The organism is Leptospira borgpetersenii serovar Javanica (assembly GCF_003046425.1).
Taxonomy (GTDB): domain Bacteria; phylum Spirochaetota; class Leptospiria; order Leptospirales; family Leptospiraceae; genus Leptospira; species Leptospira borgpetersenii.
Genome location: NZ_QAJG01000009.1, coordinates 1 through 57,671, shown reverse-complemented (window position 1 = coordinate 57,671; position 57,671 = coordinate 1). Strand labels below are relative to the sequence as shown.

Below are 57,671 nucleotides of genomic sequence, written 5' to 3'. Positions count from 1 at the left end.
GTTTTTAGTGATTAAAAGAATAACGTCCAATCAATCGGCAATCAAACTACATGCAGGCAAACAAAGACCCAAAAATGGCCTGCCCGATTTTTTAGCATTTCACAGGGAAGAACTTAGCTCCTTACCGAGAGCTTTGGAAAATCCGGGAATTTTCTCAAACATTCTCATTACGGGCCCAGGATTAGAATCCAATCTTACCTTGCTCCAGGAATATATTTCAGACTTAAAAAAAAATACCAAAGTCATCTGCGATCCTCATCCCGGATTTCTGACGCTTGCGGGATTTCCAGGAAACACGGAATATCGTCCCGGTAAAATGGCCGAGGCCGACGGGGGTTATCTTTTACTTCCAATGAGAGCGCTTACAGAAGATCCCAATCTATATTTTCTCGTAAAAGAAGTATTACAAACCGGAAAGATAGATTTTCTCACTCTTCCCGAAATGACCGGATCTAAAGAAATGAATCGTTTTCATCCTTCGGTCAATACCCGTTTTCGGCTTATTCTCGCGGGAGAAGAAGGAGAAGTAGATTTTATTTCCGGAGTTGATCCCGATTTTTACGATAGCTTTTCCTTTAAGATTCATCTTCCATACGAAGCGGTGATGAAGACAAAAAAAAATCTTCAACTTTTCGGCGGCCTAATCCATTCCTGGGAAAAGCCGGGATATCCGAGCTTCGATTCTTCCGCCGTGGACACGTTACTCGAAATCGGACTTAGATGGAACGACAGCAAAACGAGACTTTCCTTATCTTTCGCGGAACTTAGAACCTTTGTGGGCGAACTTCTCGTACTATACAAAAAGGAAAAAAAACCGATTACGAGAAGCCAGGTCGAATCCGCAGTCGAATTGGTGGAAAAAAGAATCGCAGTCTATAAAAGAAGATATTTGGAAAGTGTGAGAGAAGGTCTGATCACGATCCAGCTCAAAGGGAAAAAAACGGGAAGGATCAACGGGCTCTCCGTCATCTTACTGCATTCTTCCTTATCCGACTTTGGACAGGTGAATCAAGTTTCCGCACGGGTCGCTCTCGGTTCGGGAAACTTCATCAATATAGAAAGAGAAGTGAATCTTTCCGGAGACCTGCACGATAAGGGAGTTTTTATATTACAATCTTATATTAAAGGAATGTTCTCTCATATACAATCCTTCGGCTTGGATGCCTCGATACTTTTCGAGCAAAATTACTCGCCGATCGACGGAGACTCGGCAAGTTGCGCCGAACTTCTTGCGATACTTTCCGCTCTTGGCGGCCTTGAAATTCCTTGTAATATTGCGGTCACAGGGGCGCTTTCCCAATATGGGGAAATTCTTCCGGTCGGCTCCGTAAACACTAAAATCGCCGCTTGGTACGAGGTGACTCAGATCGTTGGAAATTCTAGAGACAAATATACGGTTTATATTCCTACGGCGAATTTGCGTGATTTAAATCTGCCTTCTTCCATCCGCAAGGCAATGGACAAAGGAAAATTTCAGATTTTTACCTGTTCTCACGTAGAGGAACTGATCCCGGAAGTTTTTGGAATTCCGGCTGGAAAATTCGGCAAAAACGGAAAATATCCACAAGGAAGTTTGTTCCATTTAATTGAGGAGAGAATCGATCGAAAAAAAGAAGAAGAACACGAATAAGAAATCGAAGTTACGAAAGTAATGCGACAAAATATTAGAAAAAATTTCTTTCCGAAGTGTTTAGAATCTTTCAAGCTGGAAAAGAAAATGAGGATTCGTTTTTTGAGTCGTCGTTACTCATCGTTGAACTTTTTAAAATTTCGAATAATTTTAAACGGATCTTTTGGTAGGAGAAAAGATTTTCTGTCTGAATGTTTTTTTGGAAATTTTCGTTTTAAATCGGACCTATATTTGCGACTGTTCCTTCAATTTTGATTACCGATAATAAATTTAGTATATGAGAATCATCGGAGCGATCAATATCCAATCTTCCTTGTTTATCAGTAGCCTGCCTGCAATTGGGCTAGGGGTTCTCTTATCCGTTGTACAAGTCAAAACGCCCGAACATTCTCAAGAAACTGAATTTTCGCCTTTCGAAAAAAAGAAGGACTCTTTCAAGTCCAGTCCGACCTTGATGGGAAAACGAGAAAAAGAAATTCAAACACTTCGAATCCTAGGCTCCAAAAAATCGAATCTCTTAACCGAATTGGAAAAAGACCCGCAACTTATGGAAATCAAGGATTTCGGTTTTGCAGGAATCGGCAACACTTGGACTCTATTTCCTTCTAGAAATAATTTAAAAAAGAATCAATCGGATATTCTCTTCAACAACCTAAACTCAGATTGGGTGGGAACCCGCTTTTTCGACGGTAAACAAAATAAAATTCAGATGATGACCTCCGTTCTTCCTCTCGTGCCTTTTTCGGAACTAGCCCCCTTTATGCAGGGGAGAAAAACGGATCCTATCGGAAATATGGATAGAACCGGAATCAATCAGGCTAAGTTAGACTCCTTTGAATTAAGTTACACGATTTTACCAGGAGTGGAAGCGATTTTGAAAACGGGTAATTCTCTTCCTTACACGGCGGATCAAAAAGACCAGGGTTATTCTATGGCGGGATTCTCCTTTAAACCGAATGAATATCTCAGTACGAAAATTGTTTCCGGAAGTTCCTTTGGAAATGCGAGTTTATCCACAAACAGACTTTCCTATTCTCCGCATTCCGCAAATATACAGCCCGTGAATATAGATCCGAACGTCGGAACCAATCCGATTCTTAGAAATCAGGCTCTGGGAAACACAGGTGGAAGAGTCATCGAGTGGCAAGCGAGTATCCAACCTGTAAAACGTCTTTTGTTCCAAACTTCCGTTTTAAACAAGGAAAAAGAAAAAGGACTTTATAACCCGGAAGCCGCTCGTTTTTCGATGTTCATCGACTTCTCAAAAATCATCCTCAATGTGCGGTACAGTTATTCTGCAGACCCGACCGCAAAAAACAACGGACTTTATATCACTCCGGAATCCGACGCGACCACTTTAGGATTTACAATGCTTTTGGATCCGGCAGGGAGATATTCTTTATTTTTTGGAAACAATTATTACAATCTTCTTTCTTCTAGACCTTCCGGAATTAATACTCAGGTAGACGAACCTCTGCGTTCGTTTTCTGCAAGTTTCCGTGGAAAGACCAGTTTCCAGAGTGCAATCTTTTTTATGAACTTCAGGAATAACCTTTCCAAAGGTGTGATTTATACGGATGTGGGTCCGCTTAGACTTCCGGCATTCTCTCAGTATTATACGGAATACTTTACTTCCTTAGGCATGGAACTTTCCTTTTGATTTCTTTTCTGGTTGCCCATTTTTAACATTTTCAGAATTTGATCGAGAGAGAATTTTCGATCAATCGCTTCGGTTCGCAGGAAATACTCAATTCAAATTTTCTAAAAGGGAAGATCTAATATGTTCGGTAACAAGTTAGAATCAATAAAACAAATGAATCAGATGCGAGTAAGGATGAAAAAGGTAGAGAAGGATTTGATAGCCCTTTCCTTCGAAGCAAAATCCAAAAACGACTTAGTAACTTGTATCTCCGACGGAAAGTTAAACATCAAAGATATATTGATCGAAGACGAACTTCTTGCAAAAAACGATAAAAAACTTTTACAGAAGAGCATCAAACAGGCCGTATCTCGTTCCCTTGAACTTGCACAGAATGCGGCTGAAGAACGAATGGAAGAATTCCGCGGAATGATGGGAATGGAGTGAGTTTCCTCTTCACTTCTCGTATTAAATACTTGTTCCAAAACCTTAGATAACGTGAGTTCGGTGTAAGAATCCATGATTCATTTTTCTAAAAACAAGTTGGAACCTGAACTTTATAAATCTATTCTTAAAATGTGGAACTACCACAAATCACGATTTTACGAACAATTCTAAAACTGTAGGAACTCCTACTTTTAGAAAATTCTTTCTTATTTTCAACCGCCGAACTCACGTTAGATAGAAATATAATGGTGAACTTTCATAAACTAAGAAATTCCCGCAGATTATTTCTTTGGCAGTTTATAGGCTTTTGAATGAGCCCGAGTGTTGGAATGTTCCCTTCCTACACTCGGGGTTTGGGACAAGTTTTGATATAACGTCCTATCTAAAACTTTAGAATTTCAAATTGATTCGTTTTTCAGAGCTGTATTTTTTTTCGAACAATAGAAGCTCTATCTCAAAAATATCTTAAAATGATCAGAATTTTAAGTAAAGATAAAGTATTTTTGAATAGTTTCATCCGTATTCGAAATCAAACTCGATGTACGCACACATGCCTTTTCCACTTTTTTAGAAATAAGAAAGAATACTTGATTGAAGATTTTTTCCCAACTCTTAAACTGTAAAAAATCATTTTGCATACCGTACATTCAAGAATCATCAACGCTCATAAAACCAATGTTCAATCGTAAAAAGGGACGATTTTTCGTATTTTTCATAATTTGTATTTTCACAACCAGATTTTGTTCTTTGGGCAACTCAAAAACGAAAAACCTTCCTACTCACAAACCCGTGTTATCCGGAGAATATTATTCCAAAATTCAAAAACTGGAAGAAGGTTATTTTGTGAGACAGTTATTTCTGGACATGACCCGAAAGCAGAGTAAATTCATATTTGCTCAATTAAGCGTAACCCTCAGCAAAAATCGAGAAGAAACCAGAGTCGAAGGAATCGTAAAAACAACAAACGAGGGGGTACAATTGATTCCGGAATCCTGCCGAGTTTTTACAAACAGAGAATCCGGAAACCGATGGGCCTTAGTCCGCGCCTATGATTGTGATCATCTTTCCTTTCAAATCGAATCAATCCAATCCAATTCGATTTCTATCGAGCCCGACTTTATACCTGGAAACCCAAGCGGAGTTTATAAAAAAGCGGCATCTTCGGATATAAACAAAATTAGTGCTCTCGTTTTGGAAAGCGAAGAGAAAATTTTAGAAGTCTGGGGACTAAGGCTTTCCAGGGTGAGAAAAAACGCGACCATCGTATTGGAAAAAGAAAACGGACAAAAATATCCGGTCCACGCTTTGAGAATCGTAGAAACCACGGGGCAAGTTACAGTGGAAGGAGTTCCCATAGAAAAAGAAGATATCCTCCTTTACGACAATCGCTCAGAAGCTGGACCACTTACATATTAAAAAAATGAATATTAGAATGAATCTACGTGCATGGGAACCAACTTGAGGTAGGGGAGTTGCTCTCTAACTAGATCTAATTCTTTCCGGGAAAGATCTAATCCCGACCATTCTAAATAACGTAGATCCCTCATTTCATAGACAGAACGAATCTCTTTGATATGAGTATGTCCAATTCTGAGTTCTAAAAGGTTTCTACAATTTGCGATCGGCTCCAAAGAAGAGACTTCCGTATTTCGAATATCGAGTTGTTGTAGTCTGCACTCTGAACCAATAAAAGAAAGATCGCGAATTTTGGTTTTATACAAACCTAATTTAGTCAATTTACCGACTCCGGGATATCGTTTCAGATCTTGCTCATCCACGAATGTTTTATTTAGATACAAACTGTGTAGAACGGGCAATTTGGATAAAACGGAAAGATCCTTTACTTTGGTCCCGCTTACATTTAGAAAACCGATTGTTTTTAAGGAACTAAGTTCTTCTAAATTCTGAAATTCCGGATGGGAAATTTCCAAAGAAGAGAGATTTTTGAAATCGACCAATCTGGTCATATCCGGAAATTCACTCTCACCAAATCCAATCCAGCGAATTTGATACGGATAATATCTAAGGATTTTACCTTCTTTAGAAAACACGGGAACTCCACCAGAAACAGATTCTTTTTCCAAAAGAGCACACGAAAAAATCCAAAAGCAGAAACTGGTAATCAAAATCTTGGATAAAGGAAAAAAACAAATCCGAATCATAGCTTGGTACGATTGAGAATTAGGATCCAAGAAAAAGAAGCCAATTTTTAAAATAAAAAGCCCAAGAGAAATGCACATTTTCGGTGTAGGAGCTCCCACACTTTAAGGATTCAAAGTTAGAATTAGAACTTAAGACTTTAAAGGCAGCATCCAACACAGGGTTTTGTAAGTGTTGAAGTGCAACTCACAAAAGCAGAAAATTCCTTCTCCTTAGCACGATTTTGAGTTTGACTCTCATATTCACAATTTCAAGATGGCTCAATTACTAAAGGAGTACATTATGAGAAATATTCAAAAATATGCAAAAATAGCAGTTACTTTTAGCCTCATTCTTGGGTTACTCTTAAACTGCAAAAACGATAAGAAAGAAGATGATAAAAAAGACGGCGTTGCTTCGATGCTTCTTTTGGCTTTAGTCGGTTTAACCCCCAGTTACAACTGTTCCGCAACCGTCAAAGGTAAGGTCGCTTCCCTACCTGCAATGACTGCTACTACTTCCGTTCAAACACTTATTTATGGCAAGGTCCCATTCGTAAATCATTCCATCGCAGCCGTTAAAGTTACAGATGCAGTGAATGGAACTAAAATTGTTTTGACCGGGCGTAACGTTGCGGATTTTGACGAAGGGAGCTCCAACAATGAAAACGCACCTTTGGTCTATAATGCCTCTTCCTGCCCGCTTTCCGATGTCGCTCAAGATATAGCAAGATCAACTTACACTACAAATAGTGAAGGCCAGTACGGTTCCGTTGCAGGTGACGGTCCTTATACGTATACGCTAAATGCTACAAAAGGCGGGAATTACTATTTTGTTTTCTATCTTGCGAGTAGAACCGCCGAACCTCCTACGACTACATTTCAACTACAATAAGATACCGATTTAAATGAACGCATTTTTGAACTTCAAACCGCTATTCCTCTTTGGACTCGGAGCCTTGCTCCTTGTTTTCTGCGCGAGACAACATTCCGCGGTCGACAACGAAGAACTTGCGTTCAAACAATCGATTCTCGCCTTACAAAAACAAATCGAAGAAGCGAATCGTTCTAAAATTCTTTCCACAGAATTGAACGAAGACGGTTCGTTTATCACAAAAGTTAGATCGGCCTCGTATGATGTATGGATCAAATACAACTTTGCAAACAAAACTCAAGCTTTTGTTCCGGACACATCCGGAGGTTGGGACGTGGGTTTCCAAAGATTCAAGCTTCAAACAAACGGAGGTTTGACCTATTCGGAGGGACAAGGAGGAGCCTGTTTAACCAATCCTGTTCTCACCGATTTCAATGTCGCAGCTTCGAGCACTTCTAGAGCTTTGGGTTGTACAAACGCTTTTTTTTCTCCCGACACAAACGTATCTGAAATCGCGGCTGGTGGAATTCAAACCAACTACGTGGGGAGCAATGTACTCAACAAGTGGTTTAACTACACTTTCGCTTTTTTACAGCCTAATTATAATATTTTTATAGTCCGTTCTAATACGGGAAACGAATACTACCTCTTTCAGATCACCGGTTATTATAATTCCGAGGGAACCTCAGCACATCCCACCGTAAGATGGAAGCAAATCCCTTACTAATCGTATGTTCTTTTCGATCCTTCGATTTAAATCGATTCAGATCCTATTTCCGATTCTCTTTTGTATCTCGATTCAAGCCCAAGATGAAAGCACAAAAATTGGAAACAAAGTCGTCGAGGAAGAATCACCTAACAGGATTATTACGAAAAATAACAACACAACCACCGAATCACTTCGAAAAGAAAACGGACAAAACATTCCAGAAGAATCCCAAATCGTAGTTACAGGTTCCAGAGGCGAACGAAGACTCAAAGATTCCACGGTCGCGACCGAAGTAATCTCCCGTAAAAAAATAGAAGCTAGCGGTGCAAGAAACGCAGCCGAAGTTTTAGAAACCCAATTGGGAATCGACGTAGTTCCGTTCTTTGGAGGTTCAAGAGTTCGAATGCTCGGTCTCGATTCGCAATACGTTCTGATTCTAATTGACGGAGAAAGGATCGCAGGACGTTTAAACAATGCTGTGGACCTCAGCAGATTCAAAGTCCAGAACTTAGAGAGAATCGAAATCGTAAAGGGCGCCTCATCGGCATTATACGGAGCAGACGCAATCGGAGGGGTCATCAACCTCATCACAAGAGAGGCGGATAAAAAACTAAGCTACGAAATGCGCACCACTTACGGCAACGGAAGTCGAAAGAATTTCAACACTGAAGGGGAATTCAATACAAATGCCAACATGGGTTTTAGAAACGAGTTCGTCAGCGGTTCTGTTTCCTCAGGTTACAATAAAAATCCGGGTTACAGATTGGTTCCGAATTCTCAGGCTACGACCGGAAACGCATATCAGGATTTAAACACAGGAATAAATCTCACCTTCAACCCAGACGGGAACTTCAAAGGTAAAACTAGAATTCTTTACCAACACAGGAATCAAAATGGTGTGGACGTGACTCAATCCAAAGCAATTTTTGACCGGAATAATAAAACGCACGATTTTTTAGCCACAGGCTCCTTGGAATACGGATTTGGAAAAAGAAATTTGATCTCCTTTCGAGGAAACATTTCCAAATGGGAAAACAAATACTACAACAATCAAAGAGGGTCGGACGAACTAGACGTAAAACAATTGAACGCAGAACTCACTTCCCAAGGAACCGTTCAATTGGACATGGAAGCTTCCGAAAGGCATTTTATCACGATAGGTGCCGAATCCTTTGCGAATGAATTAGAATCGGATCGCTTACAGAGTCGCTACGTATATAGAACTAGAAAGGCCGTATTCTTTCAGGACGAGTGGATCATCTCCAGTTCTCCCCGAATTCGAATGATTCCGGGAGTGAGATACGACGACGATTCTCAATTCGGCAATCAAACGACTCCTAAACTTGCCGTCCGTTACGATATTTTTCAGAACTTAGTTTGGAGGGCGAGCTACGGAAGGGGTTTTCGTCCACCCAGCTTTCAGGAATTGTATCTTCGTTTTGAAAACCCGGCTGTGGGTTACGTAGTGGAAGGGAACCCGAATTTAAAACCGGAACGATCGATCACGATCAACTCAGACTTGGAATACAGTCCTTTTAGTTTTTTGACACTTTCCCTCAGTTTATACCGCAACGACATTATCAATTTAATTCAGTACAAATTCGATTCAAACAAAGGGAAGGAATTTGCCGAATTTCAATTACAAAACATCGCAAAGGCATATACGAGAGGAGGAGAATTCGGAGTTCAGTATAGATTTTTAAAATACTTCACACTCGAATTGGGTTATAATCATACGGATACAAGAGATCTAAATACGGATAGACCTTTAGAAGGAAGAGCTCTTCATCAGGCGTCTGCAAACTTCATCTATAATTCCCCTGGGGGGTTCCAATTCAACTTGAGAGGCAAACATCTGGATAAAAGGCCGTTCTATAGTGCCACGAACAATCTAGCAGGACAAGATTCTATTCCCACCGAAGTTAAATTGAACGAAAATCCTCCCGTGATTTACGGAAAACCGTTTTCGATTCTGAACGTAAGAATCGAACAGAAATTCTTCAATAAACACTTTTCTCTTTTTTTAGGAGTGGATAACGTGCTTAATCAATACGAACTTACCTACAATCCAATCCGACCTCGATTTTATTACGGCGGATTTTCCGCTCAGTTTTAAATTCCTTGTTCAAACATTCATAAGACACTTTTTCCGAAGATTTCATTGAACTTTCGAAACTACTGCGAATTTGTCCCAAAACCTAAGAATCCATTTCAAAACCCGAAGAAAAATATCTTTAAAGGACCCCAGTAAGTTTTTAAAAAATGTGGGAGTTCCCACAGAAACCGTCGCATTCGCCGTTTTCTCCTATCGTTTAAAATTGTAATAGCTCCTACAAAAGACAGTTTTGAGACAAGTTCTTACTAAACTCTTGTAGGAGTCTCCATATTCTGGGGTTTTGGTTTTGGGGCAGTTCTGTAATGCTAACGTGAATTTGATATAAGAAAGAACGTTAAAGATACAACGGCAAATCGGATCCAAACGTCGCATTACTCCAAATATAAAATATTTTTAGAATATTCTAAAGCTCTTTCTTATTGAGAATCTTGTAAAAGGGAATACTCGTCAAAACGATTAGAATTTGCGCGGACCCGAATACGAATGCGGTGAGAGAAGATCCCAAAAAAGGAGCCCAAGTAGTAGAGATCCGATCCAACCCCACCGAAGAGATCGGACCCAAAAAAAATCCAAGCGAGCCGAATCCCATTAGACCGGCCATCACAAGCCCGTTGTTTTCACGCTTACAAAGGGAAGAGGCGAGCCGTAAAGAAGTGCTGAACATCAACCCCGCACCTAATCCGCAGAATAGAAGTGAAACACCGATCCATAGAACCGACTGTAACATTCCGGAAAAGACCAAAGAGAGCCCGTAGATTAACGATCCGATGGCAACTGGAAAATACTTTCCAGTTTTTTTGGAAAGACAAATCGCAGGATAAGACAAAAGAGCCATCGGTAAAAAAACCAAGGATAACATTTTTCCGGTTTCGGAAGGATTAAGAAAAAACTTTTCCCGAAGACGCAGATTCAGAGAACTCATAAAATATCCGGAAGTGAAACGATCCAAGAACTGAAATGCGAGAGGAAACAAGAGGAGAGGGTGAGTTAAAAAGAAAACGCCGGATTCTTTCCAAGAATGTTTTTTCGAGTATCTAAACTTTTCTTCGGGAACAAATCGATATACGATCCAACCGAGAAATAATAAAATCCCAGAACCGATTCGAAACGGTAGAGTTGGATCCTGTCTCCCTAAAAAGCCGAAAGAAAGTCCCACGGCTCCTCCTAAAGAGAGTAACATTCCGGATAACCCCATTAGACTTCCATTGCCGAATTCAAGTTTAGTTTCTCCATGTTCAAAGTCGGCAACAGAAGCAAGAAGTAATCCAACCACAAATACGTGCGCTCCTCCTTCCAAAAAGCGAAACAACAAAAGTGTGGAGAGATTTTCCGCATATGGAAGAAGATTTAAAAACAAGGCATCAACCCCGCAAAAAAGAACGATGAGTTTTTTACGAGTTCCAAAATAATCCGAAAGAAAACCGGCGATTGGTGAAAAAACAAAGGACCCGAGCATCGCTATACTCAAAAACCAGGCGACTTCTCCATTACCCGATTGGAATCTATCCTTTACAATTTCCTTAAATACAGGTACGATCATCGTAACCGGAAGCATCGCTAAAAAAACGGCCACTGGCAGAAAATAGGCGGACTTTTTCAAATCAACCCTTTCCCAGAACGGTATCGTAAACTTCTTTACCGATTGCAGAAATCAAGTCCTGTTCCAATTCAGAAAAAATTCCCTGATTTAAAAGAAATACCTGTTTAGATTCGGATAGAATCGCTTGCTTTTCAGAATCGTTTACGGGCAAAGAATCCAATGCGGCACGATAATTTTGTTTAAATCCATTGATATCCTGGATGGCGGGAAATTCATAAAAAGAAATCCCTTGTCCTTCCGGAAGGTTCAAAGCTCTGGCCGCAACTTTTTTCAAGATCTGTCCGCCGGAAAGATCTCCCAGATAACGGACATAGGAATGTGCAGCCAACAGTTCCGGCCGAGTTTCGGAAATGTTGCGGATTCTTTTCACATAAACTTGAGTCGCTGCGCTAGGTTGGTGATCGGTTGGCTTCCAGGTTTCATAAAAGAATTGAAGATCCTCTAAAAGTGCTCCTTTTCGATAAAGCTCTGGAAAATGAATCGATTTTAGTACCACATTTCCGGTATGACGTTCCAATTCTTCTTCCATAGATTCATAAACAAAATAAAACGCTTCCAAATGTTTTGCATAAGTTCCTTTTTCCAAAATTCCTTTCATAAAACAACGAATGAAAGTGGAACCTTCTGCAGCTTTGTGCTCTTCGGATGTCCCTTCTCGTAAGATGGTTGCGAAACTCATCTTGCACCTCCTGACAATACTGTGACAATCCTTTTAATCTGATACTGAGAATCAAACTTATTTTACACAAAATGATCGATTTTTATTGGGAAAGTTCAAACTCTTCAAAGAATTAATCCAAAAGAGTTTCGAGGAATTTGTAGGAACTCTTACAAACAAAGAATTGTTAAGACCATGGATACTGATTTGCGAATAAAACCCGGGAAAAGTAAAATCTTGAAAGGATCAAAAAAGCCGCCGCAGGAGTTCCTATCAATGAGAAAGGTAGAATTTTAATAGACCTTATTGTAGAGAAACACGACAACAAAAACGTAAAAATTGAACTGTTTGTTTAGATGAAATTAAAAAATAAGTTGTTTCTCATTATGATCACGTTTGCTAAAAAACATGATCGGAACAGGCTTTGAAATTCGTTCGTTTCCTCTGGACAAAAGCCCGAACGGTTTTAGTGTGGATACCTATGAGATCATACTCTTATAGAACCTGTTCCAATTACAATTCTAAGGTAAAATGAATCCCGAGGCTCGAGTAAAAATTAAAACGATCTGGATCTCTCTGCTTCTATTACTTGGATTCCTATTTTTAGATCGAGTTCTGTTTCCAATTGCTCTTTTTGAATTTCCAAACGAGTTAGAATGGGACACTTCTCCTTGGTATAACTTTCTTCATAAACAAAGAAACATTCGTTTTGAAAAAGGCGAAAAGGGGATTCTCGTCGCAGGGAGTAGCGTCGCTCTCTATTCCGCATATCCGCAACAGATCACGGATGAAGTAAGAACGTCCAACATAAAAGACGGAGAAAAATTCAGAGCGGAATTTTATTCTCATCCTGCCCTATCTCCCACAGATCTTTATTATTATTCCGATGATATCTTAAATAAAAAACCGGAGCTCGTGCTTTACGTTTTAAATCCGGCAGATTTGCAATTAGATTATATTCAAAAAAAAGAATACTATGAAGTTAGTTTCGACGAACAAGCAAGATTGAGAGACTACAAAATCCGTCATCAAAATCGTTTTATTTTTCCGGGAGAGTTCCTTGCCGACCACTGGAAAAGCTATACAAAAGGGGAATTCTTCGCTCAATTGACCAAAACATTGATCTTGCTCAATCGCTTTAGAAGTTTCTTATACGATCCTTGGATAGAATACATGGAGCATCATACGAGAACCATGCGTTCCTATCACTATTATACAGGTTCCATACCCCAAGAAGGGATTTTTTTGAGAGGATGGACTCCGCCAAAATTTACAATCGAATGTGAACTCAAAGACGGGAAATTGTCGGAAGATATCTTTACCCAGAAACCGGGAATCAGAGTTCGGATCAATCGCATCTCACCCTCCGATAAACGGATCTCAACGCAAGTACCCATCCATGATGAAATATATCCGAAAGCAGGCTGGAAACCCTTGACTCTTGAGTTTCAGGAAGAATCCGGGAGCATACCGCAAACTGTAACTTTAGAATTTACAGTTTCACCGACCACGAGTTCTAATGAAGTTGATGCAAGAATTTTCGGCGTTCCCGCGACGTATGGAATCCGTCTGCCTCAAAACTTTTGCAGAAGAGAAATTCGAACTGGAATCTCTTACGAAAGAATTCACGGTCTGGACGATGATCGGATCGAAGTCATGTCCGATGAAGATTATCTGAAAGACTACGAAAGACGTCTTTACTATAATCCCGAAAACGAGGGTGCACTAAACCGATTGAAAAAAATCCAGAAGAACAAAGTGATTTTGGGTAATTCCCCTTATTTCGCTTGGTCCGAAATTCAATTCTTGGAAAAGACAATCGCCAAATTTAAAGCGAACGGTCAAAAATTGATCATCATCAATTCCCCCGAAAATCCGATTGAAAGCAAATATTACAAAAATGGAAACTGGTATCAGGGTTATCTTAAATTTTTGGGTTCCCACAAAAGTGATACATTCGGTTTTTACGATCTCAAGGACGCGATTCCCAACAAAAAATTGTTTTTAGATCCTCATCACCTGACTTTTAACGGAGCAATACGCAGTTCCGCTTTATATACCGATGTTATTCTAAATTTTTTAAACGTTTCAGCACGGAAAAAATAATGAAAGCAGAATTGGATACGTTGCCTTCAAAAATTCGATGTTTATTTGTAAATCCTCTTTTCATTCTTCCTCTGTTCATCTTGTTATACGCTCTTTCTTCCTTTTTGATCTGGAAAAAATACGATTGGAACCCGAGTTCCCAAATCAACTTCGGCATACAATTCGCGATTCAAAATGCGGCAAAAACTCCCAAAGGCGCGGTCGTGTTTCTAGGCCGTCCCGGTGATCTAGGCGCCGGCTACGACGGACAAATCTTTTATTACTATTCCAGAATGTTAAGCGAATTCAATTTAAACTGGCCAAAAGGATTCGAAGAAAACATTCGTGCCTCTAGAATCGGTTATCCACTTTTTGTCTCCATCTTCGGCTGGTTCGGAACCTGGGGAACTGTATTCGGAATGTATTTCTTAAATGTCACCTTGATTTTGATTTCTTGGTTCTTATTAAGAGATCTTTGCGGTGAAAGGTATCGCATTTATTCGAGTCTCTATTTATTTTCGCCTTTTCTTTTAGGAAGTTATTCTCTTTTAGTCAGTGACGCAGTTCTAACCGGATTTTTAGTAATCACATTTTGGTTTTACAAAAAAGAAAAGTGGATCTGGTTTTTTTTGTTCGGGGGAATTTCAATTTTAACAAAGGAGCAAGCTCTTTTTCTGCTTTTTCCTCTCGGAATTGAATCTCTCTCGAAAAAAAAATGGAATGATGCGGCGACAATCGCTTCGACCCTGTTTCTGCCGTTTCTTTGGGCCGTTTTTCTAAAAATCCAATTTCCAAATTGGTCTCCGACAAGATTCACGGATTTTTTCACTCCGTTAGACGGACTTATCGGTTATTGGAAAGAAATCAACCGTACTGCCATAGTATCTTTTTTACAAGTTCCCAATTTTGAAACAGGCCTAATTCTCTTCGCAAAGAAATTTTCTAGAGTTCCGATCTTTATTCTATTTACCGTCAGTTTATTTATTCTTAGCAGCGGCAATTGGAAAAAGGGAATCGCAGGACGGCTTGCCTTTTTTCTAGTGATGTTTTCCGTTTTTTCCGCAGGTTACGTACTGTATTGGTCTTCCTATGAAAATGTTTCTAGGATGTTTACAGTTTCAACTGCATTTTTGATCTTCTGGAAGTTAGAGGACGACTCCATCTCGGATTTCGCTTATTGGATCGTTACTGGAAGTATTGTTTTCATTTTTTTGCTCAAACTTACATTTATCTCTTCAACACTTCCCTACGAGATCTGGAAATGAAGAGCCTTGTTACATTTTAAATTCATAGTCCAATTGTTTTCTGTTCTCTTTATCCGATCAGTTTTTTTGACTTTTATATTTTTGAATAGATACCATCATCTATAGAAGTATGTAAAACGTAACAAAACTTTAAAATAATCGCCTAACACACCTTCCGTAAATTTTTAAAATCAGGTAAACTATCTTCGATGAAAAAATGAATATAGGTGGCCCAAAAAGTTTGAAGGATTTCCAAAGACGGATTATCGTAAACAGAGTATTGCAGAAAACAGAGAATCAAAAACACGACATTTCAATACCATTGGGAAAAATGGAGCAAAACTTCGTAGAAATATCATCGTGAATTTTTCACAAAACAAGAAGGTTCCTACATTCAGAGAACTGATGGCAGTGTCGCGACCGCGACAATAGCCGCTCCTACAGAAGACAGTATTGGGACAAGTTCTAAGTCATTAATAACAAAATGCAATAGTTCTATAGATTACGTCTCTTTTGGAAGTTTGCACATTTTTTTAATTACTTTTTTACCGTTAAACCGAGTAGGAGTTCTTACGATTCTGAAATTCTGAAAGAAATCCTTTATAAAAGTGTCCTATAAATGAAAAAAGTTCTTAAAAAACAAGAAATTCGAATTTTCAATTGAAACGTAAAATTAATGAAACCAAACGAGCACTTTCGAATCTCAAGTGAATTTTTAATTTCCGTTCTCCGAAAAACGAATTTTATAACTCTTGTAAATTCTTTCGTTAATCTCCGTTAATTTCGTTCTATCCAAAGCAATCTCGGTTCCGTCGTCCAAAGAAATCAATGCATAATCGGATTTACCTTGTCTGATATTTCGTTTTAAATCCCGGACCGATTTCACATCTTGACCGTCGATTTTTTCCACGATCTTAAAACTAAGGTCGTGGAAACCGTTATTGGATTCATCTGGAAGAACTTGAGAAAGAAGAACAACCTTTCCGACATCTCCCTCTTTTTCGTGAAATTTATAATAATCATAAAGATAGAGAAGCTTTCGATCCACTCTGGATCTCCAATCCTTTCCCCATTCTTCCAGAAGGAACTCAGAAAGTTCCAAAAACACAAAACCGCCTTCCACGGCAAAATCGTTGGAAGCGGGAATATTTTTAAACGGAATTCGAACCGCTGAATAAGGGAATGGTTTCAACTTCATGCTCAAATGAATCTTTTTTTTATCCCTCAGCACAAGGATAGGAATTTCTTTTCCTAATGAATATCCGAACGAATCTCCGGAGTGTGCCAAAAAGGAAAGAACCTGTTTTCCATACAAAGGATGTTCGATATATCCTTTCGAATCCACATTCTTACCACCAAATTCGAGAATGATATCCTCAAGTTTCAGGACTCCGCTCGCTGAAGAACCTGGAATGACGTCCGCGACTAAAATTCCGGAATCTGATTTTTCCATACCGTAATATTTTTTTACAGAGCCGTCCGTAATCGGACGAAAACGAAATCCTTTATAACCAAACACGTCCGCTCCCGGAGTCTCGATGAATTTTTGAATGACAAAAGAGGGAATGATTCTCCCGGAATTTTTTCCAGAAGTAAAATCATAAAGAATACCGGAAACTTTTCCGTTCTCAATCGCAACTTCTCCAAAACCGTTCAAACCCTCGCTGGAACTCACGTCCACAACGGGAAGTTCTACCTGACCAAGAGGCATCTGATCCATGTCCATACTCAAAAAAGTCACGCTTGTAGTCTGAATCGAACCGGAGTTATCAAGTTGATAAACGTTGACCTGCTTCGGAAACACGACTACCGGGGAAAACGTAAGGGGGATAAGATCATCGAAGAAACTCTTTTTCTCGACTCGAAGAAGAGCCAGATTAGATTCCGGATCGTGACGAAATACGATCGCTTTTATCTCGGAATAGGAAGAATATTTTTTTACTTCGATCAAAGTCGCGTCAGGTAAAAGCGAGTAGGGAATCAGAATTCGATTTCCTTCTACGACCACCCCGACTCCTCTTCGAACTCTAGGATTTTTTTTCTTCCAAGGTTGATGGTATTCGGGCTCCTGAAAAGTGACTTTGATCTGAACGATACTTTTATGATAGATTTCCTGAATTCCCTTGCCGAATAAAGCGGAAGTTTTCGTTAAAGACAAGGATTCTTTTTTCGTATCGTAATTCGTTTTCTTCGTTTTATAATATTTTTTTTTAATGAGAACACGATCTGATTCTACCTTCTCCGCAAAAACCCCCAACGAAAAACAGATAAATATCGGTATGATACAGATTTTTAACATTATAATTTCCTTAATTACTCCAAGCCGTAAATTTTACGGATTTTTTCGTCCGCCTTTTCAGCTTCCTCGCGGTCCAAAACGAGAGGAACCTGAATATCTAAAAATTTCAAACGAAGATATTTATCCTTGGATTGTTTTAAAATCTTTCTTAGATCGTTCAATTCCGTAACAGGAATCCCGTTAACGGATTCCAAAACAAGGTTCACAAAATATTCCGCGGAAGAATTGATCGGATCAGAAAGTTTCCGGTATAAAACCACGTCGGTTTTTTTTGTCCGGTTCAACCCGTCTTCTATGAAGTAAAAAAATCTGTATAAAAGCTGACTTCCTCCGGAAGTGTTGCCGCCACGACCCCAACTCGTGATCAAATCTCGGGACATTTCTTGAAATAAAAGTCCGCCGATCATTTCGAAATCATACTGTTTATCGTATTGATTTCTCATAAAATCGAAATCAGACATACGACGCGCCGGAAAAGAAACAGACATTTCTTTTCCATCCCTATACAGTTTAAAAGAGATCTTGTCCCCTGCGTGTTTATTATCCACGATCTCGACAAAGTCAACTCTTGCGTCTTTATCCTGCATAACGGTTCCGTTTTTTCCAATCGGTTGCCCGTCTATCTCGGTGAGAAAATCTCCTTCCTTTAGATAATTTTCCGCAGAACCATTTTTTAAAACTCTAGAAACAAAAACTCCTTCCAAATGATCCGGAATTCCTTTGGCCTTTCTCAAAGAAATATTAAACGAATTCAAAGTTCTCACTCCAAGTTCCACGTATCCGTCATATTTCCCGTCTTCTATGTCCGTTAAAAAATGACGTATAACGTTTGTCGGAATAAGATATCCGATATTCTCACCCTTGATCGCAACCTGAAACGCAACTCCTACGACCTTATCATCCTGAATCGCCGGACCTCCGGAATTCCCTGGATTAATCGCCGCATCCACTTGTAAGACTAAATGACTGTCGACGGCGGAATGGGAATAAACCGATTGATCCTTTCTGGAAACGATTCCTCTTGTAACTGAAACCTTATTCCCTCCGATCGGATAACCGACCACAATCAACGGAGAATTGAGCTCTGGAATTTCTCCGAGTTGTAAATCTCTCGAGTCCTTGTAGAAGTCGGGGCTTTCAGCTTCCAAAACCGCCAAATCACAATCGTGCGCGAGATGTAGGATTTTTACGCCGTACCATTCGGTCTGATTGTATCTCTGAACCTGAACGAATTTCGCATTAGAAACCACGTGTGCGTTGGTAAGAATTTTTTTATTTCCGATTAAAAAACCTGTTCCCGAACCGGCTCGAACCGTATCGGTCGTCCAAGGAGAAAACGGATTTACCGCTTGGGAATAAACCCGGATCTGTACAACTCCTTTACGAAGTTCATCAAAAGAAAGAGGATTTTCAATGGAATAAATCTTAGTCTGGATGCAAAGAAGCAACCCAAGCGAAAAAAAACGAACCGTACATTTCAAACCGATTCGGATCCCCAAAAAACCAGATACTATAGCCGTCAATGAATCCTCCAAAAAGAATTTTAGAATTTTCTAATGCCCTTCGAATTCGCAAATCGCGAAAACCGGAACCTCAAGCTCTTCCTGAAGTTTCTTACTTCCACCCAAATCCGGAAGATCAATGATGACTCCAGCTTCGTAGATTTGAGCTCCGAGTTTTTTAAGAAGTTTTACTGCGGCGATCATAGTACCTCCGGTTGCGATTAGATCGTCCATCAGAAGAATTTTATCTCCCGGCTGGACTGCGTCCTTATGGATTTCGATCACGTCTTTTCCGTATTCGAGGTCGCACTCTTCCGACACAGTTTCGGCAGGTAATTTTCCTTTTTTACGTATGGGAATAAAGCCGACTCCGAGCTGAAAAGCAAGAGGTGCTCCCGTGAGGAAACCCCTATCTTCGATTCCGGCTACCTTTGTGATTCCTTTATCTTGGTAACGATTGACAAACGTTCCGATTGTCAATGCAAGTCCCTCCGGATCAAGTAAAAGTGAAGTAATATCGCGAAACAAGATTCCAGGTTTTGGATAATCAGGTATGGTTCTGATTTTAGATTTAACAATAGACATCTAGGTGTTACATCCCAGGTTTTTAATTTACCGGTTCTATTCAAAAAATCAGAGACATTTCAAACAATTCTTTTTTGTTCAGAATAGAGAAAAGCCCGGCAAAACCGGGCTTATTTTGAAGTTTCCATTTTAAACGAATTTTAGCATTCGTTCCAAAAATCCCGATTGCTCGGAATGGTCTTCCTTTTGAAAACAGTTCTTAATATCCTGAGTTCTTTAGAGCCGCAATTCTCGCTTCTAAAGGAGGGTGAGTTGAAAATAGGGCCATCCATTTGTTATGTCCGGATATTTTCATTGTAGCAAGAGCTTCCTTGCCCCTTTCATCCTCAGGTGCGTCAAATGTACGTCTTAGTTTTTCAAGAGCCGCAATCATATTCTGACGTCCTACGAGTTTTGCTCCGCCTGCATCCGCACGGTATTCTCTGGTTCTTGAGAAATACGCGACTACGATCGATCCGAGAATACTGAACAGAATGCTTAAGACGATATTGGAAATCAGACGTACGGTGTATTGCATTTCGTCTTTAACCATCGTACTCAAAGCGTAACTGATGATCCTTGAAAAGAACATTACAAAAGCGTTAACAATACCCTGAATCAGAGTCATTGTCACCATGTCTCCGTTCGCAACGTGCGCCAACTCGTGCGCGAGAACACCTTCCACTTCCGCGTTGTCCATCACTTGAAGTAAACCGCTAGATACCGCAACAAGAGAACTGGACTTGGAAGGTCCGGTCGCAAATGCATTTACTTCCGGAGAATGATAAATTCCCACTTCGGGCATCGGAAGGTTTGCCGCTCTTGCAAGTCTTTCTACTCTAGAATACAATTCTCTTTCAGCACCGGACGCAGATCTAGGATCGATGATCTGCACTCCCATCATCATCTTAGCCATAAACTTGGAGAGAAGTAGAGATACAAACGCACCTCCCATACCCCAGAGAAAACAGAAGATAACTAAGGAACTCAGATTAAGTCCGTTTGCATCCAAATATGGACCGATTCCAAGCACACTCGTAACGATCGAAATCGTTACAACTACTAGAATATTGGTCAGTAAAAATAACCCAATTCGTTTAAACCACATTTTAGTTTCTCCTTATCTTGCGCCCCATAGGAAGAAGCAGATTGAATTTTATGAACTAACAATAAGTGCAATCTACGGACGACGTTAAAAATCCTATTGAGATCTATACGATCTTAGACCCAGAACGCGACCCATAGGAAGCGTTCTGCTCAGTTTTTTTACCCTAAAACGCGCCCCATAGGAAGCGTTTGGCTTGAGTTTTTTTCAAATGCGACTCGAAACCCAGCACACATTTCATCAATTTTTTGATCCGAAACGCTCCAAACTTATCCTTTTATACCTTTCGCGTTTCCTTTCGAAAAAAAGAAGCTAATAAAAATAAAATTCCGAGGAACATATAGCTGGTTACGAAAAAATTCATACTCGGTTCGAACTGACTGATAACATCATTTCCTCGAAGTGAAAAACCGTGTATGAATCCGGTGGATGCGAGAACAGCCGCGACGAAACAAACAATCAAAGCTTTTTTAAAATTCCGATCGATGACAAAAACCGCAATCGAAGCCCAGATCATAGAAGAAATCAAAAATCCTTGAGATAAACTCAAAAGCCCTCCCAAAGGGTAAGGTAAAAACGGAAGGGAAAGAGGGACATCGGACATCCATAGATGTGCAGTCTCTTTCACTCCTGCATTTTCCAGAATTTCCACGATCAATCGATCCGCATAATTGAATGTAGACTGAATCAGTAAAATTCCCCAACCCGCAAGCGCCGGTAAAATCCCGATAATAACAGCGGGAGCGTGCCTGCTCGGAGTCGCTTCAAATGCCTGAGAACCGATCACAATTCCGATCCAAAGTACGATCGCCATTCCCGCTTCCACAGGAATCAATGCTTGAATAAAAGCGAGAAGTCCGAACAAAGCAACGATCGTCATGAAAACTCCGTTGAGGGTAGAGTAACCAGCCCTGGCACCCAGAGCTTTCCAACCCGGATGACCGATATAAATCGTGGTCGGGAATGGAGATCCGAAAAAAGACCCGACTACGGTTCCAACTCCGTTTGCAAGAAGAGAATCTCTTGTGTTGAAAGAATCCCCGGAAGCTTCCGCAGATTCTATATTTTGTAAAGAACCGATTACGTTAAAAATTCCCATCGGAATCAGAACCGCAAGATATTCTCTCATATCCGCAAATTGAAACGCGGTGAATAAATCATGTACGCACAAAGTGGGGAAGTAAAATCCGATGTGATTCGTGGCCCCCTTGAGCAAGTCCGCATCCATAATCGGATTTCCCCAGGCTCCCGCTGACCAAGCAAGCAAGGTCCCCAAGACGACGGATACAAATCCACCCGGAAGACGAAACGGAAACACAACTCTTGCAAAATACTGCAATAGAATCACTCCGAAAGGAAGAAACGCAATCAGAGGATTTTGAAAGGTGCGGACTAAAAAGTCCATGGAGATGAACGTAATCGCGATCCCCGCGAGTGAGGAAAGAAGCGCGGCCCTTGGAGTCACTCTTCGAATCTTTTCCGCCACAAAGGAACCGGACATTTCAATCAAACCCGAAAGAAAACTCGCCATGAGCCCTACCTGCCAAGCTATTTTATAATCGCCGGTTTTCTTATATACGGGAAGTATAATAAAGAACGTAAATGCAAATAAGGAAACCGTATTGATTCCGTACGGAAGAGCAGTGACGTCGGGCCTGTTTTCTTTTCGGGCGAGACGATGCGCCTGCCAGGAATAAAACAGATTTCCAAGCAGAAGAGAAATTGCCGTTCCCGGAAGAATTACTTTATATACAAATTCGCTCGGAACGCCGCAAAGGGTAGTTAACAAAAAAGAAAGAACGAGAATCTGAATCAGATTGTCGATCATTAGACCGAAAAATCCGTCTAAATCTCCCGGCACAAACCATTTGAATTTATTTTGGCTCATTGTTTCGATTTACTCCCGAAATCCACTTGAATCACGTTGGACTGATCGCCTTTCACATCACCTTCTTTTTTTTTCACTAAAGTTGTTTTTTCTCCGAGTGCAAGTCCCTGAGAGGCCTCTTGTATTTGTTCCGACGCAAACACTTTCATATGAATCAAAGTCGTCTGAGCTTTATCGAAGTAGCGGAATATACAGTCCCAAGGAACAAAAACTTCTTCCCAAGTATAACCGAATTGAAGTTCGGCGTAGATCCATTCTTCTCCCGCGTCCAAATTACGGACTCCGCCTTGGGGTCCGAATACGAGAATGATTCCGGTCTCTCTTTCCTCTCCGACTAACCCTCGTTTGCCGATAACTAATTTGCCATGGGGAAGAGCATGTAGATAGAAGGTTCCAAATCCTTCCCAGTAAAGATCGAACAAAGAACGTTTGAATCTTCTGAGGGTTAGAATTTCTTCTTTTATATATTGATTATCCATTCTTCAAATTTTGATCGGAAACTCCCGTGACGGCTTCATTCAAATAATCTCCGTGGATCTTGTATTCTGGAACCAAAGCCTTAAAAGCGAGAAAAATATCCTTGTTCATCCTTCCTGCAGTTAAAAGTTCGTTGAATCTTGCAACAAAAGTAGTCACTTCCTGATTTTCCAAGGGCGCGGCGATTTTGATCTTAGGATGATGAGTTTTTTTAATTCCTTCCAGATCTAAAAGAAGTTCTTCGAATAATTTTTCCCCCGGTCTGAGTCCGGTGAACTGAATCGGTATATCCACATGAGGTCTGAGACCGCAGAGACGAATCATCTCTTCCGCTAAGTTGAGAATTTTTACTGGCTCTCCCATCTCAAGTATAAAGATCTCTCCGCATTCTCCCATACTTCCAGCTTGGAGAACTAACTGAGTCGCTTCCGGAATTGTCATAAAATAACGGATTACATCGGGATGTGTGACGGTAACCGGACCACCGTTTGCGATTTGCTCCCTAAACCTTGGAATCACAGATCCGTTGGAACCGAGAACGTTTCCGAATCGAACCGTAATAAACTTGGTTTTTGTTTCTCGGGAAACATGTTGTAAATACAATTCCGCCGCACGTTTGGAAGCACCCATGATGTTCACGGGATTAACCGCCTTATCCGTGGAGATTAAAACAAAACGTTCCACCCCCGAAAGCCTGGAAATATCAGCGACGTTTTTCGTGCCCAACACGTTATTCATCACTGCTTCGGTCGGGTTGACTTCCATCATCGGAACGTGCTTGTAAGCGGCCGAATGAAATACAACTTCGGGAGAATGTTTTTCAAAAATAGAACTGACTCTGGAAAGATTTTTGATATCCGCGACGATTGGAACGAGTTCTATATTTTGTCCTTGTAATTTTTTTCCAAGCTCGTATTCGATTTCGTACAACGGTGTTTCCGCTGCATCCAAAAGAAGAATTCGAGACGGCTCAAAAACGGCAACCTGCCGACAGAGTTCACTTCCGATCGAACCTCCCGCTCCTGTAATCAAAATCGATTTCCCTTTTAGATAGGAACGAATGGACTCGACTTCAAGATCTACGACTGGACGACCTAAAAGGTCTTCCACCCGCACTTCTCTGAGTTGATTTAATTTGGGAGAATCAAAAAACAAAGAGCCCAAAGAAGGAAGAATTTTAAACTTCACATCCGTACTCTCAAAAGAACGAATCAACCGACTGATGAGTTTTCCGTCCGGATTGGAGATGGCGATGATGACTTGTTTTATTCCGAAACGATTGATCATTTGTTCCGCTTGGTCGATTTTTGCCAGAATCGGAACCCCTTGGATATGCGCTCCGATTTTCTGGACGTTATCATCTAAAAATCCGATTGGATTGAGTTTGAGTTCGTTGTGTCTTCGAATTTCCGAAAGTAGAGTCGCACCTATCTTTCCGGCTCCCAGAATCAGTGTCGGAAGACCTTCTTCCTTGGATTTTTTGAGAATGTACTGATCCCGAAATACTCTCCAGGAAAAACTACGAATACAAAGAAAACTGAGTAGAAGGAGTGTGTCCAAAACGGGAACCATTCTGGAAAGTTGTTCGAAACGATTGTAAAATAAGAGTGCCGTAGTTGAAATTAGAGAGGAGAGAAGTGTGACCTTGATGATTTCCACAAGATCGTGTATCGAAGCGTAAACCCAAATCGACCTGTAAATATCGGAGAGTATGAAAACACAGGCCCTGACGCTAATGACAATGATCAAAGAGGTAAAAAATCTTTCCGGTGACGAGAGAAAAATAAAAGACTCAAAGCGAATCCAGTGCGCCAAAAAATAGGAAATTCCCATGAACAACAGATCTAAAGGAAAAATCCACATTCTTCGATTCCACCGACCGAGCATGTAGGAAATAAAATCCGTTCGTTTCTAAAAGTCCAACCTTTTTGAAACAGACCATTCCGATTTTTAGGTAAACCGAAAAATGTGTTGCAGAAATTCTTTTCTTGCCTCACTTCCAATAAGAGGATAAATCATTATTTCAGGACACTTTGAAAGAGATCATCATCAACCTCCAAGGAGATTTGGATTTTAAATTGGGAGAAGCTTTGCTTTCCAAATTGGAAGAGTTATCCGAATTTCCACGTAAAATCCTTTTGGACGCTTCCGGGCTCAAATCGGCCACGCCGGAAGGTGTTTCGTTATTAAACCGACTTCCGAAACGTTTTCCGGAATCCAAATTCGCAATTTGTTCCGTGCCTATCGAAATCTCCGCACAAAACGAAAAGGAAATTCCTGTGTTCAAAGATCGGGAATCCGCAAAATCACACTTGATCGCAACCGATTCCTCCGCTTTCTCCGAAAATACTCCCACACTCATTAATTGTCCGATTTGTTTTCATCTTTTGAAAATACAAAATTTCGGAAACCACAGTTGTCCCCTATGCCACGCCAAGTTTTTCGTGACGAAAGACTTACGAGCATCGGCATTCGAAAGACTATTATAATATTCTCACATTTCTTCGAAAAACCGTATCGTTTCTAAAACCTCTACGGGAACGTTTCCGGCCTGAAAGTAGGGATTGTATCTTTTTTTGATTCCCGAAACAAGTCTTCTTTTTCTGGACTCAAAAGAATCCATCGATTCCTTTAGAATCGGATGTTTTTGTAATTCGGTCCGAACTTGAGGGGAAAAAGGAACATACCGATTGAGAACGTCCCTCGCCACTCGGTTGAGTCTGAGTTTTCCAGACGATTCGAAAAGAATCCAATAGGAATAATCCGAAGCAAACATATCTTTTAAATTTTTTCTGTATTTGATAAGTTGTTGATCGATACTTTTTTTCGCATCGGGAGTGAGAGCAGGGGATTTTCGATAATTCTCCAGATAAAGATAATATTCCGAAGTAAGTGAAGGTGGAGCGGAATCTTTCCACTTCCTTCCTCGAACCGTCCGTTCAATCTCCCACTTGAATTCTCCAAGGGTTCTCGTTATCGCCAAAGTCATATTCTCGTTCAAAATCTGAGGGAATACAAGACGTCCTCTCGATACAAGTCCGGAAGTAATTTCCTGCCAAAGAACCCCTCTATTTCCGAAAACCGGAAGTATAATACAGTCCGGACAGATTTCTTTCATTGCAAGTTCCGGTTTGCCGGGAGTCTGTTCTGGTTCAAAGGAAACCTGTCTGTAAAATAGATGTTTATCGATTTTACGAACGTGATCTACAACTGCATTTATTTTTTCATGAGTAACCAAAAACGCGTCGGTTTCTCCGTACATCTGATCTTCGGAAAGAATCGGATACGCAAGATTCGGATTGGAAGAAACACCGATCAGTCCGTTGAATAATAAGTTACTCAATTCCCAATCGAGAAGATGCAACAAGTCCTCGATCCCGCTGTCACTCGCATATTCGTCGGTTCCTGTTTTTCGGAGCATGGAAGCGCGTACTTGTTCGTAGGATTGTGCTAGATGATTTCGGGAAGGCGTTTTTTTGCCCGAAAGAATGAGTCCCAACCATTCCGGTAAAAAATATACCGCAATTTTATGATTGGATGGAGAGGAATCTTGTGTATAACTTCGGATTTTTTCCAGTGTTCCGTAAAGTTGAACAATTCTCGCGGGAGAAAGAAGGTTCTCGTCCACATAAAAGAAATATAAGAATAGTAGAACCGGTTTTGGAATGGGAACGATATCCGATCTGTATTTTGCATAACAAGCGGAATAGAGTTCTATAAAAGTCTGAATTTCCTCCGGCTTATGTTCCTTACGGACCAGACCAGGATGTTCTTTAAATGCGTGTACCCTTTTTTGAATCTCAGCCGCGGTGGAAGGGCTCATCTCAGCGTAGTTTAAAATTTGTGCAAGACTTCCTTGAAATTCTTCGGGTAGGGTGACGTCTTCCTGAATTCCTCCGGCACCTCCCATTTGAATTCCCCCCCAAGCTCTCGTTTTTTCCGGATCTTTTTCGGGAACAGTTTCCACTTGAATACCCATGTCGTTTCCTTTCAGGTTGAAAATCTTCGCGTCGAAACGAATCCATTCCTTATCATCACCCGAATACAAAACGTGAATCTTATCTCCCACCGAAACCGGAAACGTATTGTAGAGTTTTTTTGTGAATACTTTCGTGTGGAGCGACTTCTGAACGAAGTCAGACCCAGGTGGGTTAGAATACAAAAAACCGGGAAAGGCTTCTTCTCCATCGGTTAAAAATACGACCGGAGTGATTTTTCTAGGATGAGGACCAAGATCACGGACGAGATGTTGCAGTCTTTTGAATATGATCGTATCTCTCCATGCAGGAAGCTCCCCTTGATGAGCAAGATAAAGTGCGAGTTCCGGAAGAAAAATCTCCTGAAACCAAGATGGTGACTCCGCAATTTTCTGAAGAACGGAAACCGAGGTGTGATCCAAAAAGGAATGTATCTGAATCACATCCCTTCCGTTCATGTATGTAAGAGGTAACTTTTTAAGAATCTTAGCCCGGAGCGCAGCGCGATTTTCGATCGATTTGCGAAAACGTCTTTCCAGATAATATCCGGCAACCAATAGAAGGATCACAAAGATAGTTCCATTGATGACAGGAATCCAAGAAAATTCCGGCCAGACAAGAATTGGGCGTGCTTGGCCTAACAAAAACATGCGAAATGTATAAGTTTCTTCCTTTTGAGGTCAAGCAGGATTCTTTGAAACGATTTTAACTTTAAGAATCCTGCAATTTTAATTCCGAAACTTCCCTATCTTAGATCGACTCTACCCAAAAAAGTTGACGTTTTACTTAGAACTTGTCCAAAACCTTGGAATCGTAAGAACTCCAACAAGAGGTGCACGAACGAACAATAAAATCTGTTCGAAAGCCCGTAAATGTTCAAAAAGCCATGATCCGTGGGAGCTCCTACATTCAGAGGACTAAGGACAGTGTCGCGGCAATGCCGCTCCCACAGAAGACAGTTTTAGGACAAGTTCTTAGAATACAAGTTTTGTCCGAGCAAAACCTTTTGATTCTGTTTGAAAACAAGTCCGATGCCCCTAAGTAATCCTAAAATCCAATACTTCTCTATCTGCCTCTGTTTTACGGTCGATTGAAGTAATTTTGTTAATCCGAACTTTTTTCAACACTCTATTCATTTTGATAGGAATCCTAAAGATTTCGTATTCTAATTAAAAATTATTCTTTTCAAAACAATCAATAAGAATATGCTGGATTTATAATCCATTTTCACGGGATTCATCGGCGTTTCACGTCGGTGGGAAGACGGTTAGAATCCGTCACGGTATCCGCCGCTGTAAGAGGGACGAAAGGCATTGGAAGCCACTGGGATTTAATCCTGGGAAGGCATGTCGAGTAGATAGATCTCAAAGTCAGAATACGATCCTAGGAAAATCTTGAAGATACGTTTAAACCTCGGAAGCAAGGTGAACGTAACTTAAATAAAACATAATATAAGATGTGTTAGATTCCAATGTGTAGTCTATGCCGTTCGTCCGTCAGTTGATCGGTTTTAGATTCACTTTGAAAGGAGGAGTATTACGTTGTATGCCGTTTCTACGTCCGCAAGTCAAAAAAAAGTGAGTAGAAACATTCTCGGAATTTTTATCGTCGGACACGGAAGTAGAGACCTCTCCTCCAGTGCAGAATTCGAGGCGTTCGTTGAAGGATACCGCAAGCTCCATCCGGAATACGAAATCGACATCGGGTATGTAGAACTCGCGGAACCGGTTTTTAAAACGGCGCTTCTGGAATTCGCAAAAACACGGAATCGGATTTTAATTTTCCCGTTGTTTTTGTTCGCTTCCAATCACGTCAAAAACGACATCCCTTTGATTCTTTCCGACCTAAAAGAAAAGTTTCCGAATCATCAATTTATATCCGCGATGCCCCTGGGAATACATGAGAATATTACAAAATTATTATCAATTCGTTCGAAAGAAAGCGGCATCTTCAAAGAAGAATCCAAATCCAAAACGGGAGTGATCGTGGTGAGCCGAGGAACCTCCGATGCGGATTCCAACGGTAACTTCTACAAGGCCGTTCGGTTTTTTGAGGAGTCCAATTCTTTTCTTTTCGTAAAACCCAGTTTTATCGGCATCACCAAACCTCTCTTACACGAAAGTATCGAAATGTCGGCAAAACTCAGACCGGACCGTCTGTTGATTCTCCCGTATTTTTTATTTAACGGAAAGTTAATACGAAAAATTTCTTATATAACAAAAGAATATTCCCTAAAATATCCTTGGATCAAAATCGAAACCGCCTCCCATTTCGGACCTGATCCGATTTTATATCCGATTCTTGACGAAAGGATTGCCCAAGCTCTTTCCGGCAAGGATGCTCTTCCTTGCGACAATTGTGAATATCGAGTTTCCATTCCGGGCCTAAAAAACAAAGTCGGAGGCCTCAATTCTCTTCTTTGGAGCATGAGACATTTGGAAACTCATACTCAAGCCGCTCCTCACGAGTTCCCCCACAGAAATTTGATAAAACACGTGTATATCTGCGAAAGTACGGATTGTGCAAGTAAAGGTAGCATTTCACTGATCCATCGAATCCGTTCTTGTATCAAAAAATACGGAAAACAAACGGACTTTCGAGTTTCCAAAAGTTCCTGTTTAGGCAGATGCGGGGAAGGGCCTACTTTGGTCGTGTATCCGGACGGAATTTGGTATCAGAGAGTAAACGAAAACGACGCGGAAGAAATTGTCACCGAACATTTGTTTAACGATCGATTGGTCGCAAGACTCGTCGACAACATCATGCAGTAAAATGAGGAGGATACAATGGCATGTCAGGAAATAGCCGCTCTACGGTTGGGTATGATGAGTGTACTCGGAATCAAGGACGAGGTAACAACCCTACACGAACGTGCCGAAATTGGGGATGCCCTACAATCTCCCGGGCCGATTCGTTCTTTGTCGGAAGCCAAAGACTTCGAATCTTTAATCCGCTTTTATGAAGCTTCTTTGAGCGATCTGGAAGAAACGATCTCCAAAACGAAAAAAGACGATCCTAAAATGGCATATTACCGTTCTCTCCTAATCCTAACCAAGAAAGTCGAACTCGAATTGAAAAACTCCATTCTTTCTTTTCAAAATCTCTTTCGAGACCTGGAAGAAATACACGACTTTGTTCACGAAATTTATCCGGCGTAATCGATATGACAACCCTTCCCAAAAGAGCCGAAGTCAAAAACATCGTCAAAACGGACGGTTTCGCTACGATCACATTTGTTTCTAAAAACGGGCCCCTGAATTTTTTAGGAGGTCAGTACGTAATTTTCAATTCCGGTTTGAAAACGCCCGAAGGAAAGGTGATTAAACGGGCTTATTCCATCTTTTCGTCGGACCTACAGCAGGAAGAGTTTCAGATCTGCATCCAACCAATCCAAGGCGGACCTGCGTCTAATCATATTCCAAATCTTGCAATTGGTAGTGTACTCGAATTCTCGGGTCCCTGGGGTAAATTTATCGGAAATCCAGATTGGCCCAAAAAAGGGAGAACTCTCCTCGTAGCGACAGATACGGGAATTACGGCGATCAACTCGATTCTTCATTCTTCCCGATGGAAGTCCAAACTCAAGGAAACGACGGTGTTGTGGTTCCTTTTTCCAAAGGAGAAGTCCGTTCCTGTTCAGGAAGTTTTACAACGACTCCCAAAAGAATTCCATTTTTTGAATGTGATTCACATTCCTAAAATCAATCATCCGAACCGGAAAGAAGAATGTATTCGTTCCTTTACTGAAAAATTAGATTCCTCCATTTTCCCCACAAACGCGTTTTTAGCAGGAGATGGAAAATTAATCCGAGCCTTGAAAGACATTCTCTTAATGCGAGGTATGAACGAAGAAGACATTGGCATGGAAACGTTCTTCAACTCCATTGGAAGATCGGAGAATTAACTTAACGGTCATCAGACGATTTACTATGTCTACGAAAGAATTAAGAGAAGGATTTACGACAGGGGCTTGTTCCGCTGCTGCTGCAAAGGCTGCGACTCGTCTTCTCCTAAAGGGAGAACCCGTTTTGGAAATCGAAACAACTCTTCCGAACGACAGACAAGTCCTTTTTCCTGTCAAACGCTGTCAACTCGAAGGAGAAGTCGCAATTTGTAGCGTCGTCAAAGACGCCGGAGATGATCCGGATTGTACACACGGAGCGGAACTTACAGCGCGAGTTCGCTTAACAAAAGAGAGCAAAATCGTTTTAAAAGGCGGAGACGGAGTCGCCACCGTCACAAAGACGGGACTCGGTATAGAAGTGGGAGAACCCGCGATCAATCCGATCCCTAGAAAAAACATCAGCGAGATGATCTTGGAGGAATTGGAAGGAAGTTCATTCAATGGCGCGGAAGTGGAGATCAGCGTTCCGGGCGGTCAAGAAATGGCAAAAAAAACGATGAACAAACGTCTCGGCCTAATCGGAGGAATTTCCATCCTAGGAACCACCGGCATCGTCAAGCCGTTTTCCACAGCCGCATTTAAAGCGAGCGTTATCCAAGCGATTCGTATGGCAAGAGAATACGAAGTTGATACCGTCATTCTCACGACGGGTGGGAAATCCGAAAAGTTTGCTATGAATCTATTTCCGAATCTGAAAGAACTTTCTTTTATTCAAGTCGGAGATTTTATTGGGACAGGAATTAAAACCTCCGTTAAGGAATTTATACGTCATGTGATCATCGTTGGTATGATCGGAAAGTTATCCAAGATGGCCGACGGCGTAATGATGACTCATAGGGGCGGTTCTTCCGTGAACACTAAAATGTTATCAGATATCGCGAGATCCGTGGGAATCCCCGAACCAATTGCGATCGATATCCAAAACGCAAATACCGCAAGACATGCATTAGAAATTTGTAAAGAAAACGGATACGAAATTATCACGACCAAAATCTGCGAAATCGTCGCGAGAAACTGCTCTAAACACGCGGGAACGAATATGTCGATTTCCTGTTATATGGTGGACTTTGACGGAACACTCTTGGGCAAATGCGAAAATTTCTCGCAAAAAATCGAAACTACGAAAGGGAATTTGACACATGAATGATATGAGGCAAATGACGTCCCTCGGCAGAGAAATCGAAGACAAATCCTTTTCGATCATAGACGAAGAAGCGGGTCCACATCCTTTTTCCAAGGAAGAATGGGAAGTGGTTCGTAGAATCATACACGCAACGGCCGACTTTGAATACAAAGATATTACCAAAATACATTATCAAGCGATCGATTCTGGAATCCAGGCCCTAAAGAAAGGATGTCCGATCGTTTGCGACGTTCAGATGATACTCGCCGGCCTTAATCAGGACAGGCTCAAAGCTTACGGCTGTAAAACATTCTGTTTTATCTCGGACAAAGACGTGATCACAAAAGCGAAAGAAAAAAATTCCACACGAGCGATCGAAGCGATTCAAAAAGCGAAGGCATCCAATCTTTTGAACGGAGCGGTGATCATCGTCGGGAACGCCCCCACGGCATTACTCGAGATTGAAAGACTGATCCGTTTAGAAGGAATCAAACCGGCTCTGATTATCGGAGTTCCGGTCGGTTTTGTTTCGGCAGTCGAATCCAAAGAAGTTATTCTAAAATTAGAATATTCTAATGCATTTTCGGTGCCATACATTCTCACGAAAGGACGAAAAGGAGGAAGTACGATCGCCGTTGCGATTCTTCACGCCCTTCTTCTTTTATCTTCCAAAAGAGGGGAAAAATGAAAGCGGTTACCGTGATTGGAATGGGCGACGAAGGTTGCCTTGGGCTATCAAGCATTGCCGCAAACGCCGTCTCCAATGCACAAGTTCTTGCGGGAGGGAAAAGACACTTGGATTTTTTTCCCCAATTTTCAGGGGAAAAAATCGCATTGAAAGGGAACATTACGGAAGCGATCGAAAGAATCGCAGATCTTGCCTGCGAACATTCGGTATGTGTACTCGCATCCGGGGACCCTCTTTTTTTCGGAATCGGAAGTTTAATCAGTAAAAAAATTGGACCGGAACACGTCGATTTTATTCCGGCGCCGAGTACAATCCAACAAGCCTTTGCAAGAGTGGGAGTTCACTGGGACGACGCCAAAATTTTATCCTTACACGGAAGACCCATCGAAGGTCTCGTCACAAAACTACAATCCCTTCATAAGATTGCGTTGTTCACTGATGAATTCAATTGCCCGAAAACGATCGCTTCCTATCTATTATCTTTCGAGGAATCGGAATGGACCGCTTTCGTATGCGAAGATCTCGGGAACAAAAAGGAAAAAGTCCGCAAATTCGATCTTAAATCGTTAAGCGAAGAGGAGGGGATTAACCCTTTAAACGTCCTGATTCTTATTCGAAACGATACGTCTTGGAGATCTCCTCCGATAGTACCTAATGTTCCGGAAGAACATTACACAAAACGGACCCCAAAAAACGGACTCATCACAAAAAAAGAAATTCGAATTCTTTCCATTGCATTTTTGGATATCCGCAATGATAGCGTTGTTTGGGATATAGGAACCGGTTCCGGTTCGATTGCAATTGAAGCTGCACAACTCGCAAAAGACGGCAAAGTATACGCGATCGAATCCGATCCGGAAGGAATCGAAATTTGTAAACAAAATATATATTCCAGAAAAACGGATAACGTATATGTAATTCCCGGGAAGGCTCCCGAAATTTTAGAATCCCTTCCCGACCCGGACTGCATTTTTGTGGGAGGTTCCAAAGGAAACCTTTATGATATTATTCGAATTTCCTTAAATAGAATCGCTTCTTTGGGAAGTTTAGTTATAAATGCAGTCACTCTGGATAACGTCGCGGAGGCTTATCACAGCTTTAAAAAGCTAAACCTTGTTCCAGAAGTTACGCTTCTCAACATTTCCAGAGGACAACCTCTTGCGAATTATCTTAAATACGAAGCTCTAAACCCAATTCATATTTTTAAAATCACAAAACCGGACGGATTTTCCGCATGAGTTCCGGTAAATATGGAAAACTTTACGGAGTTGGAGTCGGTCCAGGGGCCACTGACTTGATCACTCTCAGAGCAGTGCATATTTTGAATTCGGTTTCAGTCCTAGCCATTCCCAAAAGTAGCGAACATCTGGAACCTTTCGCCTGGAGAGTTTGTTCTCCGATTGTGAGAGAAAATTCTTCCCAAGAAAAATTGTTTCTTCATTTTCCTATGACGAAAAATCCGAAAATCCTCATCCCCGCTTGGGATAAGGCATTTTCAGAAATCGGGAAACGTTTGGAAAAGAAGCGTAACGTGGCTTTCATCACCCAGGGCGATCCTTCCGTCTATAGTTCCTGGAGTTATCTTTTAGAAGAAGCAAACAATCGTTGGCCTGGGATCGAAGTGGAAGTCGTTCCGGCAGTCTCGTCCATCACCGCAATTCCCGCGATTCTTCAAACCCCTCTTGCTGATGGAAGAGAACGTTTCTGCGTGGTTCCAGGAACTTACGGTTTGAAGGACCTTCCCGAACTTATACAACATTTTGATACGATAGTTCTTACAAAAGTAGGCCGAGTCATTCCAAAACTTGTTTCTATATTAAAGGAATTGAATCTATTACAGAACGCAAATTACGTTTCTTACGGTACGACAGATCGTCAAAAAATCGTGAAAAATATAGAAACAATTCAAAATGAAAACTGCGATTATTTTTCGATGGTGATTATTTCCATTCGAAAGCGCAAAGGCGCATTAAAAGGGCAAAATATTGAAACGGAATAGGAAACCATATTCCGTTTTTGCAATAACCAAACACGGACTTGAAATAGCCAATAGAATTCAATCCGCTTGGGAAGAAGTAGATCTTTTCGTTTCTTCCAAGTTTATCCGGGAAGCGCCACCAAACTCAAAACCTCTTTCCCTTCCTATGAATCATACACTACGCGAAGTTTTCCAAGAATACGATTGTCATATTTTTATCATCAGCGTAGGGGCCGTGGTCCGCATGATCGCCCCTTTATTAGAAAACAAGAAAGTAGATCCTGCAGTTCTTTGTGTAGACGATCGGGCCAACTTTTCAATCTGTGTTTTATCCGGACACATAGGAAGGGGGAATTTTTTTACAAAAAAACTCTCACAAACCCTTTCCAATATTCCAGTGATCACGACCGCGTCTGACGTTTCCGGGACTTTAACCGTGGATATCCTAGGTAGGGAACTAGGTTGGGTTTTGGAACATCCCGATCGAAACGTGACTCGAGGATGCGCGGCGGTAGTCAACGAAGCCAGAGTTTTATTCGTTCAGGAGACGGGAGAACCGAATTGGTGGCCTTTGGACAAAAATCTTCCCAAAGGTGTAGAATATTCCACTTCTTTAAATCAAGTTCGTTCGGAGGATTATGAAATTCTTTTAATCGCAACGGACAGAAACAATCTCCAAAAAACTCATCAAAAACATTATGAAAATTCTATATTATATCATCCTAAATCTTTAATTTTAGGTCTAGGCTGCGACCGAAATATCCCTTTAGAAACCGTAGAAAACGGGATTTACAAAGTGTTAAACGAAAACGGCCTCGCGATCCAAAGTGTAAAAGCAATCGCCTCTGTAGACTTAAAAAAAAATGAGTCTGCGTTTCTTTCACTTTCTTTAAAATACGGTTGGGAATTGATTACTTTTTCTCCGGAAGAATTAGATCGCGTTTCCTGGATCCAATCACCTTCGAAAGTTGTAAAAAATTTCGTGGGTACAAAATCAGTGAGTGAAGCCGCTAGCCTTCTCGCATCCGGTGCAAACTCTCTCCTGGTCTCGAAGCAGAAATATAAGGAATTACCAAACGGTAAAAATCTCACGATTGCAGTTTCCCGAATTCCATTTCCGAAACGACCTTTCGATCCTATAACACGTTCTGATTTTTCCATAAACTCAACGGAGGAGAAAGAATGCAAATAGGAAGGTTGAACATCGTCGGTATCGGCCCGGGCAACGACATTCACATAACTCCAGCAGTTTTACAGGCGATTCAGGAAGCCGATCTTGTGATTGGTTACGCCACTTATATCGGTCTCGTTAAACACCATTTAGTCGGTAAACAAGTGACCCAAACGGGTATGACGGAAGAAGTGAGTAGGGCGCAAACAGCTATTGATACGGCAAAAGAAGGAAAAATCGTCACCTTAATCTCTTCGGGAGACGCAGGTGTCTATGGAATGGCAGGTCTTGTTTTTGAAATACTGCAAAAAACCGGCTGGAAAAAGGGAGATTCTCCCGAAATCAAAATGATTCCCGGAATTACCGCAGATAGTTCTTGCGCTTCCTTGATTGGCGCTCCTCTTGTTCACGATACGGCAAGAATTTCCCTCTCCGATCTTTTGACTCCTTGGTCCGTCATCGAAAATCGATTGGAATGCGCGGCTAAAGGGGACTTCGTTATTACCCTTTATAATCCTGCTTCGGGACGAAGACAAAGACAGATCGTAGAAGCCGTGAACATTATTAAACGACATAGATCGGGAACAACTCCGGTCGCTTTGGTAAAAAGCGCTTATAGAAAACAACAAAACGTCCAACTTTCGGATCTGGACAATTTTTTAGATTACGAAATTGGAATGAACACGACCGTAATCGTAGGCTCCTCAAATACTTTCGTTTATGAAGATTTTATGATCACTCCGAGAGGTTATACAAACAAATATTCTCTGAAAGATTCAAGTCTCAAAAAAGGGCAGAAAAAAGGGTTTTCGCTTCGTTCTACGGGGGATTTACAGAGCAAGGTAAATTCAGATAACGGGGACCGCCATCTGAGCTTGAACATAACGAAAATTCACGGGGCCTTCGTTAAAAGATCCACCACAATCATGGATTCGTCCGCGGCAAAAGCCGTGGAGTCCTTAAACTTACTTTCACAAATTCAAAAACAGAATGCTAAAAAGGATTCTAAGTCTGTAGATTTCCAAAAAAACACGTTATCCTACATAGGTAGGTTGGGTGGGGGAATTCTTTTTAAGAGTTTAGAAAAATTTTATATCGTCGGAAAAATCAAAGTTCCGATTCGATTTGAAGACTATGGCTTTGCAGACCCGGAGGAATATGGGGATCGGTACTTCGAATTAAAAATTATAGAGATTAAAAAAGTTCGAAATCTTCAATTCGAATTCCTGATGTTCATTCCAAACGAAATTTCTCCCCAAGAAATCTACGAGAAACTCGTTATCTACAGAAACTCCTCCGTAAGCGAACGTCTTATTACTTACGTAAAAAATCAAAGTGAAAAAGTTTTTTTAAACGGACAAGAATATACGGACATTTCCTGGCTGGGAACCGTTCCCTCCGAAGTTTGGAATTTAGTCCGGGGGGTAATTCTAAAATGTTAGAGATTCAGGGTTTATGAAAGTTTATATCATCGGGGCCGGTCCGGGAGATCCGGATTTGATTACGGTAAAAGGGGCAAAACTTGTGGAAACTTGCCCGGTCGTCCTTTATACCGGTTCACTTGTACCAAAGGTAGTGATCGAAAGAGCGAAGAAAGACGCAATTGTATTAGATTCATCGAATATGATTCTGGATGACATCATTTCCGTAATTCTTAAAGCAAAAGAAAACGATCAAGACGTAGCCAGAGTTCATACGGGAGATCCTTCTATTTTCGGTTCCATTGCGGAACAAATAAGAAAATTAGATTCTTTGAATATAGAATATGAAATTATTCCAGGGGTCAGCTCTTTTACCGCCGCGGCCGCGGCCTTAGGCAAAGAACTAACCCTTCCCGAAGTTTCTCAAACCGTCATCATTACACGTATGGAAGGAAGAACGCCCATGCCGGAAAAAGAAAGACTGGAAATTCTCGCCCAGTCTGGGGCAACCCTCACTCTTTTTTTAAGCGCCTTACACATTCGAAAGGTCGTAGAACGTTTAACTCCATACTACGGAGAGAAATGCCCGGTAGCTGTAGTTCAGAAAGCAACCTGGCCGGAACAGAAAATTCTCATAGGAACATTAAACGACATTGTACAAAAAGTGAAGACGGCAAAAATTTTCTCCACTGCGATTATTTTTGTCGGCCCAGTTTTAAACTGCCGCGACTTTGCCGACTCCAAACTTTACTCGGCCGATTTTTCGCACAAATTCAGAAAAGTAAAAAAGAATTTATGAACTCAGACTCAAAAAGAACGAAAGGACTCGTGATCGTTCATACCGGAAACGGTAAAGGAAAAACCACTGCCGCACTCGGAATCTTATTTCGCGCGTTAGGACGAGGGTTGAAATGCGGAGTCGTCCAATTTCTAAAAGGAAAATGGGAAACGGGTGAAAGAATGTTTGCAAGGACCATTCCGGGACTCGACTTCCACGTCATGGGATCCGGCTTTACCTGGGATAGCGACGATCTGGACAAAGATAAAGCCGCCGCACAGTCCGCATGGTCCGTCTCTCGCCGAATGATATTAAAAGGAAATTATAATATCATAATACTTGATGAGATTACCTTCGCATTTCATTACGGCTGGTTAAATACCGAAGACTTTATCCGGATCCTAGCCAAAAGACCAAAAAACGTCCACGTAGTAATCACGGGAAGAAACTGTCCGGAAACTCTGATGAACTACGCCGATTTAGTTAGCGTGACCGAAGCCAAAAAACATCCGTATCGAGACGGAATTCCCGCACAACTAGGAATCGATTTTTAGTGAACGTTTTATATACAGAAATCAAAATTCCAAGAATCGTAATCGCAGGAACAGGAAGCGGCGTCGGAAAAACCACGGTAGTTCTTGCACTCACGCAAGCGTTTCAAAAAAGGGGATTGAAGGTCGCAACTTTCAAATGCGGCCCCGACTATTTGGATCCGACGTATCACTCTCACATAACGGGAAAAGCATGCCATAACCTAGACGGATGGTTGATGGGGAAACAATCCGTCTTGAACGTCCTTCATAAAGCGTGTCATAACGCAGATATTGCGATCATCGAGGGAGTAATGGGATTGTTCGACGGACACTCTCCGAATTCGGAAGCCGGTTCCACTGCCGAGATAGCCAAATGGACCTCCTCACCCGTATTAGTAGTCATAGACGCAAGCGGAATGGCAAGAACCATCGCCGCAATTCTAAAAGGATTGAAAACCTTCGACCCAGATCTCAACCTCGCAGGAGCTTTTACCAATTTTATCGGAAGTAAATCACATACCCAACTTCTACGGGAAGCATCCTCGGAAATTCCAATCCTTGGTGGTTTTTCAAAACACCCACAACAGGCATTTCCGGAAAGACATCTCGGCTTATACTCCGTCTCAAAGGAAAATTTATCCGAAGAAAAATTTGTATTTTGGGGAGAAGAAGGGGAAAAACAGTTAGAAATCGATTCCGTTCTAAAAATTGCAGGTTCAGCCCCGAAGATCTCAATCCCGGCTTCAAAAATAAAAACAATTTCAGGCCGTTGCAAAATCGGAATCAGTATGGATTCCGCATTCCATTTTTATTACGAAGAGAATTTAATTCTACTACAAGAAGCCGGAGCCGAACTCGTATTTTTTTCCCCCATCTCCGACTCCCGACTTCCTCAAGTGAACGGGCTTTACATCGGAGGAGGGTATCCGGAACTTTTTGCCTCCGCCTTATCGAAAAACAAATCCTTATTAAACGACATTCGAGAATTCTCATATAAAAAACGACCGATTTACGCCGAGTGCGGCGGACTCATGTATCTTTCAAAAAAAATCCGACTCGTTTCGGGAGAATCCTATCCGATGGTGGGTTTGATTCCGGGAACCGCCATCATGAACGAAGAATTAAAAGCCCTCGGCTACGTGGAAGTCGTCACAAGGCAAAAAACGTTTTTTGGAGAAGCAGGGCTTAGGTTCAGAGGTCACCAGTTTCGTTATTCAAATTTCGAACTCGACGAACCGCACTCTATAGAACACGTCTACGGATTAAGAAAAAGAAAGGGAAACGAAGTAAGTGAAGAGGGATATTTTCACAATTGTGTTCTTGCCTCCTATATACACGCTCACTGGGCATCCAATCCTATTTTACCGGAAGGATTTATCCGATCCTGTCTACAAGGGCTAAAATGATTCATACCCCTCTTATTACGAACGATTCCACATCCTGGCTTATTGCAAACTTCGAAGAGCCGCATAACGTTCTAAGTTGGGCAGTAATTGGCGGAGGTTGGACAAAACAAGTCGATTGTGTTTTATGGCATCGTGTTCGAAACGAGGATCTTACACCAGACATTAATCCTACCGATTATTTTCGTAAACGTTTATTCCAAAAAGAAGAATCCAGAAATGTAGTTGGCTTTCTCACTAGCGTTTCTCTTGAAAATTATTCGGAAGTAATCCTACAAAAAGAAGATCTACGAATTCGATCGATCGTAACCGCAGGACTTGGAAATTCGGTTCGTATAGGTGATCGGCCTTCTCAATTAAAAACATACGGAACAATCAATATCCTCGTGCAATGTTCCGCACCTATGAATCTAAACACTTCCTTAGAAGCGGTTTCTCTGATCGCAGAAGCAAGAACACTTGCAGTATTAGAGGCAAAAATACTGAGTAAAGCTGGTCAAAATCTTGCAACCGGAACCGGAACCGATTGTATCGCGTTTGCTTCTCCCTCACGCAATTCGACAATCCATTACACAGGTAAACATACACTTTCGGGCCATCTTATAGGAAAAGCCGTCCACGAGTCTGTTAGTCAAGGAATTACAAATTGGAAAGAGAACAAATTGGAAATAAGAGCTGGGATTTGAAAAAACTATCTTATATGCAGAAGCATTTCACCTTTCGGAACTTCAGGGAATTCATTTCGAAAATTGGAAAAGAAAAAATTTTTATGGAAATGAAACAAGCTCTTCCCATAAGTCTCATCGATCAATGTATTATTAAAAAGGAATATAAATGGCCGACATAACTTTGATCACTGGAGGTTGTAGAAGCGGCAAAAGCGGATTGGCGCTTAAGTTAGCAAACGAAATCCAGGGGAAAAAATACTTTGTCGCGACCTGTCCCGCTTTTGACGAGGAGACGAATCAAAGAATCCTAAAACACAAAAAAGAAAGGGAATTTCTTCCATGGGAAACTATAGAAGAAGAATTCAATCTTTCGAATGTATTCAAACCAGGACGTTTGTCCGAATCTTCCATAGTCGTAATCGATTGCCTCAGCCTCTGGATTAACAATCTTTTGTATCAGGCGAACAAAAAAAATTCCGAAATCGACGAAACCACAATTAAAAAGAATTGTATGGAACTCATTCACAGTATTCAAAATTCCGAAGCAAGACATGTGATATGCGTAAGCAATGAAGTAGGACTTGGGCTCGTCCCAGAAAATAAAATAGGAAGGATCTATAGAGATCTCCTGGGAATATGTAACCAATCAATAGCACATAACGCCAATTTCGTATACTTCATGGTAAGCGGCATTCCGCTTAAGATAAAAGAAAACAAAGGGAGCCCGAAAATAGTATGAATCAATCGGGGCATGGAGGAAATCTTATCGAACTCGCGCAAAAAGCAAGATGTAAACCAAATGAAATCTTGGATTTTTCCGTCAACGTCAATCCCCTCGGGTTCCCTGAATGGTTAAGACCTTTCATTAATTCTAAAATCAGCGATCTTGTCTCTTATCCGGATCCAAATTATACATCTTTAAAAGAAACAATACATTCAAAATATAAAATACCGAAAGAGCAAATCGTTCTTGGAAACGGCGCGTCCGAACTCATTCTTCAAATCCCTTTTGTGGCCAACACAGATTACGCTTTGATCGCAACCCCTTGTTATAGCGGATATAAAGAAGGAGTTTCATTGAAAGACATTCCTTGTACGGAGATAGTTCTCAAAGAGAAAAATTTCTTTCGTTTAGACTTTGATGAAGTTCGAAACATCTTAAAATCAAAATCAGATCAAAAAGCGTTAGTTTTTCTAGGACATCCGAACAATCCAACAGGTATTACTCTCAATAGAAGCGAAACTCTAAAACTCGTTTCCGAGTTTTCGAGTTATATTTTTGTCATCGATGAGTCCTTCATCGATCTTTGTCCGAAAGGAACTTCTTTTCTCAATGACAGAACCAATAATATGATTCTAATTCGATCCATGACTAAAGTTCTTGCAATTCCCGGCCTGAGAATTGGAGTTTGTTTTGCCTCTCCCCAAATTTGTTCTTCGCTTTCAAAAAGACTCCCGACTTGGAACGTAAACACGCTCGCCGCCTCGGTTTACGAAAAGGCAATTACAGAAGATGAATACACAGAAAAATCAAAACAAAAAGTTCTAAGCTGGAAGGAAAAGTTAGAATTCGATCTTTCTAATTTAGAGTTTCTTCATATATTTCCAAGCGATACGAATTTTATTCTTATTAAAATATTAAAAGATCGAAGTGCGACAGAATTGACACAAGAACTACTCCAAAAATATAGGATCGCGGTTCGAGACTGCGGAAACTTTTCCGGGTTATCCGAAAATTTCATTCGAATTGCAGTGCGCACTCCGGAAGAAAATGAAAAAATTATAAACGCGTTTTCTGATATATTTTACAGCACAAATAAGATCCATAAAATTCCGAAAAAAGCAACACCTGCAATCATGTTGCAAGGAACCGCGTCCAATGTGGGTAAAAGCATCTTAACCGCCGCGCTCTGTCGTATTTTAGCACAAGAAGGAGTGAAAGTAGCACCTTTCAAATCGCAGAATATGGCTCTCAATTCGTTTGTCACTTCGAACGGAAGAGAAATTGGACGAGCACAAGCGTTACAAGCACAGGCCGCAAAAATCCCCCCCGATATAAGGATGAATCCGATCCTACTCAAACCTTCAAGTGAAAAAGATTCACAAGTAATCGTTAACGGAATACCCGTAGGTGCAATGAGTTTCAAAGATTACACTGAATACAAATCGATCGCGTTCGAAGAAGTGAAAAAATCCTATGATTCTCTTTCATCCGAATATAATGTAATTATAATAGAGGGAGCTGGAAGTGCGTCCGAAGTAAATTTAAAAAAGAACGATTTAGTCAATATGAGAATGGCTGAATATGCGAAAGCGAAAGTGTTACTTGTTGGTAATATCGATCACGGAGGAATCTTCGGTTCGATTTTAGGGACGATGGAAACTCTTGTGGAATGGGAAAGAAAACTCGTTTTTGGTTTTATTATCAATCGTTTTCGAGGAGCAAAGGAATTCCTAAAAACTGGCACAGAATATATCGAAGAATACACTGGTAAACCAGTTCTTGGAATCGTTCCACATCTTCAAAATCTGGGTTTACCAGAAGAGGATTCCCTTGAATTCAAATCGGGAGCGTTAGATGATACGTCTAAATCGGAAGGAAGAATAGATATTGCTTTGATCGATATTCCGAGAATTTCCAATCATACAGACATCGATGCGCTCAAATCCGAACCCGACGTTCGAGTGAGAATTGTACGGACTTGCAAAGATTTGGGAGAACCGGACATTGTAATTCTTCCCGGAAGTAAAAATGTAATTACCGACTTGGATCATTTACGCGATGTCGGATTAGCAGATCGAATTATCACACTCGCGCAAAACCAAAAAACCGACATAGTAGGGATTTGTGGCGGCTATCAAATGCTTGGAAGAAATATTTTCGACCCCTATAAAATCGAAACCGATCGAAAAAGCGCAAAAGGACTTTCACTTTTACAAATTGAAAGTACATTAGAAAAAGACAAATCCCTCAAACAAACAATCGCCACCCATATTCCGACCGGATGCGAAATCGAAGGATACGAGATTCATCACGGGAAAACGACTTCCACTGGAGAAAACACACGAGTAATCTTTTTAAGCGGAAAAACCGAAGAGTTGGGACATAGCGATTTAACAGGAAGAATTTGGGGAACATACATCCACGGGGTTTTTGACAAGGACGAATTTCGCAGGAAATATCTGGATCAAATCCGAATTCGAAAGGGGAAACCACCTTTGTTCAATATCCAATTTTCTTATGATTTGGAAAAATCTTTGAATAGACTTGCCGAACACGTTAGACTCTCTTTAAATATGGATTTAATCTATCAAACGTTAGGGCTCGGCTAAAATGCCTTGGATCATAACCTTGTCTATTGTCCTCGATTTGATATTCGGAGATCCGAGAAATACACTTCACCCAGTACGAGTAATCGGAAAATTTGCAAGGATATCTGAAAAATTCTTCAGGGCTCACTGTAATTCAGAAAGATTCGCAGGAATTTTAACATCTTGTTGTGTGTACACCTTTTCTTTTTCGATACCTTTTGTTCTGATTCAATTTTCGAACAAACTTCACTGGATTTTAGCCTCATTTTTTTCGATAATGACAATTTACACTACGATTGCAATCCGAGACATGATCGACCATAGTAAAGAAGTTTATGATGCTTTAGCACAAACCAATCTCTCACTTGCTCGTGTAAAAGTTTCTCGAATCGTCGCAAGAGACACAAAAAACTTAAACCAACCAGAAATTATTCGAGCCTGCGTGGAAAGCATCGCTGAAAGTCTTGTAGACGGAATTACGGCCCCTCTTTTTTACGCGGTTTTCGGAGGACCTTCTTGGGCGATGTTTTATCGATCAATCAACACATTAGATTCTCTTTTTGGATATAAAAACAATCGATATAGAAAATTCGGAAGTTTTCCGGCAAGAATGGATGACTTGGCAAATTATCTACCCGCAAGAATTACATGCTACATACTCGTTTTTTCATCTTTGGTTCTCGGTTACAACTTTAAGAATTCATTGTATACTCTCCACAGGGACGGAAGAAAACATCCAAGCCCTAATTCGGGACTCACCGAAGCCGCCGTTGCCGGGGCGTTAGAGATACAACTCGGTGGGATCAATTTTTATAACGGAATTCAGAACGTTAAACCGAAATTGGGAGATAACAAAAAAGAACTCCGAATAGAACAAATTCTTCAAGCCAACAAGCTGGTCCTATTATCCTCCATTTTAACCGCAGGATTTTATGTATTTATCTATTCAATCGTTGTTTGGCTTTGGGAAGAATGGAAGCTCAGAAATTGAAAAACACATTTAAAAAATCAAATATACTTTATGTATTTAGGCACGGAGAAACCGATTGGAACAAAGAAGGTAGACTCCAAGGACATTTAGAAATTCCCATCACGGAGACAGGAGAGCGTCAGGCTGAATCCATCGCTTCAATCTTAGAAAATAAAGGAGTTGAAATCCTACTAAGCAGTGATCTCAAAAGGGCTAAAAGAACGAGCGAGATCGTATCAAAAATACTCGGTCTAAATCCGATTTTCGATTCCAACTTCAGAGAAGTATTCCTGGGAGAAGGACAAGGAAAATTAATAAGCGAAGTTGATTTTTATTTCGGAAAATCGTTTTGGGAAAGATGGAACAATCATGACCCGGCTTATGACAAACTTCATTTTCCAAACGGAGAATCGAAACGGGAAATGGACTACCGAATCCATCACTCCTTACTACGTATAACAGAACTCTTCTCCGGCCGAGTCGTCGCGTTGTGCACACATGGCTTCGTTATGACGCGAATGTTGAAAATGTATAAAAACCTGTCCCAAAACTCGGACAGACCCTTGCAACTTGATCTTTCCGACAAAGCAGAAAACTCAACACATTCACTCCCTAAAGGTCGCTCCGCGGGTTTTGAGACGCGCCGTAAACTAATAGAACAAAAAATTTCGAATATTCAAAATGGAGAATGTATCAAATTCCACTCTGAAGAAATCCTATCCCGAGAAAAGATTGTCGACAGTAAAAACAACTTAAAGCCCGCCTCAAAATTTACCTATTAAAGACGCATAAGAAAGCCTTAAAATAAAAATAGTATTTAGCATGGATTAACAAATGCCAAAACGATTATTATACTGCGATCCATAGTGAAGCAGCACTTTAGTTTGAGAAACTCAAATGAACCCGCTTTTTACAAAAGTGTTTCAAATCGATCGCGAACTTTTTTAGTTATGAAATTTGGAAGCGATTCACCCAGACTTTTTTATGTCGAATTCACATTATTTAAAACTTATCCAGAAACCCAATCGAAGTAGGGGAGAGTCAACGATCTTTTTTCTTCCTACTATAATTCCAAGAAATCGCTCATTGAGTTAAAACGGCAATGCGCACCTGCTGCTGCCTTCCCCGGAACACTGATTCACTGATCCACTGGTTGGATATTCTCCTGTACCTCTTCTGTCGTTTCCTTCTCCAGTACAATTCCTGTTAGAAATTATAAAGTTAAATGTATTGCGGTCAACGTCCCCTAACTGCATAGTTATCAGTACTGTCAAAGTCCTATCTGGTGCTTCCAAGTTATAAATTACCTGGAGCGGATCCGTGGTTGGCGTTAAAGCTTGTCTGTAAAGGTCAAACGGTGTCAAAATTGAGGTTGTTTGAATTACCACTAACCCTTGAGAGGTCCTAAGAATTGGAACAGCATGCCCCACCACAATTCCTGTCTATGTGCAATACTGTAATTCTAAATGTGCAATTAAATGAAGATCAAATTTCGGAAAATTTAGTTTTTTGATTCGTTTTTTGGGAATACAGGCAAGAATCTTGCTCGTATTCTTACCCAAAATTTATCCATGCGCTCGGATCGTTTTCAATTTTGGAGATAAATTCTCGCCAGATCTCAACATTGGAATCCATAAGATTCAACTTTTTCTTAATCATCGGGAAGGAGGCTTCGTTAGGACGTTTGATCCAAAAATCATCAATTTCAAGATCTCGGTGAGGGTGATCGCAAATAATTTTAAAGAGTTCTCGGGCTCCTGCAAGTCCTAAATATGAAAAGTCCGTCTCTTCTTTGAGAGAGGATTCAGTATTATTCAAGTAGACGATTCCAACGCAAAATCCCATTAAATTTTGTTCCTTTTCATGATTTCACAGATGGGTCAATCTCATCAATCAGTTGAGTAATTTCGTTAGGAGTTAAAAGAAATGGCTCAATTTGAATTTTGCCGAACTTGTATAACTTACATACAGCATTGATGAGCATGAGATGATCGCATGTATTCCAAAATCTCAATGGGGTTTCTATCTCAGCTTCGATAGTTTTTACCATCCGATCAATTGGGCTATCGGTTATTTTATCATCCAAATAATGTTCTTCGATTATAGCTCTTATTTGATCAACATTACAAGATTCCTGTGTTGCGATCACGTTAACTATCCATTCGTTTGTCATCATTTCGCGTTTAATTATAAATTCTTCCCAAAGATTAATAATTCGTTCTCGGTTAAATTTTGGACTCATTCTGTCTTACCGTCTCTTCCAAATTGAAAATAGTCGAATATCGTTGTTCTCACCCGTAAGGACCGGATGCAATCCGATACATTTAAACTGTTCTTTTCCAGGTGACGGCCATTTGTAATCCAAAACGCCGACCAATCCCCACGGAACTATGATTTCAAAAGTATCACGGATCAGTTTGTTGAGGTTAGGAAGAAAGGATTTTCCCGGTACGTAGTTCTCTGCGTGGCTTTCAGAATAGGGACGATCGATGATCGCGGCCTTCGGGCGCGGAAATGTCAACGGTGTCGCCTGTCGGTTGTCGCCATTGTCAAATAAGAATCTCTCAATGAGCGGGGAAAAATAAATGTTGTCGCCTTTGGCGACAACCCTGTCGCATAATTTTCGAACGTCACATAAGATATCAGGATTACACTCCGAATCCAAGTCGACGGTCAGATCATTCATTCCAAAACCTGTTAACGTTATTCCACCTTTTACACCGTTATATTCAGCCGCCTGTCCGCCGGGAATATGCAGAATTGTCGCCTCTGGATCTCCGCCAACTAAAAGAGGCCTTATCCGCTCCAAAAGACCGGATGGATATACCCCGCGCTCGTAATCATCCCAGGAACTTTGAGCGCCCTATTTCCATTAAAGCCCGTATAATCTTCTTTTTCGGAAATGTATCTACGAGCCTTTTCGACTCTTCTTTGATCGAGCGGATACGCCGGTCCTTTTCCCAAGGCTCGTTTCGCCATTGCGGCTTCCATTTCATCGTCAGTGTAGGAAATCGCGGTAGTGAAATCGACAGCCGGTTGAATGACTCGGTCCACTGACTCGTTTACAAATGGAATATCCTTTGGTTTTGCCCCGGCGGCAGTCACTACAGCGCCGCCTTCGCCGGTGTCGACATCATAGCCGATTTCACGAGCATAAGAAGGAAAATCCGACTTTACTCGTGCGATTTTACGAAGTTTTAGTTCCTCTTTTTTGGGTGTCATGAGGGTGCTCATAACATATAGCAAATCGTTATTAGTAAGGAATTGATCCTGACTTGCCGTTCTATTAGAAATTATCATTTTGATCTCCTTGATGAAATGCGGTTTGTTAGTCGGCGATTACTCGAACGTAATCGGAAAGGAAAAGGATGATTTTTCCGTCTGTCGAGCTTTCGGATTTGTATTCGGCTCCGTCGAGAGCCGCCGTTTGACCTGGGATTGCTGTTTTGCAAAAGTTCCCACAACGTTTTGTCAGATCAGTTGAATGATTCTGAATTCGAATTCGAACCGGATCATTCGCGTTTGCGACCTCTTCACAATAAACGGTTGTTACTCCCGATCTTACGATTCCAAGCGGATCACCTTCAACATAGGAACGACCTTCCTGGTCTTTCGCATCTGTCGAATATGCAGATACTCCACGGAAAACTTTTGAAAGAGATGCACTTGAAAGTTTAAGGATCGCGACTCCGTCAACGACGCTGTCTTGCCCGACAGCACGACCAAAGGGAATTCGTTCGCCGGCGGCGAGGTTACTACCTTCGACAAACTGATTCGGATAATCGTAAGGTTGCTTACCGAGTCCGATAGGGTTCTTGGAATAAAGAGATTCAACCTTCATTATTTAACCTCTCTCATATCGAGACGAGAGACACGAAGTTTTTCGATGTCGGCCTCGTCAATTCGAACGGAAGTCGCGTCCGGCTTGCTGACAAAAAATTTGTCGCCTGCGACTTCAACTGCCGCATCGAAAACCGCATTCACGATTTCGTCCTTTTCATCCTTGGCGACTTTCTTGTTTGGAAGAACTTTTTCGATCACTTTGAGACGAATCTCGCGATTGCTGAGTCCATCCGCTTTGAACTCGGGGATTACTGCCTTCCCGGTTTCGATAAGCTGAAGTCTTTCGTTAGCGGCATTTTGAATTTGTTCTTCGAGTGCCGCGTCTTGCTCTTGTGCGTTAGGATCAGGTTTTTGCACGTTAGTCGCTCCTTTCGTCTTGAGATCTTCGTTCTCTTTCTTGAGAGCATCGATTTGAGATTGAAGCTCGGAATTTTTTTTGTCGTCCGCCGCCGGTTCCGCATTTTCGGACCCACCCATGAACTTTGAGAATAGTGATCCGAGGACTTTGAGAATCCCCTTAGAGAGTTGTTCTTCCGACAAAGCTGTCGGATCTTCGTCTTGTGTTGTGGTTTTTTTGCCTAGTTTACTCATTGTCTCCTCGTCGAGTTGGATTCCTATATCGTCCGCACTGTCCAAATGAATCGTAACCTCCTCGCCTGCACGACCGTGAGGAACGTGAGAAAGATGATTCGTTGAAATGTCCCTTTGGACAACGTCGTATCGCTCTCCTTCGAAAACGCCGGGGGTTTCGTCACGCTCGAAATCCAAGACGCGGATGAACTCCTTGATCCTTCGATCGGATACGGCCAGAATTCATCTGAATACAAACTCGTTCAGGCAATTTTTTCCGGTTCACCACGCGCGGAAAAAGTAGCTGTTTTGAAGCTCGGCTCCTTTGAGACTCTTCCTTCCGAACTTGCAGACCTCCGGAATGACGGATTCGATAGTTGGTTTTGGCTCCTGACAACAGCTCGGACGTTAAGCGAAATCAAAATCGCATCCGAATACATGAAAGCATTAGAAAAAATGTATATTTGTGCAACCGCAGATCAAACCGCCCTCGATCAGCTTAAAGATCATGCGAATACGATTCTAACGATCTCGAATCACGCGGAAGAATTTCCCGACGGAGGTTGGTTCGGAAGATGCGGCTCCGCTCCTATCGGATCGATCGCCTGGGATTCAAAACAGTTAAACGGACAAAAAAATTCCGACGTAACGACGTCGGAACATTCTCAGATCCTCGCCAAAAACGGAAACCTGATCCGTGAAATGGGAGGGGTGAATGTAACCTGGGAAGGAAAAACAATGTCGGGCCAGTACATCGACGTTGTGATCGGACGTTATTATCTCAAAGCCCGATTACAAGAGGCGTATCATTCTCTAAAAATCAATAACGATCGCCTTTCGATGACTATCTCCGGTTTGCGTCTTCTGGAAGCGGCCTTACGAGAGGTGTTTAGGGATTGTGGTCGCCGTGGAGTGATCGCAAAGGTTGAAGACGATGACGGAAGAAGTCGTTCCGATTTCGGAGACTATCAATACAAGTTGTTTATGCCTGAAAAGATTTCCGACATTCCGATGAATGATCGAGCAAATCGTAAGGTTTCACCGATCAAGTTCACTTGTACTGTAGGCGGTGGAATCAACAAGATCGAAATTTCTGGAACGATGGGAGTTTAAAAAGTGGATAAGATTTATGATAACTCGAAAAACACGGTAGTCATTTTAGACCCGTCACCTGTAGATGTTTCCGCCGGTCTCTCAATAGATGGAGATTTTTTCTCAGCCGAAAAAGAAAACAAAGACGAGGTCACGACTCGAAGAGGAACTAAGGATGAAAGCTACTCATCGAATTCAATCCATGATTCTTCCCGAATCGTTACGTTGAAATATCTTCCGTCGGCTCTCGCCGTTCCTTATCTCCAAAATTTACGAGAATCCAAAAAGGATTTCGGCTTTCTCTTCTCTTCCGATAGCGAGCCAAAGTACAAATTGACCGCGTCTCGTTGTGTGTTCATGGAAGAGCCTAAGACCACGATCAACGGTAAGACAGGTTTCAACGATTACGAATTCAAAGTCAGACTTTTGGATTCTGTTCAGAAATTCTCATAGGTGAAAAGATTTTGGGTCAAGCAAGTGATTGGTATGAAAAGCGTTTTTTCGATATTGAAGAACTTAGTATCACGCTTATCGCACCAATTCCGTTTGATGTTACCGCCGGGCTCATCCTGGAGGACAAGTTTTTGAAAATTCAAAAAGAAGATCCAAAGCTTGTAAAATATAAAGTCGGAATCGGGGGTGAAGTTTTGACAAATAAAGAATTTAAACGAAGTCCATTCGCTTGAATTGCAGTATCTTCCTTCTGCTCCCGCAGTCGCAAAGTTGGACCTTCTAAAGAAAGCAGGAACCCGCTTTGCGATTCTCATTCAAAACAAGTCGGCACCGAAATACAAGGGGCCTCAAGTAACTGTCGAGTATTAGAAAAACCGAATGTCGGAATCGGAGCGAAGGGTTTCGAAACCTCCATTTGGAAAATCTTAATGGTGGATTTCACCGAAGTCTATTTAAGTTTATAAAGGAGAAGCAAATGTCAAAAACTGAGATCGAAATCGTTGGGCAGGATGGTGACAAAATTCTGTATATTCAATTCTTCAAGGGTGTAGAACAACTTCCAAAACAGCTCTGGAAGTTGCAACATCCGGGGAATAAACGAGTGGACGTATGGAACGAAGAAATGGTGCGTCAAAAGGATGGGGACCTAGAGCTGAAAACATCTTTAAGAACGGAACGATTCTTTAAAGAATGTGTGTTTGGTATAGTCGAGCCGGCCACTCCGCTTGAAGAAGAACTCGTCAATAAGTTTGGCAAAACCCCAACAAAATCTTTAAAACGTGAAGACATTCCTCCGCTACTCTATGGGCTTTGGGGGAAGCTCATTCCTCGATTTTTCGACGGGGCTCTTTGGGATACGATTCCCGAATCTATCGAAACAACCGGAAAAAGCGGAGATAGAAGCGGAAATAAACAGGAGGATAGAGAAGAATAAAACGTATTACGATCTCTTTATATGCGGTTTGTCGAGTTTCTCTGAAGAAACAATAAACCGAGCAAGTCCGATTGAGTTTCTTGTGATTCAGGAAATTCTAAGAAGGAAACTTGAATATCAAGAGAATCGGTTATACAAGACTATCTTGATGGAACCTAAATAATGAGCGATCAAGTTCTCAGACGATTGAGTATACGAGTCGATCTCGACGGAGTGAGTAACGCAAAAAACGGCGTTCTCGGTCTCGGACAGGTCGTTGATAATCTCGTACGCCAATTTCTAAGACTTGATCCTCAGATTGCAAGTTCCGGTAAATCAATGGATACACTTTCCAAAAACACAGGAAAGCTCGCTGAGAACTTTAAACCCCTTACTGATACAATACCGGAAGGTATAAAGGATACTTCGGATCAAATTCAAAAAATGGCGAAGGCTCTCGGTATCAGTGAAACTCAACTAAACAAACTGATTACAAAAACAAAAACGGATTTTCGCCTTGCGGATGAATTTAAAGAAACGGCAAAAGCCGCCGGTCTCACCGATCGAGAGATTCAAAAAATTTCAGGTCACATAGAAGAGTCCAAAATCAAAACTGTCGGTTGGATGAGCCTTATGAAAGGTCTTGCCGCGATGGGACTCGCGGCGGGTTTGTCCGGCCTTTTCGGTTCGGCTCTGGACAAAGCCGGTCAAATTGAAAAATATCAAACCGTTCTCACGACAACTCTCGGTTCCGCACAATACGCGAAAGCCGCAATCGGAGAAATTCAAAAGTTTGCCCAGACAACCCCCTACGAAATGGCTGAGGCTACCGGATCGTATATCAAATTCGCAAACCGTGGAATGAAACCTACGATGGAAATGATGACTCGGTTCGGAGACATTGCGGCGTCCCAAGGAAAGAGTTTCGACCAGTTCACCGAAGCCACGTTAGACGCTACAATGGGTGAGTTCGAACGAATGAAAGAGTTCGGTATCCGAATGTCTTCCGCCGGAGGTCGGGTTATGATCCAGTTCAAGGATTTCAAAAAATCCGTCGAAAAAACGCCCGCCGCGATCCAAGCCGCTCTTTTAGAACTCGGAAAAATTAAAGGCGTTCAAGGCGGAATGGACGCGCTTTCGAAAACTTGGGTTGGGCTCGTATCTAACTTAAAAGACGGTTTCGACCAGACGATCGCGAAAGCCGGAGATTTTTTCGCGTTCGTCCTAAAACCATTCTTAGGGTTTCTTACGGACGGAGAACGCGGATCTGTTCGTATGCAATTTGCTCTTGCGGCTCTTGCGATCGCGATAGGAGTCGGTCTCGTCGGTGCAACTCTTGCCTGGAAGGCAAGTCTTGACGCGGTCGCGATTGCAAAGATCGCGGCTTTTGGTGAGTTGATCGGAATGGCTGTTGCGATCGCCGCCTCTCTTACCGCGATGTATCTTGTTCTTGAGGACATTTATATTTTCTTCGAATACGGTGCGGACGGAAGCGAAACCTATTTTGCTGAACTATTGAAATGGTTCGGTTTAACCGATTCGGAGTTAAGCGACCTTCACAAAGGATTCCAGGATTTCAAAGTGATGCTTTCTAGTGTTTGGGATGCGATTTCTGAATTTGCAAAATCTGACACCGGAAAGATGATCGGAAAGGTCGCCCTTATTATCGTGGGAATTGTCGCCGCAATCGCGTTTTTGCCTGCGACAATTACACTCGCCTTGGTGACATTGGCGACAGTTGTTTATACAAAGTGGGGACAGATTACAAAATGGATTTCTGACGCTTGGGATTCCACATTAAAGTTTCTTTATAAAGTGGCGGTTATTGCTGGGAAACTTTTAGTAACTGCCATCTTCCCCCTTGCCGGAATTTTTCTTTTCAGAGATGAAATCGGCCAAGCTCTTGATTGGATTTGGAACAAGATGCAATCGATTCCATTCTTAAAACCTTGGCTCGATCAAATCGTGGATCTCAAAAATCAGGCCAAATCGATTTTCGAATCGATTATGAATTCAATCAATTCTCTTTTTGATTTCGACGGTCTCACTCGTTACTTCACGAAAACAATTAACGATATGATCGATCGAATCAATACCGCAATGACGTCGGTTCCGTTACTGAAAACCGTTTTCCCTATGATCCCACACATTGAAGCTCGTGAGAAAGGTGGTCCGATCCAAGCAGGAAAGCCCTATATAGTCGGTGAGAAAGGACCGGAAGTTCGAGTGTTTGATAGCCCTGGTTCAATCATTCCAAATAACCAACTTTCGTTTCAACCCGCATCCTCTTCGTCCGCTTCCGAAAAAGGGATCACATTTAACATCGAGAAGATTGAAGTTCATGGAGGTTCGTCACAGGAACAGGCGACAAATCTCTGGTCGGAGTTTAAACGACTCGCAAAGGAAAACGAAAATGAGATCCGTGTCGCTCTCGGGTTGGCTCCTATATGATGAGTATTTTTACTGGTCGAGAAACAATCGGGATTACCGGAATTCAAAACGGGAAAGAAGTTACGATCAATTTGAACGTTACAACTGCGTTCGGTCAAAGTTATCCTGTGACAATTACAGAGCATCCAGTAGAGAAAGACCCTGAAAACCCTGATACTGGAAATATCTCCGATCATGTGATACCGGGTTCTCCAACTATGAGTTTGACTTGTATATTAGATGAAGATGTTGATCTGACTTCTGTTACAACAATCTCAGAAAAAATAAAAACTCTAATTTTTTGGCAACGCACTGGAAGTATTGTAAAGTTCGAAGGATACGGCACAGGTGGGCTTATTGGAAAAATGCTTTCGTTCTTCGGAATGGCTGGGCTCTTCAATGACGATTTAGAAGAGCCGTTGTACATGGGACTTGACGACGAAGTGATCGAAAATATTGCGATCGGGAATATTCGAAATCGTCGAGATGTTGAACTTGGCAAATCGTCAGAGGTAACTATAGATCTCAATCGGATTATCGTTACCGAGGCGAAAACTGTTCAAGGTGCCAAAAAGATGACGGTAAAAGGCAAAACTCCAACAACTGAGACGGGTGTTCCTTCTTCTCCTAAGATAAAATCTGCGGCAAAGGCGGGAACATGATCCAATCTCTACCGATTCGTTTTGAAGAGTTGCCCGTTTCAAAAATCTTTCAGATTGGAAATAAGGATTTTGAATTCGAACTCAGATACAACTCTCGTTTCGATTTCATTTCTCTTTACGTTAAGGAAGGCACTCGCTTCTTGCATTCATGTAAACTCGTATACGGGATCGATTGCCTTTCGGGATTTGCAGATTTTAGTTTGACCCCCTTGTCATTGAGTGACCTTGCCAAAACGGAATATGAAGATCTTCCGGTAAACAAAGATACTTTTGGAAAAAATGTTTTACTTTTTTTTGACGATGGGAAGGGTTAAGATATGAAACATACAATTTATCTAATGCTCCTCATGTTCCTTGCTTCCGTTTTTTCAATAAACGGCAAATCGATTTCCGCGTCATGCACGTTAAACGGCATCAAGTTATACTTCTCGATCCAACCGGCGTTCGGTCCTGTGCGCTTGAGATCGATATTAGCGAGTCGGATAATGTAATTTTGTCCGAGGCTTATGATAAGATTTTAAAAGCTACGATCGGGATCACGCTATACATGAAAAATTTCAAGGAGTTAGAATAATGGCTTTCAATAACACTCTCTCGCGTACATGGGATAGAACGACGCCCCGTGATGGTCTTCTTTTACAAACAGAATTCCAAAGGCTTTTAGATAACGACATCTTTTTAAAAGGAGCAGTTGATGTAAATTCCAACAACATCACTTCGTTATCAAACCTCATAAATTCACTTTTGATTCCTCTTGGAGGAATGGTTGAGGATAGTATCGATCAGTTAGCCAGTTCGAATTTCAAAGAGGCGAACGGTCAGGCAATCTCTCGAACTTCTTTTACCGGACTTTGGAATTTGATACACAAAACTATTACAAGTATTACTCCTGCAACAGACAGGCTAAATCTGATTGCTCATGGATGTATAGAAGGCCAGTTGGTAAAATTTGCTTTCACGGGCGGGGGTGTTACTGCTCTGACAAAATACTATGTTAGAAATCCAACTGCAAACGATTTTCAAATTTCGACGACTCCGACCGGTTCTATAATTGATCTTACTGCTTCTCAATCAGGTGACATGATTACGAATGTTGAATATGGATTTGGAGATGGTTCGACAACGTTCAATGTTCCTGATAGGAGAGGAATTTTTATGAGGGGTGCTGGAGTTCATGGGACTCGCGCTAAAGCAGCGAATGGAAATTTCAACGGAGGGGCGGTTGGTTTTGAGGGGCAGGATCAAGGTCATGACCATATCCACGGACCCGCGGGTAATTATCTAAGAATGAATCCTGGAACTGCAATGGCAGACGGGAACACATTTGGTGTTTTAACGGCTATTGGCGGACCTGCCGCAAATGGATCAAACGGATCGCCGCGACTCGGCGATGAGACTACACCAGCATACGTAGCTGTAAAATACAAAGTGAGAGTGGCATAGTGAATTATATTCTTGATAAAGAGACAAAATCAGTGGTTTGGATCAATTCAGATCCCGACAGACTTTCTGGATCAACTGCTTGGACACACTTTGACCAAGATTTGCATGAAGTGGTTTTCGCTTTAAATTATAATCCGATGGTCGGTGAAAAATTTAAAGCGGATATAATTGAAGGTCAAGCAATCGAATTTGTTCAGCAAACGGTTTATAACAAAAATTCGGGTGCAGAACGAATTCTTCAAAATTGGGATGATACAATAATCTCAGATTCTGAGACTCCATTCGCACCGCTAAAAGACGAATTTGGATTGATGTTAGCTCATCAAGTATTTTCTGATTCAGGTTGGATCATAGATTTAACACAAAAACGAGATTCATTTATGAAACTTATCGAGTCTGTCTGTGAGAAAAAAATTGTTGCTGGGTTCATTTCCAATGCGCTTGGTGTGCCCCATTTTTATAAATCCGATCGTGACGATCAGCTAAATTTAATCGGTTTAGCATCCTTGAACGAGTCCTTTCCTTATCGATGCACAGATAAAAATGGAGTGAATGAATATAGGTTACATTCCTCGGATCAGTTTAAACAAGTTTCGAATGACGGCGCAATTCGCAAGACCAGTCTTTTGCAGAATTCTGCTCGGCTTAAATTATTGCTTCAATCTGCGAACACTATAGAGGAGCTTGACCAAATCGAGATAAATTCGGGCTGGGAGTAGTTTAGTAAGGTGAAATTGAAGTTCGGCCTCCGATTTTCGGGGGCTTTTTTATGCGTATTGCCTCCCTCAAGCTCTTTAAGTTTGCGAATTGTTGCACATTCGTGCGCTCAATTTCGCGCCTGGACAAATTCCATCGGAACGCTGCCGCCCCAACATCCCCAACCAAATACTTCCGGGAGGAGAATGGATGAGTGAATTAATGTGAGATATTATTTCAGGCCGAGTAAGAAATTCATCAGAGACAATCCAGTCGTACTGAGGCAACACAGTCCTAGCGGATGCTAACCCCAGTAGTCTAGTTGTATTGCCGTCGAGACCATATATTCTAGGCACATCCGTCAGCAACATGTCCAATAACGGATAACGTTGTCCGAATGAAATAAAAGGATCCCTATCACGAGCTGTATCGAAAAAATAACCTCCACTCTGAAGAGGCCCTTGAGAATGATACTCCTGCAGCTCTGCTAACATCTGGAAGCTCTGAAGTAGACAAACACCGCACATCCCATGCACCACCTGAGCAGCTTCGGGTGTAGCTGAAACCGCTATTTCATAAAGTCTCCGAATCCAATCATCGCTTAATTGAAAGTTTGGAGGTAAGGTCCTTTTTACCCTTTTATAGGCTGACCTATAACCGGCAGGACA

At 41.4% G+C, this 57,671-nt stretch carries 51 protein-coding genes, 5 pseudogenes and 1 riboswitch; of the genes and pseudogenes, 37 read left to right on the top strand and 19 right to left on the bottom strand.

Features of this window, described 5'->3' with window-relative positions:
• The first annotated feature begins 7 nt into the window (after positions 1-7).
• The 4 genes from CLV95_RS09045 (at position 8) to CLV95_RS09030 (ending at position 5,132) form a co-directional block, all read left to right on the top strand.
• Positions 8-1,630 carry an AAA family ATPase gene (locus CLV95_RS09045; RefSeq protein ID WP_002721089.1) on the top strand — a complete coding sequence of 541 codons (1,623 nt, stop codon included), beginning with the start codon at positions 8-10 and terminating at the stop codon, positions 1,628-1,630.
• Between the two features lie 277 nt (positions 1,631-1,907).
• Positions 1,908-3,290: a hypothetical protein gene (locus CLV95_RS09040; protein WP_107694928.1), complete on the top strand. Its 1,383-nt coding sequence runs from the start codon at positions 1,908-1,910 to the stop codon at positions 3,288-3,290.
• Between the two features lie 120 nt (positions 3,291-3,410).
• Positions 3,411-3,716, top strand: a complete 306-nt coding sequence (locus CLV95_RS09035) for a YbaB/EbfC family nucleoid-associated protein (protein WP_016749207.1) — start codon at positions 3,411-3,413, stop codon at positions 3,714-3,716.
• 675 nt (positions 3,717-4,391) lie between these two features.
• A complete protein-coding gene (locus tag CLV95_RS09030; RefSeq protein WP_002726045.1) occupies positions 4,392-5,132 on the top strand; it encodes a hypothetical protein in 741 nt (246 codons plus the stop codon).
• Between the two features lie 11 nt (positions 5,133-5,143).
• Here the strand turns inward: CLV95_RS09030 and CLV95_RS09025 are convergent, their stop codons facing one another.
• Entirely contained in the window at positions 5,144-5,956 is an 813-nt protein-coding gene (locus CLV95_RS09025; protein ID WP_002726073.1) for a leucine-rich repeat domain-containing protein, read from the bottom strand.
• 202 nt (positions 5,957-6,158) lie between these two features.
• Between CLV95_RS09025 and CLV95_RS09020 the strand changes: the two genes are divergently transcribed.
• The 3 genes from CLV95_RS09020 to CLV95_RS09010 are packed head-to-tail and all read left to right on the top strand — an operon-like array spanning position 6,159 to position 9,553.
• Positions 6,159-6,749 carry an LIC20153 family lipoprotein gene (locus CLV95_RS09020; protein WP_002726023.1) on the top strand — a complete coding sequence of 197 codons (591 nt, stop codon included), beginning with the start codon at positions 6,159-6,161 and terminating at the stop codon, positions 6,747-6,749.
• Positions 6,750-6,762: 13 nt separating this feature from the next.
• Positions 6,763-7,455 carry an HmuY family protein gene (locus CLV95_RS09015; RefSeq protein ID WP_002726039.1) on the top strand — a complete coding sequence of 231 codons (693 nt, stop codon included), beginning with the start codon at positions 6,763-6,765 and terminating at the stop codon, positions 7,453-7,455.
• Between the two features lie 4 nt (positions 7,456-7,459).
• Positions 7,460-9,553, top strand: coding sequence for a TonB-dependent receptor plug domain-containing protein (locus tag CLV95_RS09010; RefSeq protein ID WP_002726021.1), 2,094 nt, complete (start codon positions 7,460-7,462; stop codon positions 9,551-9,553).
• 403 nt (positions 9,554-9,956) lie between these two features.
• On the opposite strand, the gene CLV95_RS09005 is transcribed toward CLV95_RS09010, so the two are convergent.
• Both CLV95_RS09005 and CLV95_RS09000 read right to left on the bottom strand, forming a co-directional pair.
• A complete protein-coding gene (locus tag CLV95_RS09005) occupies positions 9,957-11,153 on the bottom strand; it encodes an MFS transporter (RefSeq protein ID WP_002726083.1) in 1,197 nt (398 codons plus the stop codon).
• 1 nt (position 11,154) lies between these two features.
• Positions 11,155-11,832 carry a biliverdin-producing heme oxygenase gene (locus tag CLV95_RS09000; RefSeq protein ID WP_002732111.1) on the bottom strand — a complete coding sequence of 226 codons (678 nt, stop codon included), beginning with the start codon at positions 11,830-11,832 and terminating at the stop codon, positions 11,155-11,157.
• A gap of 405 nt (positions 11,833-12,237) precedes the next feature.
• Here CLV95_RS09000 and CLV95_RS08995 point away from each other — a divergent pair.
• From CLV95_RS08995 to CLV95_RS08985, 3 genes and pseudogenes are all read left to right on the top strand, one after another.
• Positions 12,238-12,346: pseudogene (locus CLV95_RS08995) on the top strand (transcriptional repressor); the annotation flags it as partial.
• Positions 12,343-13,917, top strand: a complete 1,575-nt coding sequence (locus CLV95_RS08990; protein WP_002732079.1) for a hypothetical protein — start codon at positions 12,343-12,345, stop codon at positions 13,915-13,917. The pseudogene CLV95_RS08995 and the gene CLV95_RS08990, both read left to right, overlap by 4 nt.
• Positions 13,917-15,161, top strand: coding sequence for an AZOBR_p60025 family cell surface glycopolymer formation protein (locus CLV95_RS08985; protein ID WP_002726049.1), 1,245 nt, complete (start codon positions 13,917-13,919; stop codon positions 15,159-15,161). The genes CLV95_RS08990 and CLV95_RS08985 overlap by 1 nt, the downstream gene beginning before the upstream one ends.
• A gap of 694 nt (positions 15,162-15,855) precedes the next feature.
• Here CLV95_RS08985 and CLV95_RS08980 read toward each other — a convergent pair.
• The 7 genes from CLV95_RS08980 to CLV95_RS08950 all read right to left on the bottom strand — a co-directional run bounded on the left by CLV95_RS08980 (position 15,856) and on the right by CLV95_RS08950 (position 24,862).
• The gene (locus tag CLV95_RS08980; protein ID WP_002732170.1) at positions 15,856-17,439 is read right to left on the bottom strand and encodes a PDZ domain-containing protein; all 1,584 of its coding nucleotides are present in this window, start codon (positions 17,437-17,439) and stop codon (positions 15,856-15,858) included.
• Positions 17,440-17,453: 14 nt separating this feature from the next.
• Entirely contained in the window at positions 17,454-18,962 is a 1,509-nt protein-coding gene (locus tag CLV95_RS08975) for a S1C family serine protease (RefSeq protein ID WP_026054861.1), read from the bottom strand.
• A 30-nt stretch (positions 18,963-18,992) separates the two neighbouring features.
• Positions 18,993-19,526: an adenine phosphoribosyltransferase gene (locus CLV95_RS08970; RefSeq protein ID WP_107694925.1), complete on the bottom strand. Its 534-nt coding sequence runs from the start codon at positions 19,524-19,526 to the stop codon at positions 18,993-18,995.
• Positions 19,527-19,725: 199 nt separating this feature from the next.
• The gene (gene htpX / locus CLV95_RS08965) at positions 19,726-20,613 is read right to left on the bottom strand and encodes a protease HtpX (protein ID WP_002726085.1); all 888 of its coding nucleotides are present in this window, start codon (positions 20,611-20,613) and stop codon (positions 19,726-19,728) included.
• Positions 20,614-20,887: 274 nt separating this feature from the next.
• Complete coding sequence (locus tag CLV95_RS08960) at positions 20,888-22,498, bottom strand: membrane protein (RefSeq protein ID WP_002732193.1); 1,611 nt, start codon at positions 22,496-22,498, stop codon at positions 20,888-20,890.
• Positions 22,495-22,977 (bottom strand): hypothetical protein, encoded by a 483-nt coding sequence (locus tag CLV95_RS08955; RefSeq protein WP_002732085.1) that lies wholly within the window; start codon positions 22,975-22,977, stop codon positions 22,495-22,497. Before CLV95_RS08955 ends, CLV95_RS08960 begins: the two co-directional genes overlap by 4 nt.
• Entirely contained in the window at positions 22,970-24,862 is a 1,893-nt protein-coding gene (locus CLV95_RS08950) for a polysaccharide biosynthesis protein (RefSeq protein ID WP_107694923.1), read from the bottom strand. The genes CLV95_RS08955 and CLV95_RS08950 overlap by 8 nt, the downstream gene beginning before the upstream one ends.
• A gap of 146 nt (positions 24,863-25,008) precedes the next feature.
• On the opposite strand from CLV95_RS08950, the gene CLV95_RS08945 reads away from it, so the two are divergent.
• Entirely contained in the window at positions 25,009-25,464 is a 456-nt protein-coding gene (locus CLV95_RS08945) for a hypothetical protein (RefSeq protein WP_002732149.1), read from the top strand.
• A 5-nt stretch (positions 25,465-25,469) separates the two neighbouring features.
• On the opposite strand, the gene CLV95_RS08940 is transcribed toward CLV95_RS08945, so the two are convergent.
• A complete protein-coding gene (locus tag CLV95_RS08940) occupies positions 25,470-27,602 on the bottom strand; it encodes a hypothetical protein (RefSeq protein ID WP_002732212.1) in 2,133 nt (710 codons plus the stop codon).
• Positions 27,603-28,166: 564 nt separating this feature from the next.
• Positions 28,167-28,353, top strand: a riboswitch (cobalamin riboswitch).
• A gap of 140 nt (positions 28,354-28,493) precedes the next feature.
• On the opposite strand from CLV95_RS08940, the gene CLV95_RS08935 reads away from it, so the two are divergent.
• From CLV95_RS08935 to CLV95_RS08855, 17 genes are all read left to right on the top strand, one after another.
• Positions 28,494-29,723: a CbiX/SirB N-terminal domain-containing protein gene (locus tag CLV95_RS08935; RefSeq protein WP_002732117.1), complete on the top strand. Its 1,230-nt coding sequence runs from the start codon at positions 28,494-28,496 to the stop codon at positions 29,721-29,723.
• A 15-nt stretch (positions 29,724-29,738) separates the two neighbouring features.
• Entirely contained in the window at positions 29,739-30,110 is a 372-nt protein-coding gene (locus CLV95_RS08930; RefSeq protein ID WP_016749204.1) for a DUF3209 family protein, read from the top strand.
• Between the two features lie 5 nt (positions 30,111-30,115).
• Positions 30,116-30,856: an FAD-dependent oxidoreductase gene (locus CLV95_RS08925; RefSeq protein WP_002732115.1), complete on the top strand. Its 741-nt coding sequence runs from the start codon at positions 30,116-30,118 to the stop codon at positions 30,854-30,856.
• A 25-nt stretch (positions 30,857-30,881) separates the two neighbouring features.
• Positions 30,882-32,003 carry a cobalt-precorrin-5B (C(1))-methyltransferase gene (locus tag CLV95_RS08920; protein ID WP_002732203.1) on the top strand — a complete coding sequence of 374 codons (1,122 nt, stop codon included), beginning with the start codon at positions 30,882-30,884 and terminating at the stop codon, positions 32,001-32,003.
• Positions 31,996-32,667: a cobalt-precorrin-8 methylmutase gene (gene cbiC / locus CLV95_RS08915; protein WP_002732153.1), complete on the top strand. Its 672-nt coding sequence runs from the start codon at positions 31,996-31,998 to the stop codon at positions 32,665-32,667. Before CLV95_RS08920 ends, cbiC begins: the two co-directional genes overlap by 8 nt.
• A complete protein-coding gene (locus tag CLV95_RS08910) occupies positions 32,664-33,905 on the top strand; it encodes a bifunctional cobalt-precorrin-7 (C(5))-methyltransferase/cobalt-precorrin-6B (C(15))-methyltransferase (RefSeq protein WP_002726009.1) in 1,242 nt (413 codons plus the stop codon). Before cbiC ends, CLV95_RS08910 begins: the two co-directional genes overlap by 4 nt.
• Complete coding sequence (gene cobI, locus CLV95_RS08905) at positions 33,902-34,666, top strand: precorrin-2 C(20)-methyltransferase (protein WP_002732070.1); 765 nt, start codon at positions 33,902-33,904, stop codon at positions 34,664-34,666. The genes CLV95_RS08910 and cobI overlap by 4 nt, the downstream gene beginning before the upstream one ends.
• Positions 34,653-35,837 (top strand): cobalt-precorrin 5A hydrolase, encoded by a 1,185-nt coding sequence (locus CLV95_RS08900; RefSeq protein WP_002732129.1) that lies wholly within the window; start codon positions 34,653-34,655, stop codon positions 35,835-35,837. Before cobI ends, CLV95_RS08900 begins: the two co-directional genes overlap by 14 nt.
• Positions 35,828-37,258, top strand: a complete 1,431-nt coding sequence (gene cobJ / locus CLV95_RS08895; RefSeq protein WP_002732206.1) for a precorrin-3B C(17)-methyltransferase — start codon at positions 35,828-35,830, stop codon at positions 37,256-37,258. The genes CLV95_RS08900 and cobJ overlap by 10 nt, the downstream gene beginning before the upstream one ends.
• Positions 37,259-37,271: 13 nt before the next feature.
• Positions 37,272-38,036 carry a precorrin-4 C(11)-methyltransferase gene (gene cobM, locus CLV95_RS08890; protein WP_002726033.1) on the top strand — a complete coding sequence of 255 codons (765 nt, stop codon included), beginning with the start codon at positions 37,272-37,274 and terminating at the stop codon, positions 38,034-38,036.
• Entirely contained in the window at positions 38,033-38,569 is a 537-nt protein-coding gene (gene cobO, locus CLV95_RS08885; protein ID WP_002726101.1) for a cob(I)yrinic acid a,c-diamide adenosyltransferase, read from the top strand. The genes cobM and cobO overlap by 4 nt, the downstream gene beginning before the upstream one ends.
• Positions 38,569-39,954 (top strand): cobyrinic acid a,c-diamide synthase CobB, encoded by a 1,386-nt coding sequence (locus tag CLV95_RS08880; RefSeq protein WP_002732072.1) that lies wholly within the window; start codon positions 38,569-38,571, stop codon positions 39,952-39,954. Before cobO ends, CLV95_RS08880 begins: the two co-directional genes overlap by 1 nt.
• Positions 39,951-40,637: an adenosylcobinamide amidohydrolase gene (locus CLV95_RS08875; protein ID WP_002732151.1), complete on the top strand. Its 687-nt coding sequence runs from the start codon at positions 39,951-39,953 to the stop codon at positions 40,635-40,637. Before CLV95_RS08880 ends, CLV95_RS08875 begins: the two co-directional genes overlap by 4 nt.
• A 148-nt stretch (positions 40,638-40,785) precedes the next feature.
• Positions 40,786-41,358 (top strand): bifunctional adenosylcobinamide kinase/adenosylcobinamide-phosphate guanylyltransferase, encoded by a 573-nt coding sequence (gene cobU / locus CLV95_RS08870; protein WP_002726015.1) that lies wholly within the window; start codon positions 40,786-40,788, stop codon positions 41,356-41,358.
• Positions 41,355-43,952: a cobyric acid synthase gene (locus CLV95_RS08865; RefSeq protein ID WP_002732216.1), complete on the top strand. Its 2,598-nt coding sequence runs from the start codon at positions 41,355-41,357 to the stop codon at positions 43,950-43,952. Before cobU ends, CLV95_RS08865 begins: the two co-directional genes overlap by 4 nt.
• 1 nt (position 43,953) lies before the next feature.
• A complete protein-coding gene (gene cbiB / locus CLV95_RS08860; RefSeq protein ID WP_016749202.1) occupies positions 43,954-44,922 on the top strand; it encodes an adenosylcobinamide-phosphate synthase CbiB in 969 nt (322 codons plus the stop codon).
• A complete protein-coding gene (locus CLV95_RS08855; RefSeq protein WP_002732207.1) occupies positions 44,919-45,683 on the top strand; it encodes a histidine phosphatase family protein in 765 nt (254 codons plus the stop codon). The genes cbiB and CLV95_RS08855 overlap by 4 nt, the downstream gene beginning before the upstream one ends.
• 309 nt (positions 45,684-45,992) lie before the next feature.
• Here the strand turns inward: CLV95_RS08855 and CLV95_RS08850 are convergent.
• From CLV95_RS08850 to CLV95_RS08820, 7 genes and pseudogenes are all read right to left on the bottom strand, one after another.
• Positions 45,993-46,340 (bottom strand): annotated as a pseudogene (locus CLV95_RS08850) (DUF1561 family protein); the annotation flags it as partial.
• A gap of 115 nt (positions 46,341-46,455) precedes the next feature.
• Positions 46,456-46,719 (bottom strand): hypothetical protein, encoded by a 264-nt coding sequence (locus CLV95_RS08845; RefSeq protein WP_230456964.1) that lies wholly within the window; start codon positions 46,717-46,719, stop codon positions 46,456-46,458.
• Between the two features lie 43 nt (positions 46,720-46,762).
• A complete protein-coding gene (locus tag CLV95_RS08840; RefSeq protein ID WP_016749200.1) occupies positions 46,763-47,143 on the bottom strand; it encodes a hypothetical protein in 381 nt (126 codons plus the stop codon).
• A gap of 6 nt (positions 47,144-47,149) precedes the next feature.
• Positions 47,150-47,710, bottom strand: a complete 561-nt coding sequence (locus CLV95_RS08835) for a hypothetical protein (RefSeq protein ID WP_016749199.1) — start codon at positions 47,708-47,710, stop codon at positions 47,150-47,152.
• A complete protein-coding gene (locus CLV95_RS08830; RefSeq protein ID WP_016749198.1) occupies positions 47,698-48,201 on the bottom strand; it encodes a DUF2184 domain-containing protein in 504 nt (167 codons plus the stop codon). Before CLV95_RS08830 ends, CLV95_RS08835 begins: the two co-directional genes overlap by 13 nt.
• Positions 48,202-48,229: 28 nt before the next feature.
• The gene (locus tag CLV95_RS08825) at positions 48,230-48,742 is read right to left on the bottom strand and encodes a structural cement protein Gp24 (RefSeq protein ID WP_002732215.1); all 513 of its coding nucleotides are present in this window, start codon (positions 48,740-48,742) and stop codon (positions 48,230-48,232) included.
• Positions 48,742-49,500: pseudogene (locus CLV95_RS08820) on the bottom strand (DUF2213 domain-containing protein); the annotation flags it as partial. The pseudogene CLV95_RS08820 and the gene CLV95_RS08825, both read right to left, overlap by 1 nt.
• On the opposite strand from CLV95_RS08820, the pseudogene CLV95_RS08815 reads away from it, so the two are divergent.
• The 9 genes and pseudogenes from CLV95_RS08815 to CLV95_RS08775 form a co-directional block, all read left to right on the top strand.
• Positions 49,501-50,427, top strand: a pseudogene (locus tag CLV95_RS08815) (hypothetical protein); the annotation flags it as partial.
• Between the two features lie 3 nt (positions 50,428-50,430).
• A complete protein-coding gene (locus CLV95_RS08810) occupies positions 50,431-50,859 on the top strand; it encodes a hypothetical protein (protein WP_002732127.1) in 429 nt (142 codons plus the stop codon).
• An 11-nt stretch (positions 50,860-50,870) separates the two neighbouring features.
• Positions 50,871-51,323: pseudogene (locus CLV95_RS08805) on the top strand (hypothetical protein).
• An 11-nt stretch (positions 51,324-51,334) separates the two neighbouring features.
• Positions 51,335-51,793, top strand: coding sequence for a hypothetical protein (locus CLV95_RS08800; RefSeq protein ID WP_002732172.1), 459 nt, complete (start codon positions 51,335-51,337; stop codon positions 51,791-51,793).
• Between the two features lie 162 nt (positions 51,794-51,955).
• Positions 51,956-54,223 (top strand): LIC12611 family phage tail protein, encoded by a 2,268-nt coding sequence (locus CLV95_RS08795; protein WP_002732106.1) that lies wholly within the window; start codon positions 51,956-51,958, stop codon positions 54,221-54,223.
• A complete protein-coding gene (locus CLV95_RS08790) occupies positions 54,220-54,864 on the top strand; it encodes a phage baseplate protein (protein ID WP_002732213.1) in 645 nt (214 codons plus the stop codon). Before CLV95_RS08795 ends, CLV95_RS08790 begins: the two co-directional genes overlap by 4 nt.
• Entirely contained in the window at positions 54,861-55,178 is a 318-nt protein-coding gene (locus CLV95_RS08785; RefSeq protein ID WP_002732143.1) for a phage baseplate plug family protein, read from the top strand. The genes CLV95_RS08790 and CLV95_RS08785 overlap by 4 nt, the downstream gene beginning before the upstream one ends.
• Positions 55,179-55,437: 259 nt before the next feature.
• Complete coding sequence (locus CLV95_RS08780) at positions 55,438-56,307, top strand: hypothetical protein (RefSeq protein ID WP_002732114.1); 870 nt, start codon at positions 55,438-55,440, stop codon at positions 56,305-56,307.
• Positions 56,307-57,026: a DUF4376 domain-containing protein gene (locus CLV95_RS08775; protein ID WP_002732141.1), complete on the top strand. Its 720-nt coding sequence runs from the start codon at positions 56,307-56,309 to the stop codon at positions 57,024-57,026. The genes CLV95_RS08780 and CLV95_RS08775 overlap by 1 nt, the downstream gene beginning before the upstream one ends.
• A 75-nt stretch (positions 57,027-57,101) precedes the next feature.
• Here the strand turns inward: CLV95_RS08775 and CLV95_RS08770 are convergent.
• Positions 57,102-57,671 (bottom strand): DUF1561 family protein (locus CLV95_RS08770; RefSeq protein WP_133175059.1); only part of this gene is annotated, 570 nt, incomplete at its 5' end.

Bases quoted from the DNA above. Each gene is read 5' to 3' on its own strand.
- CLV95_RS09040 (WP_107694928.1), top strand. From the start codon at position 1,908: ATGAGAATCATCGGAGCGATCAATATCCAATCTTCCTTGTTTATCAGT.
- CLV95_RS09035 (WP_016749207.1), top strand. From the start codon at position 3,411: ATGTTCGGTAACAAGTTAGAATCAATAAAACAAATGAATCAGATGCGA.
- CLV95_RS09030 (WP_002726045.1), top strand. From the start codon at position 4,392: ATGTTCAATCGTAAAAAGGGACGATTTTTCGTATTTTTCATAATTTGT.
- CLV95_RS09025 (WP_002726073.1), bottom strand. From the start codon at position 5,956: ATGTGCATTTCTCTTGGGCTTTTTATTTTAAAAATTGGCTTCTTTTTC.
- CLV95_RS09020 (WP_002726023.1), top strand. From the start codon at position 6,159: ATGAGAAATATTCAAAAATATGCAAAAATAGCAGTTACTTTTAGCCTC.
- CLV95_RS09015 (WP_002726039.1), top strand. From the start codon at position 6,763: ATGAACGCATTTTTGAACTTCAAACCGCTATTCCTCTTTGGACTCGGA.
- CLV95_RS09010 (WP_002726021.1), top strand. From the start codon at position 7,460: ATGTTCTTTTCGATCCTTCGATTTAAATCGATTCAGATCCTATTTCCG.
- CLV95_RS09000 (WP_002732111.1), bottom strand. From the start codon at position 11,832: ATGAGTTTCGCAACCATCTTACGAGAAGGGACATCCGAAGAGCACAAA.
- CLV95_RS08990 (WP_002732079.1), top strand. From the start codon at position 12,343: ATGAATCCCGAGGCTCGAGTAAAAATTAAAACGATCTGGATCTCTCTG.
- CLV95_RS08985 (WP_002726049.1), top strand. From the start codon at position 13,917: ATGAAAGCAGAATTGGATACGTTGCCTTCAAAAATTCGATGTTTATTT.
- CLV95_RS08980 (WP_002732170.1), bottom strand. From the start codon at position 17,439: ATGTTAAAAATCTGTATCATACCGATATTTATCTGTTTTTCGTTGGGG.
- CLV95_RS08970 (WP_107694925.1), bottom strand. From the start codon at position 19,526: ATGTCTATTGTTAAATCTAAAATCAGAACCATACCTGATTATCCAAAA.
- htpX (WP_002726085.1), bottom strand. From the start codon at position 20,613: ATGTGGTTTAAACGAATTGGGTTATTTTTACTGACCAATATTCTAGTA.
- CLV95_RS08960 (WP_002732193.1), bottom strand. From the start codon at position 22,498: ATGAGCCAAAATAAATTCAAATGGTTTGTGCCGGGAGATTTAGACGGA.
- CLV95_RS08955 (WP_002732085.1), bottom strand. From the start codon at position 22,977: ATGGATAATCAATATATAAAAGAAGAAATTCTAACCCTCAGAAGATTC.
- CLV95_RS08950 (WP_107694923.1), bottom strand. From the start codon at position 24,862: ATGCTCGGTCGGTGGAATCGAAGAATGTGGATTTTTCCTTTAGATCTG.
- CLV95_RS08940 (WP_002732212.1), bottom strand. From the start codon at position 27,602: ATGTTTTTGTTAGGCCAAGCACGCCCAATTCTTGTCTGGCCGGAATTT.
- CLV95_RS08930 (WP_016749204.1), top strand. From the start codon at position 29,739: ATGGCATGTCAGGAAATAGCCGCTCTACGGTTGGGTATGATGAGTGTA.
- CLV95_RS08925 (WP_002732115.1), top strand. From the start codon at position 30,116: ATGACAACCCTTCCCAAAAGAGCCGAAGTCAAAAACATCGTCAAAACG.
- CLV95_RS08920 (WP_002732203.1), top strand. From the start codon at position 30,882: ATGTCTACGAAAGAATTAAGAGAAGGATTTACGACAGGGGCTTGTTCC.
- cbiC (WP_002732153.1), top strand. From the start codon at position 31,996: ATGAATGATATGAGGCAAATGACGTCCCTCGGCAGAGAAATCGAAGAC.
- CLV95_RS08910 (WP_002726009.1), top strand. From the start codon at position 32,664: ATGAAAGCGGTTACCGTGATTGGAATGGGCGACGAAGGTTGCCTTGGG.
- cobI (WP_002732070.1), top strand. From the start codon at position 33,902: ATGAGTTCCGGTAAATATGGAAAACTTTACGGAGTTGGAGTCGGTCCA.
- cobJ (WP_002732206.1), top strand. From the start codon at position 35,828: ATGCAAATAGGAAGGTTGAACATCGTCGGTATCGGCCCGGGCAACGAC.
- cobM (WP_002726033.1), top strand. From the start codon at position 37,272: ATGAAAGTTTATATCATCGGGGCCGGTCCGGGAGATCCGGATTTGATT.
- cobO (WP_002726101.1), top strand. From the start codon at position 38,033: ATGAACTCAGACTCAAAAAGAACGAAAGGACTCGTGATCGTTCATACC.
- CLV95_RS08875 (WP_002732151.1), top strand. From the start codon at position 39,951: ATGATTCATACCCCTCTTATTACGAACGATTCCACATCCTGGCTTATT.
- cobU (WP_002726015.1), top strand. From the start codon at position 40,786: ATGGCCGACATAACTTTGATCACTGGAGGTTGTAGAAGCGGCAAAAGC.
- CLV95_RS08865 (WP_002732216.1), top strand. From the start codon at position 41,355: ATGAATCAATCGGGGCATGGAGGAAATCTTATCGAACTCGCGCAAAAA.
- cbiB (WP_016749202.1), top strand. From the start codon at position 43,954: ATGCCTTGGATCATAACCTTGTCTATTGTCCTCGATTTGATATTCGGA.
- CLV95_RS08840 (WP_016749200.1), bottom strand. From the start codon at position 47,143: ATGAGTCCAAAATTTAACCGAGAACGAATTATTAATCTTTGGGAAGAA.
- CLV95_RS08830 (WP_016749198.1), bottom strand. From the start codon at position 48,201: ATGATAATTTCTAATAGAACGGCAAGTCAGGATCAATTCCTTACTAAT.
- CLV95_RS08825 (WP_002732215.1), bottom strand. From the start codon at position 48,742: ATGAAGGTTGAATCTCTTTATTCCAAGAACCCTATCGGACTCGGTAAG.
- CLV95_RS08800 (WP_002732172.1), top strand. From the start codon at position 51,335: ATGTCAAAAACTGAGATCGAAATCGTTGGGCAGGATGGTGACAAAATT.
- CLV95_RS08795 (WP_002732106.1), top strand. From the start codon at position 51,956: ATGAGCGATCAAGTTCTCAGACGATTGAGTATACGAGTCGATCTCGAC.
- CLV95_RS08790 (WP_002732213.1), top strand. From the start codon at position 54,220: ATGATGAGTATTTTTACTGGTCGAGAAACAATCGGGATTACCGGAATT.
- CLV95_RS08785 (WP_002732143.1), top strand. From the start codon at position 54,861: ATGATCCAATCTCTACCGATTCGTTTTGAAGAGTTGCCCGTTTCAAAA.
- CLV95_RS08780 (WP_002732114.1), top strand. From the start codon at position 55,438: ATGGCTTTCAATAACACTCTCTCGCGTACATGGGATAGAACGACGCCC.